The organism is Pseudomonas sp. W5-01 (assembly GCF_046540435.1).
Classification (GTDB): Bacteria; Pseudomonadota; Gammaproteobacteria; order Pseudomonadales; family Pseudomonadaceae; genus Aquipseudomonas; species Aquipseudomonas graminis_B.
The window spans coordinates 55718-110481 of sequence record NZ_JAXCIP010000005.1 but is presented as its reverse complement, the minus strand read 5'-3'; the positions used below and the strand labels follow the sequence as shown (position 1 = coordinate 110481).

The 54764-nt window shown below is 56.8% G+C and carries 60 protein-coding genes, 1 tRNA gene and 2 pseudogenes (2 of these 63 running past the window's edge); 8 read left to right on the top strand and 55 right to left on the bottom strand.

The window, feature by feature from the left end; all coding sequences use genetic code 11:
- The 14 genes and pseudogenes from SLW75_RS17225 to SLW75_RS17160 form a co-directional block, all read right to left on the bottom strand.
- Positions 1-2814, bottom strand: the 5' portion of a protein-coding gene (locus SLW75_RS17225) for a hypothetical protein (RefSeq protein ID WP_410935018.1). Its footprint begins 24 nt before the window's first position; the window shows 2814 of its 2838 coding nt (coding positions 1-2814); it begins with the start codon at positions 2812-2814; the stop codon falls past the left edge of the window.
- Between the two features lie 539 nt (positions 2815-3353).
- Complete coding sequence (locus SLW75_RS17220) at positions 3354-5309, bottom strand: TOTE conflict system archaeo-eukaryotic primase domain-containing protein (RefSeq protein WP_410935017.1); 1956 nt, start codon at positions 5307-5309, stop codon at positions 3354-3356.
- Positions 5310-6411: 1102 nt separating this feature from the next.
- Positions 6412-6620, bottom strand: a pseudogene (locus tag SLW75_RS17215) (integrase); the annotation flags it as partial.
- Positions 6621-7264: 644 nt separating this feature from the next.
- The gene (locus SLW75_RS17210) at positions 7265-8305 is read right to left on the bottom strand and encodes an EamA family transporter (RefSeq protein ID WP_410935016.1); all 1041 of its coding nucleotides are present in this window, start codon (positions 8303-8305) and stop codon (positions 7265-7267) included.
- A 250-nt stretch (positions 8306-8555) separates the two neighbouring features.
- On the bottom strand, positions 8556-9704 hold the full coding sequence (xerC, locus tag SLW75_RS17205; RefSeq protein WP_410935015.1) for a tyrosine recombinase XerC: 1149 nt from the start codon (positions 9702-9704) through the stop codon (positions 8556-8558).
- Positions 9701-9904, bottom strand: a complete 204-nt coding sequence (locus SLW75_RS17200; RefSeq protein WP_110950414.1) for a hypothetical protein — start codon at positions 9902-9904, stop codon at positions 9701-9703. The genes xerC and SLW75_RS17200 overlap by 4 nt, the downstream gene beginning before the upstream one ends.
- 470 nt (positions 9905-10374) lie before the next feature.
- The gene (locus SLW75_RS17195) at positions 10375-10512 is read right to left on the bottom strand and encodes a hypothetical protein (protein ID WP_199885209.1); all 138 of its coding nucleotides are present in this window, start codon (positions 10510-10512) and stop codon (positions 10375-10377) included.
- Positions 10513-10549: 37 nt separating this feature from the next.
- A complete protein-coding gene (locus tag SLW75_RS17190; RefSeq protein ID WP_410935014.1) occupies positions 10550-10921 on the bottom strand; it encodes a hypothetical protein in 372 nt (123 codons plus the stop codon).
- A 40-nt stretch (positions 10922-10961) separates the two neighbouring features.
- Positions 10962-13766 (bottom strand): toprim domain-containing protein, encoded by a 2805-nt coding sequence (locus SLW75_RS17185; protein WP_410935013.1) that lies wholly within the window; start codon positions 13764-13766, stop codon positions 10962-10964.
- Positions 13767-13768: 2 nt separating this feature from the next.
- On the bottom strand, positions 13769-14002 hold the full coding sequence (locus SLW75_RS17180) for a hypothetical protein (protein WP_346628055.1): 234 nt from the start codon (positions 14000-14002) through the stop codon (positions 13769-13771).
- A 64-nt stretch (positions 14003-14066) separates the two neighbouring features.
- Complete coding sequence (locus SLW75_RS17175; protein ID WP_410935012.1) at positions 14067-14441, bottom strand: hypothetical protein; 375 nt, start codon at positions 14439-14441, stop codon at positions 14067-14069.
- Positions 14441-14722, bottom strand: a complete 282-nt coding sequence (locus SLW75_RS17170; RefSeq protein ID WP_346628053.1) for an ogr/Delta-like zinc finger family protein — start codon at positions 14720-14722, stop codon at positions 14441-14443. The genes SLW75_RS17175 and SLW75_RS17170 overlap by 1 nt, the downstream gene beginning before the upstream one ends.
- Before the next feature lie 76 nt (positions 14723-14798).
- A complete protein-coding gene (locus tag SLW75_RS17165) occupies positions 14799-15272 on the bottom strand; it encodes a YmfL family putative regulatory protein (RefSeq protein WP_410935011.1) in 474 nt (157 codons plus the stop codon).
- Between the two features lie 29 nt (positions 15273-15301).
- The gene (locus tag SLW75_RS17160; protein ID WP_410935180.1) at positions 15302-15502 is read right to left on the bottom strand and encodes a DNA-binding protein; all 201 of its coding nucleotides are present in this window, start codon (positions 15500-15502) and stop codon (positions 15302-15304) included.
- Positions 15503-15605: 103 nt separating this feature from the next.
- Here SLW75_RS17160 and SLW75_RS17155 point away from each other — a divergent pair, with 103 nt between their 5' ends.
- Together SLW75_RS17155 and SLW75_RS17150 are read left to right on the top strand one after the other, a co-directional pair.
- Positions 15606-15962 (top strand): helix-turn-helix domain-containing protein, encoded by a 357-nt coding sequence (locus SLW75_RS17155; protein ID WP_410935010.1) that lies wholly within the window; start codon positions 15606-15608, stop codon positions 15960-15962.
- Positions 15963-16078: 116 nt separating this feature from the next.
- On the top strand, positions 16079-16252 hold the full coding sequence (locus SLW75_RS17150) for a hypothetical protein (protein WP_192130758.1): 174 nt from the start codon (positions 16079-16081) through the stop codon (positions 16250-16252).
- Positions 16253-16282: 30 nt separating this feature from the next.
- Here the strand turns inward: SLW75_RS17150 and SLW75_RS17145 are convergent, their stop codons facing one another.
- From SLW75_RS17145 to SLW75_RS17025, 25 genes and pseudogenes are all read right to left on the bottom strand, one after another.
- Positions 16283-17572, bottom strand: a complete 1290-nt coding sequence (locus SLW75_RS17145) for a phage late control D family protein (protein ID WP_410935009.1) — start codon at positions 17570-17572, stop codon at positions 16283-16285.
- Entirely contained in the window at positions 17569-18009 is a 441-nt protein-coding gene (locus SLW75_RS17140) for a phage tail protein (protein WP_110950424.1), read from the bottom strand. Before SLW75_RS17140 ends, SLW75_RS17145 begins: the two co-directional genes overlap by 4 nt.
- Before the next feature lie 6 nt (positions 18010-18015).
- Positions 18016-21240 (bottom strand): phage tail tape measure protein, encoded by a 3225-nt coding sequence (locus SLW75_RS17135; protein ID WP_410935008.1) that lies wholly within the window; start codon positions 21238-21240, stop codon positions 18016-18018.
- The gene (locus SLW75_RS17130; RefSeq protein WP_110950425.1) at positions 21233-21352 is read right to left on the bottom strand and encodes a GpE family phage tail protein; all 120 of its coding nucleotides are present in this window, start codon (positions 21350-21352) and stop codon (positions 21233-21235) included. The genes SLW75_RS17135 and SLW75_RS17130 overlap by 8 nt, the downstream gene beginning before the upstream one ends.
- An 8-nt stretch (positions 21353-21360) precedes the next feature.
- On the bottom strand, positions 21361-21696 hold the full coding sequence (locus tag SLW75_RS17125) for a phage tail assembly protein (RefSeq protein WP_410935007.1): 336 nt from the start codon (positions 21694-21696) through the stop codon (positions 21361-21363).
- Positions 21697-21753: 57 nt separating this feature from the next.
- A complete protein-coding gene (locus SLW75_RS17120) occupies positions 21754-22269 on the bottom strand; it encodes a phage major tail tube protein (RefSeq protein ID WP_192130761.1) in 516 nt (171 codons plus the stop codon).
- A 50-nt stretch (positions 22270-22319) separates the two neighbouring features.
- On the bottom strand, positions 22320-23492 hold the full coding sequence (locus SLW75_RS17115; RefSeq protein ID WP_410935006.1) for a phage tail sheath protein: 1173 nt from the start codon (positions 23490-23492) through the stop codon (positions 22320-22322).
- 116 nt (positions 23493-23608) lie between these two features.
- Positions 23609-24298 carry a tail fiber assembly protein gene (locus SLW75_RS17110; protein WP_410935005.1) on the bottom strand — a complete coding sequence of 230 codons (690 nt, stop codon included), beginning with the start codon at positions 24296-24298 and terminating at the stop codon, positions 23609-23611.
- A gap of 22 nt (positions 24299-24320) precedes the next feature.
- Positions 24321-27302, bottom strand: a complete 2982-nt coding sequence (locus tag SLW75_RS17105; RefSeq protein WP_410935004.1) for a phage tail protein — start codon at positions 27300-27302, stop codon at positions 24321-24323.
- Positions 27299-27910, bottom strand: coding sequence for a phage tail protein I (locus tag SLW75_RS17100; RefSeq protein WP_410935003.1), 612 nt, complete (start codon positions 27908-27910; stop codon positions 27299-27301). The genes SLW75_RS17105 and SLW75_RS17100 overlap by 4 nt, the downstream gene beginning before the upstream one ends.
- Positions 27907-28821: a baseplate J/gp47 family protein gene (locus tag SLW75_RS17095; RefSeq protein ID WP_410935002.1), complete on the bottom strand. Its 915-nt coding sequence runs from the start codon at positions 28819-28821 to the stop codon at positions 27907-27909. The genes SLW75_RS17100 and SLW75_RS17095 overlap by 4 nt, the downstream gene beginning before the upstream one ends.
- Positions 28818-29171 carry a GPW/gp25 family protein gene (locus tag SLW75_RS17090; RefSeq protein WP_410935001.1) on the bottom strand — a complete coding sequence of 118 codons (354 nt, stop codon included), beginning with the start codon at positions 29169-29171 and terminating at the stop codon, positions 28818-28820. The genes SLW75_RS17095 and SLW75_RS17090 overlap by 4 nt, the downstream gene beginning before the upstream one ends.
- Positions 29168-29713 carry a phage baseplate assembly protein V gene (locus SLW75_RS17085; RefSeq protein ID WP_410935000.1) on the bottom strand — a complete coding sequence of 182 codons (546 nt, stop codon included), beginning with the start codon at positions 29711-29713 and terminating at the stop codon, positions 29168-29170. The genes SLW75_RS17090 and SLW75_RS17085 overlap by 4 nt, the downstream gene beginning before the upstream one ends.
- Before the next feature lie 74 nt (positions 29714-29787).
- Positions 29788-30240, bottom strand: coding sequence for a phage virion morphogenesis protein (locus tag SLW75_RS17080; RefSeq protein WP_410934999.1), 453 nt, complete (start codon positions 30238-30240; stop codon positions 29788-29790).
- A complete protein-coding gene (locus SLW75_RS17075) occupies positions 30237-30719 on the bottom strand; it encodes a phage tail protein (RefSeq protein WP_410934998.1) in 483 nt (160 codons plus the stop codon). Before SLW75_RS17075 ends, SLW75_RS17080 begins: the two co-directional genes overlap by 4 nt.
- Positions 30716-30910, bottom strand: a pseudogene (gene lysC / locus SLW75_RS17070) (Rz1-like lysis system protein LysC); the annotation flags it as partial. The pseudogene lysC and the gene SLW75_RS17075, both read right to left, overlap by 4 nt.
- Entirely contained in the window at positions 30825-31268 is a 444-nt protein-coding gene (gene lysB / locus SLW75_RS17065; RefSeq protein ID WP_410934997.1) for an Rz-like lysis system protein LysB, read from the bottom strand. The pseudogene lysC and the gene lysB, both read right to left, overlap by 86 nt.
- Complete coding sequence (locus SLW75_RS17060; RefSeq protein ID WP_410934996.1) at positions 31265-31471, bottom strand: hypothetical protein; 207 nt, start codon at positions 31469-31471, stop codon at positions 31265-31267. The genes lysB and SLW75_RS17060 overlap by 4 nt, the downstream gene beginning before the upstream one ends.
- Positions 31468-32307: an N-acetylmuramidase domain-containing protein gene (locus SLW75_RS17055; protein ID WP_410934995.1), complete on the bottom strand. Its 840-nt coding sequence runs from the start codon at positions 32305-32307 to the stop codon at positions 31468-31470. Before SLW75_RS17055 ends, SLW75_RS17060 begins: the two co-directional genes overlap by 4 nt.
- Positions 32304-32618: a phage holin, lambda family gene (locus SLW75_RS17050; protein WP_110950439.1), complete on the bottom strand. Its 315-nt coding sequence runs from the start codon at positions 32616-32618 to the stop codon at positions 32304-32306. The genes SLW75_RS17055 and SLW75_RS17050 overlap by 4 nt, the downstream gene beginning before the upstream one ends.
- A gap of 62 nt (positions 32619-32680) precedes the next feature.
- Positions 32681-32893, bottom strand: coding sequence for a tail protein X (locus SLW75_RS17045; RefSeq protein WP_346628038.1), 213 nt, complete (start codon positions 32891-32893; stop codon positions 32681-32683).
- Complete coding sequence (locus SLW75_RS17040) at positions 32893-33360, bottom strand: head completion/stabilization protein (protein WP_410934994.1); 468 nt, start codon at positions 33358-33360, stop codon at positions 32893-32895. Before SLW75_RS17040 ends, SLW75_RS17045 begins: the two co-directional genes overlap by 1 nt.
- Before the next feature lie 99 nt (positions 33361-33459).
- Positions 33460-34164, bottom strand: coding sequence for a terminase endonuclease subunit (locus SLW75_RS17035; protein WP_410928196.1), 705 nt, complete (start codon positions 34162-34164; stop codon positions 33460-33462).
- Positions 34165-34166: 2 nt separating this feature from the next.
- Positions 34167-35171, bottom strand: coding sequence for a phage major capsid protein, P2 family (locus SLW75_RS17030; RefSeq protein WP_110950443.1), 1005 nt, complete (start codon positions 35169-35171; stop codon positions 34167-34169).
- 37 nt (positions 35172-35208) lie between these two features.
- The gene (locus tag SLW75_RS17025; protein WP_410934993.1) at positions 35209-36075 is read right to left on the bottom strand and encodes a GPO family capsid scaffolding protein; all 867 of its coding nucleotides are present in this window, start codon (positions 36073-36075) and stop codon (positions 35209-35211) included.
- 155 nt (positions 36076-36230) lie between these two features.
- Between SLW75_RS17025 and SLW75_RS17020 the strand changes: the two genes are divergently transcribed.
- From SLW75_RS17020 to SLW75_RS17010, 3 genes are read left to right on the top strand one after another with little or no spacing between them, the layout of a single operon-like run.
- Positions 36231-37991 (top strand): terminase ATPase subunit family protein, encoded by a 1761-nt coding sequence (locus SLW75_RS17020; RefSeq protein ID WP_410934992.1) that lies wholly within the window; start codon positions 36231-36233, stop codon positions 37989-37991.
- On the top strand, positions 37991-39061 hold the full coding sequence (locus SLW75_RS17015) for a phage portal protein (protein ID WP_410934991.1): 1071 nt from the start codon (positions 37991-37993) through the stop codon (positions 39059-39061). The genes SLW75_RS17020 and SLW75_RS17015 overlap by 1 nt, the downstream gene beginning before the upstream one ends.
- 12 nt (positions 39062-39073) lie before the next feature.
- A complete protein-coding gene (locus tag SLW75_RS17010) occupies positions 39074-39835 on the top strand; it encodes a DNA adenine methylase (RefSeq protein ID WP_037016338.1) in 762 nt (253 codons plus the stop codon).
- A 53-nt stretch (positions 39836-39888) separates the two neighbouring features.
- Here the strand turns inward: SLW75_RS17010 and SLW75_RS17005 are convergent, their stop codons facing one another.
- Together SLW75_RS17005 and SLW75_RS17000 are read right to left on the bottom strand one after the other, a co-directional pair.
- Positions 39889-40569: a hypothetical protein gene (locus SLW75_RS17005; protein WP_410934990.1), complete on the bottom strand. Its 681-nt coding sequence runs from the start codon at positions 40567-40569 to the stop codon at positions 39889-39891.
- Positions 40570-40641: 72 nt separating this feature from the next.
- Positions 40642-40968 carry a hypothetical protein gene (locus SLW75_RS17000; RefSeq protein WP_410934989.1) on the bottom strand — a complete coding sequence of 109 codons (327 nt, stop codon included), beginning with the start codon at positions 40966-40968 and terminating at the stop codon, positions 40642-40644.
- Here SLW75_RS17000 and SLW75_RS16995 point away from each other — a divergent pair.
- Together SLW75_RS16995 and SLW75_RS16990 are read left to right on the top strand one after the other, a co-directional pair.
- Positions 40967-41245, top strand: coding sequence for a hypothetical protein (locus tag SLW75_RS16995; RefSeq protein WP_410934988.1), 279 nt, complete (start codon positions 40967-40969; stop codon positions 41243-41245). The genes SLW75_RS17000 and SLW75_RS16995 overlap by 2 nt on opposite strands.
- Positions 41238-41579 (top strand): LexA family protein, encoded by a 342-nt coding sequence (locus SLW75_RS16990; RefSeq protein WP_410934987.1) that lies wholly within the window; start codon positions 41238-41240, stop codon positions 41577-41579. The genes SLW75_RS16995 and SLW75_RS16990 overlap by 8 nt, the downstream gene beginning before the upstream one ends.
- A 17-nt stretch (positions 41580-41596) precedes the next feature.
- Here SLW75_RS16990 and SLW75_RS16985 read toward each other — a convergent pair whose 3' ends face one another.
- From SLW75_RS16985 to SLW75_RS16930, 12 genes are all read right to left on the bottom strand, one after another.
- Positions 41597-41836, bottom strand: a complete 240-nt coding sequence (locus tag SLW75_RS16985) for a hypothetical protein (RefSeq protein ID WP_410934986.1) — start codon at positions 41834-41836, stop codon at positions 41597-41599.
- Between the two features lie 76 nt (positions 41837-41912).
- Positions 41913-42746 carry a phage antirepressor N-terminal domain-containing protein gene (locus SLW75_RS16980; protein ID WP_410934985.1) on the bottom strand — a complete coding sequence of 278 codons (834 nt, stop codon included), beginning with the start codon at positions 42744-42746 and terminating at the stop codon, positions 41913-41915.
- An 18-nt stretch (positions 42747-42764) separates the two neighbouring features.
- Positions 42765-42971: a hypothetical protein gene (locus SLW75_RS16975; protein WP_410934984.1), complete on the bottom strand. Its 207-nt coding sequence runs from the start codon at positions 42969-42971 to the stop codon at positions 42765-42767.
- The gene (locus tag SLW75_RS16970) at positions 42968-43126 is read right to left on the bottom strand and encodes a hypothetical protein (RefSeq protein WP_162835411.1); all 159 of its coding nucleotides are present in this window, start codon (positions 43124-43126) and stop codon (positions 42968-42970) included. The genes SLW75_RS16975 and SLW75_RS16970 overlap by 4 nt, the downstream gene beginning before the upstream one ends.
- A gap of 371 nt (positions 43127-43497) precedes the next feature.
- Positions 43498-45282, bottom strand: a complete 1785-nt coding sequence (locus tag SLW75_RS16965; RefSeq protein WP_410934983.1) for a P-loop NTPase fold protein — start codon at positions 45280-45282, stop codon at positions 43498-43500.
- Between the two features lie 1016 nt (positions 45283-46298).
- Positions 46299-46880, bottom strand: a complete 582-nt coding sequence (locus SLW75_RS16960; RefSeq protein WP_410934982.1) for a hypothetical protein — start codon at positions 46878-46880, stop codon at positions 46299-46301.
- 111 nt (positions 46881-46991) lie between these two features.
- Positions 46992-47067: transfer RNA gene (locus tag SLW75_RS16955), tRNA-Thr, on the bottom strand.
- A 294-nt stretch (positions 47068-47361) separates the two neighbouring features.
- Positions 47362-48567, bottom strand: a complete 1206-nt coding sequence (locus tag SLW75_RS16950) for a methyltransferase (protein ID WP_410934981.1) — start codon at positions 48565-48567, stop codon at positions 47362-47364.
- A gap of 157 nt (positions 48568-48724) precedes the next feature.
- Positions 48725-49414 carry an ABC transporter permease gene (locus SLW75_RS16945; RefSeq protein ID WP_192171307.1) on the bottom strand — a complete coding sequence of 230 codons (690 nt, stop codon included), beginning with the start codon at positions 49412-49414 and terminating at the stop codon, positions 48725-48727.
- Entirely contained in the window at positions 49411-50106 is a 696-nt protein-coding gene (locus SLW75_RS16940; RefSeq protein ID WP_065987400.1) for an ABC transporter permease, read from the bottom strand. The genes SLW75_RS16945 and SLW75_RS16940 overlap by 4 nt, the downstream gene beginning before the upstream one ends.
- 67 nt (positions 50107-50173) lie before the next feature.
- On the bottom strand, positions 50174-50938 hold the full coding sequence (locus SLW75_RS16935) for an ABC transporter substrate-binding protein (protein ID WP_065987399.1): 765 nt from the start codon (positions 50936-50938) through the stop codon (positions 50174-50176).
- Between the two features lie 13 nt (positions 50939-50951).
- A complete protein-coding gene (locus SLW75_RS16930) occupies positions 50952-51725 on the bottom strand; it encodes an ABC transporter ATP-binding protein (RefSeq protein ID WP_296316150.1) in 774 nt (257 codons plus the stop codon).
- Positions 51726-52220: 495 nt separating this feature from the next.
- Here SLW75_RS16930 and gabP point away from each other — a divergent pair, with 495 nt between their 5' ends.
- Positions 52221-53612, top strand: a complete 1392-nt coding sequence (gene gabP, locus SLW75_RS16925) for a GABA permease (RefSeq protein WP_065987397.1) — start codon at positions 52221-52223, stop codon at positions 53610-53612.
- 106 nt (positions 53613-53718) lie between these two features.
- On the opposite strand, the gene SLW75_RS16920 is transcribed toward gabP, so the two are convergent.
- Together SLW75_RS16920 and SLW75_RS16915 are read right to left on the bottom strand one after the other, a co-directional pair.
- Positions 53719-54261 (bottom strand): cytochrome b, encoded by a 543-nt coding sequence (locus tag SLW75_RS16920; protein WP_410934980.1) that lies wholly within the window; start codon positions 54259-54261, stop codon positions 53719-53721.
- A gap of 90 nt (positions 54262-54351) precedes the next feature.
- A protein-coding gene (locus SLW75_RS16915) for a hypothetical protein (protein ID WP_065987396.1) crosses the window boundary here: on the bottom strand, positions 54352-54764 show its 3' portion. It continues 82 nt past the right edge of the window; the window shows 413 of its 495 coding nt (coding positions 83-495); its start codon lies beyond the right edge, outside the window — the gene reads right to left on this strand; it ends in the stop codon at positions 54352-54354.

Genomic DNA, 54764 nt, shown 5'->3' with positions numbered 1-54764 from the left:
AGTAAGCGGATGACATGTAGGCTCATGCCTCAAACCTGTTTTTAGAAATTCAAAACATTTTTTTGGTAGCGATTGGTATCGCGCAACCAAATTAGTTTTATTTATTTCCTCGTCGATATTTGACTTCGACCTTTTGAATGCGGGGATCACATCAAGATGGTCGCGAAGATTCTGCATCGATTCTTGGTCCCTGAGGATGGTGCGAATCAAATCCTTATCCTGTTCTCCTATTCGACTCGTAGTGCCGAAGAGCGCATCCTCACCGAGATCTTTTCCGCAGATGACATTTACTTTTACGATCTCATTCATCTCATTCTTTAGATATGTCTCAATATTTTTAATCGCAGTTTTCGTGTATACAATCGTACAGATATCAATAAATTTTATTTTTTTGAAAGTTGATATCAAGGCTTCCCTATGTTCGAATGGGATTAAGAAGTTATTTGAGTTAGACTTAGTTTCTATACCCGTCAAATAGAATTTCATTGAGGAAATTATTTGCGATCCTGTGATGATTGTGTCGGTTATGATGGTCGCTCTTTCTGAATCAAGTCTGATATTTGCGGGAGAGAGGCTCTCGATACTTCGGCCAATGTCGTTGTCCTTGAATAATACTCGGTGCGTGCCATTGTAGTCGCCAATGTGCTTTATAAGAAAAGGATTGCTGCCTTGTTCACTAAGTAAGGTTTCGACTTTTTTAGTAAAATTGTAGATGTCTTCTTTGTATATGACGGTGTGAGCAGATATTAATGTAACTAGCGCTTGGTGAAATTTTCTTGGGAGGGAGCTAAGCCACTTCACCAAACACGAATGCGCATCGGTTTTAGATATGTCTCTGTGGGTCGAAACTACATCTATGGCAGAGCTGAAGCCGTTCAGCGACAATATATTTTTCTCGTCAAAAATAGTAGTTGGGTAGCTTCTGAAGTGATTGCTTTTGGATGAGTAAAGCTCCAACCGGGTGGTTATCGATTTATAAATCTTGCTTATAGCGCTGTGCATGGCTGCAATATAGATGCCGGACGAGTCCTGATAGGAATAGACGTGCTCAGACGAACTTAAGGCTATAGAGTGTTTTGTTTCAAACTGATGGACTTCATTCGTTGTGATATTTACTAGCTGTACCGTATCGAATGAGTAATCTCTGCCATCAAAATGTAGCGACTCGTTGATTGGAGATATTATGGGTCTGATGCGTTTAAATTGGACTGGATCTACGACTGATGTTTCGGCACAGTGCCGTTCTAAGAGATCACAGAAGCCCTTTCTATATTTGTCGATATCGATATGAAGATATAAGGCTAAAGAGGGAGTCACTGTTGTAGGAATTAATTTTAAGACTGTTTCTATAGTATTTAATAAATGTATTGGAGTGCTATCATTTGGGGTCGTGCTTTGATCTACGGCATATATATGGCGATCGCTGTCGTTTTGATTGAAGCGATGATATTGATCGACAAATTTTTCGATTCTTTTTGCCGGTTCAGTTTCCTCGATCGATAGATATAGGGCACCTGCAGCAGCTAAGTCAAAATGAAACGAATCTTCAGATCCACTTATTTCTTCAATCTGTAATAGCAGGTGTTTAATGAATTCGACAGTGTCAATAGTCTCGTTCAAATTGTCAATATACTTGTTCTTAATTATTAGAATGTTGGTGTCTTGACTTGAGACTGACCGAAAGTAACCTTTAATAAAGTTTTTCTGGTTGTTAACTAACGTCTCGATATTGCCGTTCCTGTCTTCAAGGATTATTGTCCTTGAATTTATAAACTCTTGGCTAAAGGGCAATAAGGTATCTTCAGTAAGTAGCGGGTCTTTACAAAATATATTTGGATACGACCCTGAACTTCTACACAGATTTATTATGTCAATGAGCTTTTTAAGCTTTTGTCCTGTGGACTGTTCGGAAATAGATTCGGTGAGGGTTTTTAGATTTTCCGGCGTGTAGTCGACAACAATTTCACTGTAACCGTTGTGCTCATTCAAAGGGCTGCTTGTTGAATGGAAATTGATAGTTGGCTTCCTAAAAAGAATAAATTTTTCTCTTTTCAATACTATTGAGCTGTTTTCGATAATGTTTTTTTCAAACCAAGACTTGTTTGTTGTCGGAAATATTGAAGTCTGATCTTTGTCGATAAGCCATTTATAGAAATCAGCCTTATCTTTGAGTTCGTCAAGCGCTTTCTCGATGCTTGCGTTTTTAAGATCGTTATCTTGGAGCGTAATGTAAATCAGTAGGAGACTATGAAATTTCTCAAATATTTTTCTTTTATCAACAAGCCCGCGGAAGATATTCCCGTCAACAATTGTAGATATTAAAAGTAGCACGTTCTCTTGGCTGTATTCTATGTGGCTTATTTTTTTGAACCAGTCCGGTGCTCGGTGAAGTATTTCTGTCTCATAAGTATTGAAAACATGAGCGCAGTATTTCCAAGAACTTCTCAAGAGTTCGGTGGACTTGTTTCTATTGGATATAGAGAATAGACATAACAGATAGTAGTATTTAGACGCCGTTGAAGGAGCACATATCTCTGGGGGGGAATCTATCGATAGTTTGCCATTTCTTTCATCAGTTGAAAGCTTTGCATAGAATGTAGCAGCTAGATCATTGAGATCTTTGCGTTCAGTGCTTAAGCTAGCACAAAGGGGGTACATAGCCTCAATGAATCTTGGCAGCTCTTTTATATCATTTAGGGCGGTGTTTAATTGTTCGACTAAGTGTTTGTTAATCTTTAAGTTTTCATTTTCAGGGAGGCTTATCAAGCAGTTTATTATGTGTAGTGAAGGGATTTCTTTTAAATCGATTTCCACATCAAAAACTAATGCTAGGTAGGTGAGGTTCTAATATGTTAACTGAGATTTTGATAATTTCTTCTCAAGTCGAGTGAACAGTTTTTTCATGTCGTCTGAAGCCGACTTGCTAGATTCAAGTGCAGTTATAAGGCTTGCGGTGAATACTTCTGATTGAAGTTCGTCAAGATAATCTACTGACTCAAGCGAGTTCCAGTTTTCAGGAGAATCTAAAACAAAACTAAATAAATGCTTATACAGGCTTCCTCTCCCTATTCTGGAGTTCAGTGTTGGTTGGACCTTTTCTCTTTTCAAGGGGTCGAGAGCTGCTACGCCCGCTAGATGTGAAAATATAAAAGCCAAGTCGTCATTGCAGCTGTCAGATTGAACGAGTTTGATGAACTCGGTAATTGCTAGATTTTTTTGTGTGGTGGTCGAATCGGCGAAGTTTCTTGAGACTTTATCAACAGCATATTTTGATTGAGAGCGATAAGTATTAAAATCTTTTGAGAAATGTCCTATTTTAGTAATGCTGGTTTTTTCATTGTTTATATCCAGCCCTAGCAGTTCGAGCTCTGCACGAAGTAATGCGAGTGCTGATTTGGCAGAATCTTCGGAGGGGTAATAATGAAGATGTCATCGACGTGACGTTGGTAGAGCTGAATTTCTTCTAGTTGCAATCTTGAGTCAAGGTTTAGATCAAGATTGTCCAAGTATAGCTCAGCTAAGTACCTTGCATAAGCTGGTCCTTGAGGCAAGCCAACTTTTGAGTTGACAGCTTTTTCCGTTATTTCAAAGAGAGTGTCAATGTGCGATTGGTATGAGCTTTTTGATTCTGGTGATAACTCAATTAGCTTCGCGTCTATCCTAGGATTCACTCCTCCGAGTAACATCCTTTTGAGGTTGTCATGAGGGATCGTGTCATAGAAGCTTTTAATGTCCGTTTTAAGTATGTAATAGTTTTTGTTGTCGGGATCTTCGATTCCGCTGCTTATGTTAGATACAAATTTGATCCAAAGATACAACCATGGCTGAAATATGTAGCCGTCACTAAATCCTTTGTTTGGTTTGTATCCATGAGAGTTGCTGCTTGGGGGGATATTTAAAAAATAAATCAATTGCTTCAATATGCACGAGGTTGTCAGTCTCTCGGGGGTTTTTAGCGTGATAAGCGTCCGCACTTTGTGTTCTTCGTTGCGTAGGTGCTTATAAAATTCTGCTGACTTCGGTTTTTGTATTACGTCATTGACTAAGTTTAATAGCCGGTAGCTATCAGTCGAAGACAGCTCGTTCATTACTACTTTAGACTGAGCTTCGTCATTTAAAAATAAGTAGTTAAGCTCGGCTGTTTTAGTTATCTCAATGTCAGATTTTGATATCTCAAACGTTGCGTCTGTAAAGTGAGTGTACGTCGGAATGCAAGCCTTAATCAGCTCTTCGACAGTTAGCGAATTAGGGAATTTTTCATTCGTAGTGGTTTCTATTTGTTCTTGCGATGGAAAGTTAAATGAAGACAGTTTTTTAATAGATCGAATTGTTATCTCGGGATTATAGTTTTCGCTTTTGCTAAATATATCTACGAGTATTTTTTGTCCTGCATCTTCTAGGTTTTTAGCTTTGATATTGTAGAGCATGCCAACAAGAAGTTTTCTATCCTCGTTGTTGAGGTTTACGCCGTCTTTTATTTTATTGCCTAGAATATGGAGTGGAGGGTGATCATTCCAGTGTGCTTGCAAAGCATCTAATGTAAAACCGTTGTTCTGTATTCCGATGGATTTTATTCTTGCGGGTCGAAATGTTTCATCGTGAGTGAAGTTGAAGATTACCCCTAAGGCAGTTTCTAGTTCAGATTTGCTTGTGCTCTTATGTTGTTTTAAAATTTCAAGACTTGATTTTATGGTTTCACTATTAAGTTCTGTGGTATGTTTGATTGTAGCAATTTCCGATTGCGCCTTTAACAGCACAGCATAACGCTTTGATTTGGTGTGTTTTGAAAGTGGAACCTTTACACCCAGGCCAGTCCCATCTGTTGGAGTGCCTGAACTTGGAAAAAGATCTACTCCTATCAGGTCTTTATTGTAATGAAGTTGTGTGCTCTCTATCAAAGCTTGTTGGATTTCATAGCCTGTACGATAGCTGGTTTTTTCACTGAAGGTTATCCAAACGTGGAAGCCTCTGTTTCCCGAGAATTCAAGCAGATAAGGGACATTTAGCCTGTTGAGTGAATTACAGAAACTAGTCACTGCGCGCTCAAGCTCATTTTGTGCAGTCTGCCTTAGTTCATTTTCCAAATTTGCTTTTGAAATGTCGAAATCAAAACAAATCCATTTAATTGTTAAGTCGTTATTTTTTTGATAAATTGCCAGTGATCCGGAAGTCCTTAAAGTCTTCTCCAAAAGCTTTTTCGTAACTGCGCCAGGTTTTCTCCTGTACTTCCCATCTGGCTGATGCTGTGCGTGGGAAGCTTGATCTGTGGCGAAAAAATCATGTAGTAACGCTGCTAATTCGTTTAACATAGTCAACTCCAGAGTTAAGTCTAACCGCTTTTTTCGGACAAGATAGTTCTTGCCTTGACAGAAACGTTTTATTTGTATTGTACTAAGTTAGTGTCTGGTTCTTCTTGAATTCATAAAGTATGGCTCTGTGGATTGTTATACTGATCTGGAGTTGGCTATTTTAAATCATGTTGCAGTCGGCCTTTCATGCGGACTCAGATAAAATAATTTAGCTATAGTCACCTTGAGAAAAGTTCGAGTTTTGCTAAGGGAGTCGACAAATGCACGGGAAGCTAAAAAAGCAAAGTACTAATACGGCTGCCATACTTCCTCTCGGCAATAATGCTGAGTTTGCCCTCGTTTTTAATTAGAAGGATATCGATCGATACTTGTTTCGGATAGGCGAGCTTGGCGGTACCCACTTTTTCGGACGTCAGTTTGATCATCGTATTGCAAAAAACGCGGTCTATTTTGCGAAGTTTTCGATCTTAGGAAATAACCTTGAGCGATCAACCTATGTATTATTCTTAATACTCCAGGATGTTCATACCCGAACTTACCGCATTTATGCGTGCCCGAACCCTCTTTGGGTGTTTTTCTCTTGTTCAAGGAATCTAGGTTTGAGTTGGTGATTGGTTCGATTTGGCTGCTCAAGCGCATTGGCGGACACTGGTTACTGGCCCTGGTTAAGCCGTGAGAGTTTAAAGCCGGCTCTTGATGCGCATTAATATCCGCTAGGTTTCTGCACTGATGCTGTTGGTGAAAAGCGGTCAAGGCTAAGCGTTCAATGCTGGCAAAAAAGTGAAATGCGAATCGGTGATGTGGAATGACCTGGACATATGATAGTCCAGAAGAAACACAGCGCTTCTTTACAAATATCTTCTCATCACAAAACTCCACCTTGCTGAAGTAGTAGCCTTGAGTTTCTCTGCCAGAGATGTAAACGCTCTCATCCATTATGCGCTCTATCGTAGTTGCCCAGTTTTTTTCTTCCGTCTGGGCATTGAATGTTCAGGTTTACTGGGACCGCCCGTGACGTCTGATTTGGAAGTCTCAATGCCAAGGTTTTCATCCTGAAGGTCGCCTCCTACGACTCTACGTTGCCACATATGTCGAAGCAATCCTAGCACCGCGTGATGAGCTGGCAGCACATGCCACCGTTGATGGGTGCGAGATGCAGAGTGATTTGCTCGTAGCGTTCGTACGCATAGGTTGCCCGAAACTCGTGGAAACCGCTTAAATTGTGTGCAAGGAATACTCCCGCGCGGGGCGGACGATTCCCCGTTGGAAATCAAGGGAGCTTTCGTTCGGTGCCAGTAGGTTGCCGCTGCGGTGCGGTAAAATCTCCCGTTTGGCAGACATCTCTTTTGCCATTCCAATGCGACACTTTCGAAGGTTCGGACTTGAATTGAGGACTGCGCCTTGATTTGGTGTTTGGACTCGATATGGTCGATCTCCTCCGCGGGCATCCATCGGACCTCCAGGCGCTTCTTACGCGCATCGGAGAGGCTGACCACGGTGTAGAGCCGAGTCGGAAAGTGGGGCAGTGGGGCGTGAAATAGGGTATTGCTCCCTTTATCGAATGCCCTTGCCCTTGCCCCTGCTTCTATCCTTGAGGCGGCTGGTATCCATAAGAGTCTGGTGGAATCTGAGAAACCTCCAAAACGAAAAAACCCGCCAGAAGGCGGGTTTTTCGGAAGTTTCAGAGATGTTAAAAGCTTTCTAAGAAACATTGTATGGTGCCGGCACCAGGAGTCGAACCCGGGACCTACTGATTACAAGGTAGGTGGTTAAAACAATGAAATCAAAGGGTTACGTGATTCCTTGTTACGTGCTGATGCGCCAGAGCCCGCTAATGATGCGGGTCCTGTTGCGCTTGTTACGCGAGGTTTGCTCAGTGTCCGGGGCCGCTAATCGTGGCCCCCGGATCTTCGAGGCACTGGCATATTCCGCCGTGTGTATTCCAATCCAAGCACCTAATGCGTATGCCTGTGGTGGATATCCGGAAAGTGTGGGTGGCTATGGCGGATCTGCACGTGCTCATGAACATGGCTGTGCGCACCAGTCCCACTCCACTCAAACGAGTGTTCGTGCTGGTGATGCTCGTCGTGAACGTGGCGATGCCCATGCGTCAACGATACGTGCTGGTGCTCGTGCGCGTGGCTTTCAGTAAGGTGGAGCCATACCCCAATACCCATCAGCGCAGCGGCTGGCCAAAACGACAAAGACACAGGCTCGCCCATAGCTACGATTGCGATGGCGGCTCCTAGAAACGGCGCGGTCGAAAAGTACGCTCCTGTACGTGCCGAACCGAGGCCGCGCAGCGCTAGTACAAAGAGCACCAGGCTGACGCCATAACCTAGAAAACCAAGCCCTAGCGTCGGTGCAAGCACCGAAAACTCGGGAAGCCTAGATCCAAGGAGCAGGGCCAGCGAACAATTGACTAAGCCAGCTACCAAGCCTTTGAAGCCCGCCACAAAAAGCGCGTCTGATGCAGACACCTTTCGCGTCAGGTTGTTATCGATTGCCCAACAGAAACAGGCTAAAGAGACTGCCAACGGCCCAAGCCAGTCATGAGCCTGCATGGCTTCAAGAGGCCACGCCAAAACAATACCGCCGGCAACGATGGCGATCATTCCCCATACGATGCGCCGATCAGCGTTTTCTTTGAATACTACCCAAGCCAATAAGGCCGTGAGCACAGCTTCGAGGTTGAGCATCAAAGAAGCGGTGGCGCCGGATGTCCTGGTTAATCCGAACATCAGCGCAACGGGCCCGAGCACTCCCCCGAACGCGATTGCGCCGAGAAGCCAAGGCCATTCAGAGGGCCCGAGGCCGGCCGGTTTCCAGCCATGGTCACGCACAAAACGGACAACGGTCAGGCCCAGACCACTGCCCAAGTAAAGGAGGCCTGCAAGTAACACAGGGGGAATGTTGAGACCTAGCAACTTGGCAAGCGGCGTGCTGGCACCAAATAACGCGGCAGCGGCCAACGCATACAAAACGCTCAGGTTCATCAATAACTCCGCACCAGAATTTTCGTGAGGAGGCATCATACCGCGAGGCGCACGGTTTTCTTTGATAGCTAAGTTGTTTTGGCCGGACGGTTACACATATTCTCCCCAGGAAAAGGCCAGATATCATGCAGATGCATTCCGCCGCCGAGCCCCGAATGCCATGCTTCGACATATCAGCCGATGTCGTTCGTCTCTACCAACTCTTCTAAGTAGCATTCCACGAAATTCATTCACTTCTCCCTGTGGTTAATCAGTCTGCGGCTGGGGAGACCACGGGTAGGCTATGGTCGTAGATGTCCATCATCTTCGGATCACGATGCCCGCTGGCTTCCTGCTTGTCCGCTCGGTTGCCAGCGGTGTCTGTGATGCCCCTTCGCTTCAAGTCGTGCAACGCGAAACGCTGCTGGGGCGTAATCACGTCGTCCTTGAGTGCCAGTGTGATGAAACGCTGCCAGGCGGTATCAAGACTCGACTTGCGCAGAGTACCGCCATGGCTTGCAACGATGATGTGTCTTCTATCTGGCGCTATCGGAATAGGTGTTCTGCGTTTTTCCCAAGTGCGTGATCGGTACGCCTTTGCACTGTCCCACACGGCCCGCAGGCGCGGCGTCCAACGAACGATGTTGTCCCTGCTGCCCTTTCGCCTGTTTGTCAAAATCCCTTCTTCCAGCTCATTGGCGTCTGTGAGGGTGACGACCTCGATACCTCGAAGCCTGCACAGATAGGCCAGCTCCATCACGATCGGTAAATATTCCGGACAGCCACCGGGTTCGTTGCGCGCGAGCCGGCCGCGAGCTGTTGCCCGATCGATCAGATCGTCCATGACGCTTTGTGTGGGCAGCCGGCGCTGTTTGCGTTCGATCGGCGCCTCGATGCCCAGCGCTGGATTGATTTCTAGATAACCTCGGTTGCGCCCCCACTGCAGAACCCGGCGCAGATATCGGAGGGCATGCGCAGCTTTTGAAGGGGTGCCCTCGTCTGCAAGCCGATCGACGATGCGTTGCACCAGGGCAGCGGTGAACTTCTTCACAGCGAGGTCGCCCAGCGGCTTGCCCAATTTGGTGGGAATGTTCAGCAGGACGTCTCGGGAGTAGCAGTAGTCGTCGTGCGTCTTTGGCTTGAGTTTCTTATAGCGATCGCTTTCGTGAAACTTTTCACAGATGTAACGGAGTGTGCCCCTGTCGACGTTCGATGCTTCATCCATGATCCGATGTAGTTCTGCCAGAGACACGTCTGCAGGCGCCACATTGCGGCGCCGCTGTTTGCCGGTTTCGTCCCTGTGGAGGGTGTACCAAACTCCGTTGCCGCGCTGGTCGAAGAAAATGGCCGCCGGAAGGGCGGCCTGATCGACGTGGGCAGGGATGTTCGGATTGTGCTTCCGCTTCCTCGCTCGCTTCATAAAATGTCGGGTTCGTACCGTTCGTTCGATGCTGGGGTCAGCCCAGCTGCTTGATTGATAAGGTCCAGAGTTGTCCACGGGCCGGTACGGCCTCGAAACAGGCGGACGCCCTGCTCAATGAGTGACCGTTCAACGTCAGACCGGCGCTGATATCCGGTAATGCGCTGCAGGTCTTCGAATATCAAGACATTGCTCGACATGGTTGCCTCAGGATCTCTTACGCCCCGGTGAGTGTAGTCAGTGTGCCGGGGCATAGTTGTTAGAAAAAAGTGAGCGATCTTCTGGAGGAAAGCCTACCGGGAATAGCGTCTGCCTCGGGCCAATCTCGCAGCAACCTTCTCAGCCATCAGTTCCGTCCATTCATCCTCTTTTCTTTTTTGCCTAATGCGGCTGCAGCTTTGATGGGTGCGAGTCGATCGAGCTTTACCGCAAATGTCGCAAATGCTCGGCAGATCGAGTCGGTGGCTCGCCATCGTTGGTCGTTGGCGGGCAGTGGCTTGCTTAGGCATCAAGCACCTCGCTCAGCTTGAACGTATGTCCATCCACAATCGTGTTCATGGTAGCCTCGGCCGCGCTGCCTTTGAGGATTTGAGCTTGCATGGTTCTCTCCTTTCAGGGGTGGTAGGTGCCATGGGGTTGCAGCCCCATGGCACCGACTTCATTTTGATTTCTAGCGAAGGATCCAGATCATCAGATCCGGAACCTGCACCGCGACAATTGCGATCAGCGTCACAGTCAGTACTGCGCCCAACAACTGCCCCAGTAGGGCGCCGCGTGCGGCTTGTTCAAGTGGTTCTGTATTGCGCATGGTTCTCTCCTTCAGGGTTGACCGGTTGCAGCCGGCTTTAGGTGAGGCGGTACTGCTTACCGTCCTCGATCACATAGAAATTCACGTCACGCAGGCGATATAAGCCGCCCGGTCCGCCGTGAACGACGTAGTCGTCATAGGGGGCCTTCATTACCCGAACCTGAAAAAGCTTGTCCGATTGGTGGGCGTAGTCGCTGTCCTTTTTGATGTGTGCGTATAGCTGCTGACCTGCCGGCCGGCAACCCGCCGGACCGTGAGCTGCTTCGAAGCCCAGCCATGCGGCGCGGGTTTCCAAGTTCTCGAACTGGACGCTATTGCGAGCAACGTCGTATCCGCGCGGTTTGGCCCAGTCTTCGAAGGCGAAGAGCAATTCGAGATTTTCGAGGCTCTGCTCAGGGGGTGTTTGCATGGTTCTCTCCTTTCAGGGTTATTCGGCGTGGGTTGCAGCCCTACGCCTGAAAAATCCAGCACTTAACGATCGGGGACTTTGTGATCGTGTTGTTATGTCGCATGGCGTGATGAGCCCGGACTTTGCTGTCCACCGACTTATTCGATTCCAGAAATTTGTGCCGGCGGGATTCCTTGAGGCGATCGCGCAGCTCGCTGACGTCGGCCAGCTTCTGGCGATGCTCGGCGGCGCGCTCGACGAACTCGTTGAGGTTGATGGCGATGACGTTGTCTTTTTTGCTGTGGTTTACCACTGGGCCTTCGGCATCCAGGCTCTGCAGGTAGTCGTAAACCTCCCAGAATTCGGCCACTACCGGGTGGTCTGCACTGATTGAGCTCTGGCGCTCGATCGCCATGCCGACGATGCAGCGTTGTGTCGCAGTGATTTGTGCGTCAGTCAGTGGTACCAGCGAACGAATGCAGTCAACCAGGCCGAGAAGCTGCGCGTGGTTCTTTACGATCCGCTCGACCCGAATGTATCCGCGCAACTGGTTGCCGCACTTCTGGCACGCAGACTTTTCGCTATCAGGCGGGTACGCCGTATCGCAGCTGACGCAATGGGTATGCAGCCGGCGCAAACGGGCTTCGTGAGCCGGGATCTTGTCCGCAAGGGTGGACATGACGTCGGCTTCACGCTTGACCGCCTGCAGCAGGAAGTGGCTGAGCTTGTTGCCGTCCAGCGCTGTGAGCTTGTCAGCAGCCTCGCGGCTCGCCGTAGTGACAGCCGGGCGGACGAAATGAAGCTTAACGATCCGCGTCATGATGGCTTCGGACGCTACAACCGGAGCGTTCTGGCTGATCGCGATCGTGCCCCGGAACGGCGGCTCGTAGGTTTCGTTACCGGCCGTCTTGACGCCTTTGGTCGCCAATGTGCCGCCGCCGAAGTAATCCTTCAGCTCGTCCCATTCGAAGTTCTTGGCGTGTGATTTGTCGTCGCCGCTTCGGTCAGATTCCAGCAGTACCACCGGCATCCCGGAAACTTGACCCATCAACCGGCTTCGGCCGGCCTTGGTCGATTTAGAGGGGTCAAAACCCTCATAGCCAGACCGGCCAAGCAATTTCCACAGCAGGTTGAGCAGCGTGGTTTTACCGGCGCCGGCTTCGCCCGTTGCTTCCAGAAAGGGGAACGACTGGTAACGAGCCCGGATCTGCTCGGCGAACAGTGATCCGAACCAGAACGTCAGCGCGACCACGCCCTGGGCGCCGAAGCACGTCCAAAGCAGCTTTGCCCATTCATCGCTGTATTCCTTTGGATCGCGCTGAATGCGGACCGGTACGGCCTTTTGCAAAGTCTTGAGTCGCAGTTTTCCGAACTCAAAGAACTCCTCGTCGTTGACCGCCACGACCTGACCATCCTTGATTGCCATGTCGCCGTAGACATAGCAGGCGTACTCTTTGCTGTAGCCAACGAAGTCGATCGTCTGGACCGTTTTAATCGCAAATAGCTGGTCCTTCATGATCTTGTCGAGCTGCTGACCGCTGCCAGTGAACACGGCGCCTGCAGCCATGCCCAGAAGGCGCTTCTTGAATTCGCTCGCGGCCGCGACCTGGCCGCCGGTGAACGTGTTCTTCACCGACACGCCGTCGTGGGGGAAGTCGACTCGGAAGAAGTACCAGGATTCGTCGGTGATCTCGTTGCGTTGGAAATACAGGGCCTGCGGGTAGCAGTTGGCGATCTCCACCACGCAGCCGGACATGCGCAGCGCCTTCTCTCGCATTGCCTTGTTGTTCAGCTGCTGCTCTTCGTGGTTTTCGCTCGTCTCCAGCGCTTGCATGGCGCTGTTGAACTTGCTGATGTCCAGCTTCCACCAGTACAGACGGGATTCGAAGCCAAAGTGAAATTCTTCGCGCTCGCGCCAGTCGTACATCAGCAGCGCTTTTTCCGAGGCACTCTCCGCGATCAGCAGGGCACCGTGGTGGCGTGCTTCGGCGAGGTCGCCGTCCAACCGCTTCTGCCGGTCGGCTTCGTCGTCGATAAACGCCCAGCGCTGATGTAGATCGTTCCAGTCCACCTTTCGCGCATCACGCTGCGGGATCTGCGCGGCAGTACACTCAAATCCCATCGCACGGGCCATTGCCACCCATTTGCGCGTGTACTTGTGTGCGCCTGGTTCATTGTCCAGCGCCCACACAAGCCTTGGGAGACTGCCAGCCCGTAGCGTGATCAGCGCCTTGAGCGAAGCTTCCGGAAAGGCGTTGGACGACATCGCGGCGACAGCGTCGATATCGTTGTGCTGCAGGGCAATGGCGTCAAAGATCCCCTCGACAATCCAGAGCTCGCGGGTATTGGAGAGGTCGACGTGCGGGGAACACCACCAATAGCCCCTGTAAGATTCCTTCGGCTTGAACCGAGCCTTCTTCTTTCCGAACCGGTGAGGTCGGTCGATCAGGCGCTCCCAATAACCTCCGCGCTCCAAAGAGAAGCGCACGGTTGCCGATCCGATCTCCAAATCCCGATCAAAGTAGCTTTCTTGAGTGAACAGGCCTGCGACCAGGTCCATCTTGAACCCGCGAGCGAACTCTAGGTAGGCGCGCGCCGTGGCAGTGGGCTGATCATCAGTTGCCGGCGCCCGTTTGCTCCAGTCGTCGAAAATGTCGTCGTACAGCTCTTTAACGTGCCACTGCTGACCGCACTTGCTTTCCCGGCCGCACTTGATGAACCACGGGTTCACGAAGCTGGAGTAGAGCTCTTTTTTGCCGCATGCCGGGCATACACCGCCGCGCATGAAATCTGTGCCGGCACGATGCTTCAGCCCGTAGTCATTTTCGAGTCGGGTCAATACGTCAGCCCGGATTACGTCTTCCATCGTCAAGCCTGCTTACTTATGGCGGCCTGTAAGGCGCCGAGAGTGGTTTTTTGTGCTGCCAGGGCCGGGTAAGCGGAAAGGATCGCGCCGGAGCGCAGACCGTCAGGGACGCGCCGGAACTCATCCGAATACCAGTGCTCTTGAATCCCAATGCGTAGCCGCTCGCGCAGCTCGTACTGCAAGGCTTCTGCAAGGCTTTTGCTCAGGTCCATTCGGATCGAAAGTGCTGTGCTCATGGCTGTATCCCTGATTTCGGGCGCAATTCGCCCAAACCCATACGCTCTGGGTCGTGCTATTTGTTCAGATGGTCGGGGTTGTCTGTCGCTGCCCGGGCAAGTCGATCAGTTGCTCGAAGATATGGGCGACGGGGATGGCGTAGGCATTGCCGCTGGTGGGGTCAGTGAGCACCGCCACGGATTCGCTGCTGTTGGCAAGATCCAGCCGGCGCTGATCGCCAGCGGAGCGCAGCTTGCTGTAGGCAAGGGCCGCGAGCGTCTCAGCGAGATAAAGGGGCACTTCGAGAGAGGTCTGCAGATAGGTCACAGCCCGGACGAAGAGCTGCTGGTCGTTGTCCAGGTGTTCACCCTGGTGACGCTGCATGAAGCACAGGGCGGCGCTCTGCATCGTCGAGCGATACTCCAGTTCAGGGTTCTGCGCTTTCAGTACGATTTTCATCAGGCCGTCTCCAATCCCAGTAGATCCATCTGTTTTTCGCCTTCCTTTCGCATCGCCTCTCGGCGCATCGCAACTGGCGCTACCGGCAGTCGGACTGCAGGATTTGGCATTCCTGAGGCGCTCATTTCATGCGTCATTTCGAACTGAGCGCGAACAGACCAACTGCAAGGCTCATTTGTGCACTGCATGTATGTGATGCGCAAAAAGATGTGCGTGCCCTCACTGGTTCGGATGCGCATTCGCCCCTGGCAGTGCGGACATACCAATTTGTAGGTGCTCACTTGTTCTCCCCGCCGCTAGTTGCGGCCTTCGGCTGATGCCGAGAATTGGCGGCGCTTCCTGCGCCTACTTCGGTTCCTACGTGCCCGGGCGTTCCCGGTGCAAAACGATCACGGCGGTGATCTCTTCATGGCTGGCCGCGACGTGGGCGCGGTGCGCGGTGAGGATGTCTTGCACTTCGCTGTCGTTGATGACCCCATCTTCGAGGGCCTTGGCAATGATGGCGTCGACCAAACCACGCTTGATTGAGGTGTTGATCGAGCGTGCATATAGATCAAGGTTGTCCAGCTGACCTGCCTCGGCAACGGGGACGAAAACCCCGCCGTACAGGCCGCAGACGAAGTCCGGCAGGTGGGTGGTCCCGGTCTGTGCTTCCAGAAGGCAGATCTGCTCGTCCGTCAACGGGCGACTGCCGGCATTTTCATAAGCGTGGTTATCAAACTTCTTGACCGACATGCCGAGTCGCGGTGCTGCGCAGTCACGCCCGCCCGGGTAAGCACAGATCACTGCGCTGACGACTTGGCGGCGGGTTTCTAGAACGGTGCGTTTCATCTTCTGGTTTCTCACCGGCAGAACTGCAATTATTTTGATATCACGCCGTCTTTGATACGCAGGAGCACAGCTGCTCGTCGTGCCTCGCCTCGAACGCCTTTTTTCCGACCGTTCAATAGATCGCTGACCAAACTTTTGTTCAGAGCATGTTTCCGGCAGAACTCGGCGATCGTTACCCCATTTCGGTCAAGTTCTGCGCGGGCTTGCTCGGCTGTCAGGAGGACGGGCATAGTGTTCATGTGTGTTCAATCGTGTTGTGTGTGCCATCATTATGCCCAAGAAATTGTGTGTGTAAAGTGGCGAATGCCAAATATTTGTGTGTCTGGAGATTCCTTGGAAAAAACTTTGGGCGAGCGGCTCCGGGAAGAGCGCGACCGGCTTGGCATAAACCAGAACGAGCTGGCTGACGTTGGAGGGGTTAAACGCAACTCCCAGGGCAACTATGAGCGCGGCCGACAGAACCCGGACACGGCGTATTTGTTGGCTATCGCGAAAGTTGGGGTCGATGTGATGTACGTGCTTTTCGGAAGACGCGACCATGCCGTCGAAGCCCAAGCGGGGATTGAGGCCGAGCTGATTTGCTCTATCCGTTCGTTGAGTCCTGCGGATCAGGCCGTGGCCCGACGCGTTGTAACCGGCCTTGCAGAAATGAATACCGGGCGCGTCAATCCTGCGACTGAACCCGAATAGACATCCCACAACTGACCGATAACTGCATCCATCGCCAATCGCTGAAAGTAGCGACTTTGGGCTATTTAGAATCCTGCGAAACTGTTGATGCTTTCCGTTTCCCAGGAGTATTGAGCATGTTGGATCGAGGCGTTTTGGAGAAGCTTGAGCAGGATGCTCGAAACAACGATTGTCCCGACTTGAAGTTGACCCAACTGGAGTATTTGTTGCTCCAGCGGTACCGACTGATGTCGGAAACCGATCAGGCGCACCTGCAGCGCCTGGCAGAAATGCTGGCCCGGACGAAATAGGCCCCCGTTGCGCAACCGCGCTCCGGCTGCTCACGCCGGAGCTCCGGCAGTAGGCGCACTGTTTTTTGCCTGCAGCCGTTTATATTCCCTTTCAACTGCCCGCTTCGCCGTCGCCTTGCTTTCGTACAGGTGCGTTAGCCGTCGTGGCTGCGCCTGGTCGCCTGCCGTGACAGTGTGCTGTTTCGCGGTCTTAGATTCCCGGTACCAGGCAATGATGCCCGTGTAGCTTTTGCCATCCTCCGCTAGCTCGGCAACCTCATCCCCATCGGGCAATTGCGATTCCAGCTCCAGACTGGTGGTGAAGGCGTCCGAGGTGAAACTGTGCTTCACATTGCCGCCGAGCCAAATAATGTCGGCAATTTGCTGCTTGATTCCTGTCAGCGTGTATGTGAGTTCCGGCGCAAGATCGGGTCGGCCGTGGGCGAGCGTATAGCTCAGAGTCGCGGTCCCGCGCTGCAGTCTGTTCCACTCCGCACGCGCCGCCACGAGGGCACTTTTTCGATCCGTGAAAGAGTGCCTCAGATCCTTGATGTTCTCCCCGCCACCGGAAATGGCGCTTTTTTTCTCGGCGCTGTTGACGTCGTAGTAGAAGGCCCGCACGCCGGTGTAGCTGTCACGGTCCGCCTGCAGGAAGCGGTGCTGGTCACCATCGAGCCGCGTGAGTGTGACGTGTGGCAAATTCAACCCGCTCGCGTTGGTCGCCTTGCCGATCGGCAGGAACAGCAATCTGTCAGCCTTGACCGTCGCGATTGCGTCGTACTCCTGGCCCAGACGCGTCAGCAAATTCGCATCCGATTCATTCGCCTGGTCGAGGTGCACCAGCTCGATGACGTTCAACACCGCGCTGATGACTGGTGCGAGCCCGTAAGTCCCTGCGATCGCTGTGATTACTGCGCCTATCGTCTGACGGTGCCAGCTACGCTCACGCTTGACCTTGAGCCCCGCGCGCAGGTCGACGCTCCTCGCTCGGATGCTCAATTGATCCGGAGCGCCGCTGTGTTCAGTTTCATCGACCGTAAACGTTCCCTTATCGACCAGCCCGGTATCACTCCACCCGAGCCAGACTCGAAGCGTGGCACCCTTGGGCGGGATCACTAGCAGGCCGTCATGGTCGGAAAGCGTCACGTCCAGCTGGTCCGCCTCGAGTCCGCGGTTGTCAGTGAGCTCAATACTGACCAGGCGCTTTTCTACCGCCGCCGTAATATCGCGGCCGTCGACCATCAGACGGCAGATAGGGCGGGGATAAGCCTTGGCCTCGCGCATGGATTTCTGCGCGCTGTTCAAGTAGCGGTCGACTTGGTCAATAGCCTCATCGATCACAGGACGGCCCTCAAAATGTTGCCCGCGCTGCTTACGGCAGAGCCGAGCAAATCAACGCGGCCGTCGTCGATGCGCTTCAACGCGATAGTGAATTCAATTCGACGCGCTGCGCCGTCCTGGAAGAACAGCGTGCGCGTCTCGTTGATGCTTTCGATCACCCAGATGCCGAGAATGCGGCCGGTCCCCTCGACCAACGGGTAAGCCTTGCCGGTGTCGGCCATGTAACGCAGCGTGTCGACGCTCAACGGCGTGCCAGCGAGTGCCGGCAGGAGAACGCCGGGAAGCGTGATCGAATCGTCGCCGCGTCCGAGAAACTGACGTGCCGGATTGGTGCCGATGCGGGAGGTGGATCCGTGCCGCCATTCCGTTTGCCGCTGCAGCTCCTGGTACACCAACGTTTCAAGGCTGAAGATGAACATGCCGAGGGCCATCATCATGGTCGTTTACTCCTGGTCATACAGCGAACTACGTGCCCGAGCCCGCTTTGCGTTTTGACGTTTATCCAGCTCGGCAGAAACCGCTCGGGCGATTGCGGCCGCATCCATTCCCGGGGCTGCGTGAATGTTGATTTCGATGTGGTCCGGGGCCGATTGCACGACCGGCTGTGGCGCGACTGAGGCGATAGGTGGCCGGCTGTCGACGGCAATGGATGCCGGCGCTGCGGTCATTCCCACTGCGATGGCTCCTGCTTGAGTCAAGTTCTTGCCCATCACGCTGATTGCATCGAGCACTCCAAAGCCTTCAGGTGCCTCGGAAGGGGCCGCGCCGGCGGGGCGACCTGCTCCGGCCATCCCGATCGCGATTTGCCCGACCTGCGCGACTCGCTTCCCAATGCCTACAAGCACCCCGAGCATGTCGGGCGACGTTTTAGGTGCGGCCGGGGCCTGCGTTACTGCAGCTCCGTCGCGGGGTTTCTGGATGGGTTGTGTCGCCACCAGGCTCGGCTGGGGTTGGATCAGCGGCGTTCCGGCCGCACTCTCTGGCGCGCCCTGGACCGGCAGCATCGTTTGGGCGGGTGCAGCTTGACTCGGCGTCCCACCCAGTTGCGCCAAGCTCTTGCCCAAGGTCGACACCACGCTCAGTACCATGCTGGCAGGCGTGTTAGATAGGCCGGCTTGCGACGCGGCAGACGACAGCGCTGTGATCGCACTCAGCCCGGCGTTCGCCATCGTCTTCCCCGCGTCGGTGATGCTGGACAGTAGCCCCTGCGATTCACCCGGGGCAGGAGCCCCTGAAACAGCAGGAAGCACCGGCGCCCTTGGCAGTGCTGCAGGTGGCGTCACGTTGGTGCCGATCGTGATAGTGCCGGCTTGAGCGACGCGCTTTGCAATGGTCGCAACCGCCTCGAGCGGGCCGCTCTGTGTCTGAGTCAGCCCCTGTGCAAGACCGGCCATGGTGAAGCCACCGAGCTCGGCAAACACCCGCGACGGGCTGTGGATCCCGAGCTTTTCCTTGAACCAACCGATCGTTTCGGTACCGGCATCGGAAATAGCTGTCTTCACGCTGCCCATGGCGTTCCGGATGCCGTTGACCAGGCCGGTCATGATCATTCCGCCGAATTCAGTGAACCGGTTGGGCAGCTCAACACCCATGTAGCTCATCACCGCCGCGAACGCCTGATAGATCAGGCCGATCGGGCTGAAATTTGCGATCGTCTTCAGGATGCTTCCGATGCCCCCGCTGAAGCCCTGTTTGATTTCCCCCCAGGCGCTTGCGAAGTAGGTTTTCACCTTGTCCCAGTTGGCATAGATCAGGTATGCCGCGAGTGCGATCGCAGAGATGGCCAGGCCGATCGGGTTGGTCAAAAACAGCCGGCCGAGCCACATGAAAGCCTGCCCCACAAAGGGCAGCACCTTTGACCCCAGGTTAATCATCATCCCAATGAGCGACGGCAGCTTGATCCCAATCAGCGACAAACCGTAGCGCACCGCCAGGAAAGGGCCGAGCGCGGTCGCCAGGGCGAGCGCGACAGAGCTGAATCCGATCGACAGAGCGGCGATGCCGGCGACAACTTTCAGAATACCCAGTACCAGGCCAGGGTTGGCGTCTGCCCAGGCCGTGAGGCGCGCCATGACACCGTTCAAACCGTTGACCAGCTCGATCAGTGCCGGCCGCAAGGTGGCGCCGAGCGCGCTGCTCAGGTTGAACATGCGGTTTTGTGCCATCTGCCAGCGAGCTGCAAGCAGGTCGGCCCGAATGTCGCCCTCGCGCTGCATCGAGCCGTCGCGTTTAGGCGCGGCCTTTGCGCCATTCACTAGATCGAGCTGGCGCTTATATTCGCCCAGGTTCGACGCGAGCTTGGCGGCATCGTCCCCGTATTCTTTACCGAACAGTTGAGTCATGACCCCCAGCTGCTTGTTTTTCGGCAGCTTATTGACTGCCTCCAGCACCTTTTGAATCGTGCCGGTGGCGTCTTTGGTCATGCCGTCCTGGACGGATTTCGCTTCCAGCCCGATCGCCTGCAGACCTTTGACGAAGCGCTTGGGCTGCTGGGTGGCGATAGCCAGCTCGCGAATCATCGCGTTCGTTGCAGTTGCTGCGATCTCTGACGATGCCCCCAGTGTCAGAAACGTGGAGCCCAGCGCCGCCGCATCCTTGAACGACATCCCGACCGAGGCCGTGACGCCTGCAGTGCGCTGCATCACGTCGATGATGTCTTTGCCCTTGGACATGGCGTTGTCGTCGAGGTAGTTGATCGCATCACCCAACTGGCTGACGTTCTTGATCGGCAGATGGTAGAGCTGGGCAATTCGCGCAAGGTTTTCGCCCACTTGCTCGGCCGGAAGTTCGAAGGCAGTTGCCGCTGTCGCCGCCACGCGCGCGAACTCGAGCAGATTGTCTTTACCTTCGACGCCCATCCTGGCGCCGCCTTCTACCAAGGCGGCGATATCGGTCGTCGCCATGGGGATGGTCTCGGACATCTTCTTGATGGCCGCGCCCATTTCGTAATAGGTCGCTGTCAGTTGCCCATTGTCATCCCGGGCGCCGCTGACCTGCTTTGCGACGCCTGCCATGGCGTCTTCGTAGGAGGCGTAGTTTTTGATCATGCCCAGAATCGGCATGCCGGCGGCGGCGCCGACAGCGCCCGCACTCGCTCCTGCTACTGCAGCGTTGCCGGCTAATTCCTTCCCCTTGGAATAGTTCTTCTGCGCGCGGGACACGCGCTCCTGCTGCTTGGCGAGCGCCGATAGCCGGTCCTTCTGCGATTGGATGGCGATGTTCGCCGCCTCGATCTCGCTCTTCAGACGGCGCTCGGTGGTTCCGAGGTTGCGGGTATCAGCACCCGTCGATCGCATGAGCGGGATGAGTCGCTGCAGCTCCGATCGCTGGGCCGTATGTTTGTTGGTCAGCTTTTCGACAGCGCTGCTCGCGTTGACGAAGGATTTCTGGAAGGCGGCTGTAGGCGCGTCCATGCCCTGCAGCTGCTCGCGCAGCGCACGCAATCTGTTCTGCGCCTTGGCGAGCTCCTCGGAGGACTGGCGAACCGCTTCTTTCTGACGTGTGTAGCTGGAGATGTTGGACTGTTGGGCGTTCAGCTCCCTGAGCTGGTCCCGGGCCGCTTTGAGCGCGCGCGAGGTGGAAGTACTCCCGGCGCTGATCTGTTTCAGGGGGCCGGTTACCTTGTCGATCGCCGACAGCAGTACTTCCAGCCGCAGCTTGTCACTCATCCTTAGCCCCACTTCGCACGCGGGCGCGTTCGCGCCAGTCCATCAGTTCGGTCAGGGACAGCGGATCCATCGCCGCTGGTCCCCAGTGGAAAATCACGGCGATGTCCGCCATTGCGTCATCTACGCAACGAGGGATGCATCCGCCTTCGCCGACTTCGGCAACAAAAAACCAGTTACCAAGCTCGCGAGCTGAACCAGATCGGCAGGATCCATCTGGCCGATTTCGTGTTCGGTCAAGGTCGGGTTAGTGATACGCGGGAGCACTTTGCGCAGGGCGAGTACGTCCATTTGCAGAAGGTCGGTCAGCGTTACCCCGCGCAGTTCGCCTGCCATGGGTTTGCGAAGAGTGACCTCGTGGATCTCGGACGAGCCGCGTTTGATCGGGCTGTCCAGGATGACGGTGTTCGGGTTCGGCTCGACGGCGGTAACTTCGTTGGAGGTTTCGGTGGTGGTCATGATTGGTACCCGTTATGGGGAGTGAAGCGCCGGGAAAGCCGGCGCGTTGAGGGGTGCTTACAGGCCGATCGCCTTTCGGTGTGCGGCGAGCCTGTCCTCGCCGTTGACGACGAAAATGAAGTTGAGCAGGTCGATTTCCACCTCGACGTTTCCGTCGATCGTCAGCTTGTAGTAGCTGCAGGCGGTGTTAAATTTGTGCTCGGTGTCTTCGCCGCCTTCCGAGTCGCCCATGTCGATCTCTTCATGCCGGCCGCGAACAACCACTTCCACAGCGGATACCTGCTCGTCATCGTCCCGCTGGACCGATCCAGCCCATCGCAACTGGACGCCGCTGACAGATACGGCGCCGTATTGGCGCAGTGCGGTGAGGTCCCAGCCGCCGAGCGTCCATTCCATCGAGATACCGTCATCGCTATGGCCGAGGTCGACCTTCACCGGGCCATCCATACCGCCGCCGCGCCAGGCTTCCAGCTTGCGGCCCAGCTTCGGCAGGGTGACGGTCTTGCACTGGCCGACGTAGCTGACGCCGTCGTTGTACAGGTTCATGTTCTTGAGCTTTTTGGGCAGAGCCATAGTGGCGCTCTCCTGCAGGCGCGGCCGTGGCCGCGCTATTCAATAAGGGATCAGCCGTTTACGCGGCTGGCGAAGTCGACCAGGTACCGATCGGTGATGCGCTGACGCAGGCCCAAGTTCTCCAGCGGCGGTACGGGCGTGTAGTCGTAGTCCAGGAAAAGCTTGCCGGCCTTGAGGGTGTCCTTGTCGTTTGCGGCCTCGTCGTACCAGCACTCGCCGCCGATCAGATACCCCTGGCGCACCAGGTCACGGAATGCGGCGTTGATGCCTTCCACGATGTCGCGCACCAAGCTTGGGTGCATCGGCTTGTCCACGGCCCAGAAGTGGTTCTCGGCCATCGTGTCGGCCAGTACCTGGGCGGTTCGCGTGTAGTTCTCGAAGGCGAACAGCGGATCGTCGCTGCAGGTGCGCGAGCCCCAGAAGCGGAAGCCGTCGCGCCGAATCAGCGTGGTCACGTCAGCGGCGTTCAGCAGCCCTGCATCGGTGTCGGGGCTCTGCAAGTCCCAGTACACGTCCTTGCTCAAACCGGTGACGCCATCGACCGCGATGTTGGAGATGGTCTTGTGCCAGCCCACTTGCTGATCGATCTTCGCTCGCAGGCCCAATGCGCGCGCCACGGCAGATGCGGTAGCGTCGGCGTTCAGCGCAGTGTCGAAGTTGATGAAGTCGGGCCAGATGGTCATCAGCTCGCGGGCGCCGAAGTTCTCGCGGTAGGCGATGGCCTCAGAGACTGTTTCGCAGTTCCAGGCATTGGCGTATGCAAACCCGCGAAGCTTCTGAGCGATAGCGACCAGCTCGGTAGCCACCGGAAGGCTGTCCAGACCAGGAACACCCAAAATGCGCGGACGAACGCCCAACTGGGCCTCTGCGGCCAGGAGCGCTTTCAAACCTGTGTACTGACCACTGGCATTCACGCCGCCGATCACATTGGAGCTAGTGGCGGCGGCGTCTGCGCCCTCGGCGACACGGACGACGACAGTGACAGGGCTGGACTGATCGGCGATCGCATCCAGGCTTCGCGCAAGAGTGCCTTTCACGCCGGCTTTGGCGCTGGCGGTCAGCACGTCAGTCAGAAGCACGGGCTTATTGAGCGGGAAGGTCGCCGCGTCCGCGTCTTCGGCGGTGCAGACCATGCCGATCACGGCGGTGGCGACTGTGCGTACAGGGCGTGAGCCCTCGTTGATTTCGACGACTCGTACGCCGTGGTGATAATCGGATGGCATGGGGGATCCTGCGCGTTGATGGCGGTAGAGCGCAGATTGACGCGCGCGCGTCGAGGAATGTAGCGGGGGGGCTTGTAAGGGAAGGGCTCACAAGGCGAGTTGCAAGCCCATGATGCTTAAACGGCAACGTCCTCGTAGCCGCGCGACTGGAGGAAGGCGGCGGTTGCAGGGTCATCCGGACTGTTCGGCCAAACGACCTCGGGCCCCGGGGCGACTCGGCTCAATGTGACGGTGTACGTTCGCCAGGCATCCAGAAGCTCGATCTCCGCCTCATCGGCGATACCGTTGTCCACCGCGTACTGCAGGGTTGAAATCACGCCGCCGGCGCACTGGGCCAGCAGCGCTTTCTTCAATCCAGCCCGATTCGTCAACGCCGCATTTTTGGCTGCGACATCGAGTACCCACTGCCCACCTTGCCAGACATCGAAGTCAGAGGAGGGCGCCGAAAGCGTGAAGAGTTCCGGGAGCTCGCCGAGCTCTTGATGCTTGCTCGCGGCCCGAGTGTCTTTGTCGTAAACGGTTTTGCCCCGATAGTCGGGCACTTGATGCCACATGCCATCAGCGCCGCCTCGGACCGCTGCACACCCTGGAAACACGATTGGCGCCTCGCCCTGGTATGTATGCGCCGGCATGAGCCATACACCTGGTTCTAATGGGCTCGGATCGGCAACGCCCATGCCCATAAATTCGCCAGTCAACGGCGATACGTGGCAGACGGTGGGGGCGAAAACGCCGTCTTGCTCCCACCAACGTCCTACAGGCGCCTCAACTGCAGGCGGCATCAGGCTCTCTTTACCTTCGGTCATTTGAATTTCCACTCGCTGTTAATCAGAACTTGATGCACGCCAGATACGCTTGGTTAGGGGGCCGTGATTCATTGCCACCAGAGGCGGCAATGCTCAACGTATGCGTGTGCGCGCCCGCCGAATCTGACGTCATGTATTGATACCCATCGCCCAGCTGGTCACCCAAAACGGCGTTGCCGGAACCCGCGTCAGGTGCGTAGATCATTTCCCTGACAAACGTCGTGTTATGGGTGTGCGCCCCAGCACTCAAGGCGGTGCCGCTGTGCCCGTGGCTTTGGTTCTGCGTGGCCTGATTGGTAGCAAAGGCGCGGCTCGGGTCGATGCCCCGCGCGTCATCCCATGCACGGTCGAAGTAGCCGCGAGCATCGGGCAGGTTAAAGGTCGTCGACCCATCGCCTGCGCCCCAAAGCGTGCCGATTCTCGCGAACAGAGCCGCGTAGGTGGTGCGCGATACTGCCGCCCCGTTTCGCTTGAGCCATCCGTCTGGCGGTGTAGGCATGGCAAACATGCCCACCATGCCCACCATGTCGCCCGCAGCGCTGCGGACAAACTCAGTAGTGGCCAGCGACTTGCTGCTGTCACCGGGCGCCGGGGTTGGGCCTGTTGGATTCCCAAGCAACACAGGACTATCGGTAACCCCGAACTCTTTCCACGCCGACCATGCCCCGGACGATTGAGTCCTGAAGTAGATCCTTGCCATGGCCGTATTACTCGACAGCAGCGCCGCGATCTGCATGCAACCGCCGTTGTTGTAGGGAATCACGATTCCCGACATGTTCCCGGTAAGCGGCGAGTTTGCCGTTGCACTGTTGGTACGAAAGAACCCTCCCAGTATGGTCGTGTTCAAGTCGGCTGACAGCGGGCCGGTCCACGTCCCGACACCGAATGCAGCGAGCGCCATCTGTACAAACGCTGTCGTGGCAATCGTGGTGTCGCTGTCACCCACGGGCGCGGTCGGGGCTCTCGGATCACCGATAAACACCGGCGAATCAATCGCAGCGGTCTCAACCAGCTTTCCGCGACCGCCCGGCAAGTAAATGGCGTCGGAGTTGTACGCAAACTGCACCCACTCGTTGGGCGCCAGCGTCATCGAGGAACCGCCCCCGGGAATCGCAATAACCTCCGTCCCGGTTGCCTTGATCGTTATATTACCGGCCGAGGCGTTGTGAATAGCCAGCGCCTTGCCCGCCTCCACTTCTGACTTGGACGGCAGCGTTAGCGTAACGCCTGCCACCGTCACCCGATGCCAGCGCCCAACGGAAGTAGGGTTAAGCACCGCCGACGCGGTGTAGCCAATGCCCACGCCTCGCCAGCCTTGCTTCGCATCGCCAAGGGCCTGCATGTTCGCCAGCTGGGCATTTTCCGTATTGAACGGAACCGTCGGGGCCGTCGGCGCACCGAGAAGCGCCGGCGAATCGGTCATGGCGATTTCGCGCCACGGAAACCACGTCGAGTCGTGCTGCACGCGAGTAAACGTCCGGCCGCGACCGCCCGGGGCAAACAGTTGCGTGGCGTGCTGGGTAGTTCGCCCCGCCAGACCGAACGTCAGCACGTCGAAGCAAACCGGCGCATTACCCGCCGCACCGGTTACCGGCCGGTTGTATAGTGCTGCGTCCGACTCGACGCCTTCGGCCTTGATGAACGAGCCCCAGGGCGCCTGGTTAAAGTCCAGCGTGTTGCCGGTTCCGTTGTCCGCCGAGCCGATGCCGAAAGCGCGCAAAGCAGCCTGCACAAATGCGGTCGTGGCAATGCTGGTGTCGTTGTCGCCCAGCGCCGGGGTCGGTGCCCTCGGATCGCCGGTAAGCACCGGAGACAGCAGCGGCGCCAGCTTGGCCATCGCGGTCATCACCGTGGCCGCAAAGTTCGGATCATTCCCCATCGCCGCCGCGATTTCGTTGATCTGGTTCAGCGTCTCCGGCGCCGCGCCGACCAGCGCGGTGAACATGGCCTGAACGAACGCCGTCGTCGCGATCTGATCGCTGTTGTTCGATACCGCCGGCGTCGGGGCCTTCGCAATACCGGTGAAAGTGGGGCTGGCCGTGTTCGCCTTGGCCTGTAGCGCGCTGTCGATCTGCGTCTTGGTGTAGACATCCGTCAGACCGTAGCCGGCCACAGTCGTCGGGTTGTTGGCCGCCAGAACGCGCCCGTAATTGTCGACCGTGACGCTGCGGTATTCGCCCGGGGCAACGCCGGTCCGGCCCCATGCCATCTCAAACCTCAGCGCGGTCACGCCCAGGGTAATCGGTGCGTCAGTGACCAATTGCCAGGCGCTGTCGCCGTACAGCGTGCCTTGCTCAATCAAAACCAGCATACCTGGCGTCACGTCGTCATTGGTGTCTGCATCCGTTGCACGGGCCCATGCATTCGCCGAGGTAACCCAGATTCCGCGATCCTTGGCGGCGGTCTGAAAGGGAGCGAGAACACGCTTGCCTGCCGGAACGGCCACGCCGTCGATGGTCTGCAGTCCGCTCAGCACGATGCTACCCGGGGCGCACGCCATCACCGAACTCTTGAAGTCCTGCTTGGCGAGCTCGCTCAAGACGAATTCGCGTGTGGCGAGTACCACGCTCGGGTCAATCTTCAACTCGACGCTGGCCGTGTTGCTGACAATCAGGTTCATCCGGACCACTTGGGTGCGGCCGGATCCCTGCGCGAGCGTTGGCTTATAAGAGGGCGCGCAGTTCGCTACGGCCACCAGGTCGCCGTCAGCGTCATAGAGGCCGATCTCGCGGATCCAGTTGCCGCCGATCTCCGCAGGGATGACCTGCTCGGCGATGATGATGGCTGGGTTACTTGGGTCCTGCTTGAGCTCATTGAGCGGCGCGCGGCGCCATTCCCGGATCAGCGACTTCTGCTTGGCATCAGGTTGCGGATCCGTGCCATTGGCGTCACCCACGCCCATCTGGGTGATCTTCCAGGCGATGCCGAGCGCGTCTGCGTTGGCCTGCTTCGCGACGCCGATATTCGTGAGGATGGCAAAGAACTGCGAGGTTTGGTCAGTCATGAATACACGTCCAGGGTGTCAATAGTGGTTTCGCGCCCACCCCGGCCGATCACACCCGAGACATCGATGTCTCGCTGTTGCGGTGGGTAAACGTCAATTACATCGCCCTCGCTGATCGAAGCGCTCAGATAGGTGCGGCCGTTGGTTTCGAGGCTGATAGCCAGCCCGATCAAATGGCGGGTGAGGGGCTTGGCGTCGTCGATCAGCGCGCTCAGCTCCTGGTACATCTCGTCAGTGATGCCTGTGTCCAGGACGCCGACTTTCAGCTGGAACGTGCCCGGGACGCCCTCGGGCTTGAGCTGCCACCACTCCCGGACATCGAGCAGGTAACCCAGCGGTTCCACGACCCGGCGCAGCGCGCCGATCGTTCCTTTGCGGGAATGTACGAAGTACGAGGATTTGATGACCTTGCGCTTTATCGCTTCGGGCCAGCGCTCGTCCCATCGATCCACAGAAAACGCCCATGCCAGGTACGGCAGAAGCGCGAGCGGGCAGCGGTCAGGGTTGACCAGGTCACGGATCGGAATCGGGACGCGCTCGATCTGCGTCAGGGCAGACGCAGCGAGCTGCTCCAGCGACTGCGCATTGGGAGGTAAAAGCCCCGTCATGCTTCGGTACCGACCACGACGCTGACGCTGGTGCAATAGGCCGCCTGGTATGGCGTCGGCTTGATGTCTGTCCAGTTGTGCAGGACGACCTTGCGGACGCCCTCAACATGCAGCGCCGCATGGACTGCGGATTCCGAAATCTCAACCCCCAAGCGACGGCGCTGGGTGACGAACCCCGACAGCTTTTGCTGGGCTGCAGCGCGGATTGGCTCACCTTCGGGACCATTGGTAGCGAGATATAGCGTCGCGTCGACGCCGTACTGCAACACCTCGGCGGATTGGACGGTCAGCCGATCAGCCACCGGGCGCCGGTCTTCATCGCTCAGGTAGGCATAGACGATATCGAGCACGGCCTGGTCGACGGAGCCGTCGCCCAGGAGCGCCTGCACTGTCACCACTGCAACGGCCGGGGAGGGGCTCTCGGCGGTGGCGTCTGCGATACGACCGTCAGCGCTGCGGGCATGCAGGATGTAGCTGTTTTTCGGGCCTGCCGTTGATAGACCTTCCCATGCCATCTGCGCTCGCTCGCGCAGGCTGTCATCCGATTCCATCACAGCAGGGGTCGGAGGAATCGTGCTCGGGTCAGCCGGCGCCACGGTGAGTCGCTCGACGTCCATGTTCGCCGCCGCCTGTTCCAGATCTTTGCCTTTGGCCTTGGCGAGCATGGTGCCCAGTGCCGCTTCGTTGACCCGCTGACGCCACAGCGTCTCGCGGTAGGCATTCTCCTGAAGCAACTTTGTGAGTGGCTCCGACTCAAGGGCCAGGGTTGCCGCGACTTCCGCCTGCTGATCGGCCGGCCAGAGGGTGACGGCATATGCTTTGCGTTCGGCCAGGATCTCTTCGTAATCAATGCGCTCGACCACGTCCGGGTCGGGCAGCAGGGTCAGATCGATAGGAGTAAAGGTGTTCATGCAGACGCTCCCAGGGTCAGGGGGACGCGGAGGCTGAGAGGTTCGTTGGTGTCGACCACAGCGCCTTCGATGTCGAGGATTGCTTGCCCGGGCTGCTCGCCGAGTGACAACTGCACCCGGCTCAGCCGAATGCGAGGTTCCCAGCGCATCAACGCGATCGCGACGGCGGCATACGCCTGTAGCTTGGTTGCGTTGTTCAACGGCCAGTCGACGAGGTCAGCCAGCTGGCTGCCGTAGTCCCGGCGCATGATTCGCGTGCCCAGCGGCGTGCTCAGGATGTCGCTGATGGATTGAGCAAGATGCGCGCTGCCGGTCAACGTCTTACCGTTTTTGCTGTTCATGCCGATCATGGGATGGGCCCATTCGAAACTTCGTTGCCGCGCTTCACGCCGGCAGTTCGGTGGTTGACCAGGCTGATCCCAAGCGGCCCCGCCACAACGTCCTGGCTGACAGTCACAAGGCCCTCGATCACCACGTCGCCCGTGATGTGTACGCCGCCGGGCGCAACCAGCACCGCCTTGCCTCCGTCTGGCAGCGTTGCGGTCAGGGTGTGGGTTTCGGTGTCGTAATCCACGGTCGCGCCGTCGCGGTACCGGCGGCGACGGCGGGTGAGGCTCTGATCAGGCGAAGGGAAGAGGTCGCTGTTGAAGCCTGCGATAACAAAGCCATGGGCTGGATTGCCGGAGAGCGAAAGCACCAGGCACTGCTCATTGATGCTTGGCGGATCCCAGTCACTGTCCTCGCCGGCGCGCAGCGTATAGAACGGCAACCAGTCCGTGAGCAGGCCCCCGGTTTTAACCTGGCAACGGGGGATCGCCGGATCGATTGCGGCAATGGTGCCGGCGCGGATCAGGTTTTCTAGGCGTCGAATTACATCAGTGAGGGAGTCCATGACGCAGATGGTGCGGCTCGCGCGTGCGTGCCGCATCACCGGGACGGTGTAGGAGGGGGGTCTACAAGGCGGCGTTAGCCAGCGAGGTGATCGATCAGCGAATTCCGGATCGTTTCCAGCTCGTCTCCGGAGAAACCTAGCAGTTCCCGGGTGTCGTACTGCACGTCTGCTTGACCTTTGGCCGGCCGGTCGCGCAGTCCGTACTGGTGGATTCGTGCGATCCGTCCAACGCGACCGACAAAGCCGATCGAGAAGCCGCCGGCGTTGTTTTCCGTGCGCAGGTAGCGCGCGGTTTTAAGCTTGGTGAACATCTTCGTTTTGACGCGCCCCTTCTTTCCGCGCAGATCCTTTGGCTTACGAGGCACGAACGAACTACCGTCCAGATTGCGCTGGGCTGTCACCCGTTTCTGTTGGCTGCGCCGCAGATCACGGGCCATCGTGCCGAGCAGTTTTCGGCGCTCGGAATCGCTTAATTTCGCCAGTAGTACGCTGGCCCATTGTTCCAGGGCGTGAAGATCCTGGCTCATGGGCGGTTCCAGCGCGTGATGAACACCCCGTCTGATGTGAAGAGCTCGAGGCTTTCGAGGTCGAACGGGTCGTCGGCAACGACGGGCTCGGGCGGATGACTGACCTGCAGGGTTCCATCGTCCTGACGTTTGACGATTACCCGCTCGGTTAGCGGCAGTTTGATCGACAGGTCGACCTTGCTGTTGTCCAGGACATCCGCCTCGAAAACGATCGAATCCTTGCTGCGATCGACGTTTTCCATCAGCTCACGCTGGTTTACCAGCACCCACGCCAGCAGCGGGATGGCGACGGCGTCCGGGTGGCCTGCGTAGTCGGTAAGAATCAGATTGAGCGTGTAGATGTATTCGAACGACAGGCCGAACGCGGCGGTACTCCGGATTTTCCCATTGTCGATGAAGATCATCAGCCGGTCAGGATTCTGCGCCAGATCCGGAACTGCCGCGAGCAGGTGCGCGCGCAGTGATTCGTGTTTGTTCATGGTTTCCGGGCCTGTTCCAGCTGATGCTGATAGACGGTATCGACTTGCGCCGCACAGTCAGCCCACGCCGCCTCGATCACGTCCTGGTCGTCCAGAAGCGCGCCGTTACTGAGCGGTCGCGTCGCCGGCAGGACGCACGGCACGACGGCCGGACAACCAGTCTCGATAAGCAGCGGCTCCGGTGATGGCGGGGCGGTCGCGCAGCCGGCGAGCAGCGTCAGGGAGAGGCTGATCAGCCCATAGCCGAAGCTCTTCGTTCTCACGTTTCAAGTCCTCAATTGTCTGCTTTCGATCTGAGAGCGCTTTGCGAAGGCCGTTCTGCAGGAGGCGCAGCGCCGCTTGCGCCTTTCGCTCTGCAACCAGCGCGCCGGTCATCAGGGCGGCCACAGCTTCGCTGCGGGTGGCCCTGCCGAGCGCGGCGGTTGTGGCGCCTTGGGCCAGCTCGACGTTTTTGTCTGCGATCTCGATCCGCTCGGACTGGGCCCAGAGCAACAACCCCAAAGCGCAGAGCAACGCCAGCCCGTACAGCGCCTGGCGCAGCGTGCTCATTTCCGGTACCAGCCGGCGGCGTTCATCAGGGACTCGTCGGCCTGGCGAAGGTCGGCGCAGATCACGATGACCTTAATGCCGGGCTTGGCGATCGTGATCGCTTCACCCAGCTGCTCAACCAGTTCATAGGGGGTATCTGCCGGCAGCGTGAAGATATCGCCGTCGACGGGGCTCAGCTTGCGGATCTGGTCGCGGTCGATCATGCGGCCTCCGGTACTGGGCAGCCGGCAGCGTGACGCTGATAAGCACGTTCGAGCTTGGTGTCGTACAGATTCCGGGCATAGTCCGGGCCGTTGTATTCCTTGGCGAACGCAGCCCACTTTTTGCCCTTCAACGACTTCAGCAGGCCCGCGTCCGCTTCAACGAAACGCACGAAGGCTTCGAACTGCTCGTTTTCGTTCATGGACATGCGCGACGCAAAGTCCTGGACGCTGCCGTAGCCGAGCCGCACCGCGTGGTAGCCCATCACCTGGAACGCGCCCCAACTGGCCGATTCCAACGCGCATACGTCGTCGATCAAACGCGCGTTCGCCAGGCGCTGATGCTCGGCGGAGCCGCCGGCATATCCACCGGCCTTGGGATTGACGAGGTTGGGCTGGGCAGCAGCCAGCTGATCAGCATGCTTTTTCAGCGCCGCCGCGTCATCGTCGGGCGTGCGTGGGGTTTCGAGCTGGCGGTACATGACATGGCGCTCGAACAGAATCTTGGGCTTGCCGTTATCAAGGAAGCCGCTGCCTTGGCTTTCAACCTCGTTCACGGCCATCACTACGGCGAGTTCGATGCCCAGTCTCGCCGCCGCGCTTACCAGGGAGGCGTGCTGCAGGAGGTTGGAGCAATCGCCGCCGGACAAGGCCATGACAGTTTTCTGGCCTGCAATACCGTCGATTACCAAGCCAACCTTGCGCTGGTAATCGCGCACTGCGGCCTCCGTGCTATCCCCGAAAATGCCGTCAGGATTAAGCCCCGCGCCTTGAAGGTTCAGGCGTTGCTGCAGCACGCGGACTTCCTGGCCGCGATCCCCATGACGTAAGACGCTCATACTTGTTCCACCTTGCGATTCAGGAAAGATTTGGCAATGGCGCGCGTGGTTTCAACGCCCAGCAGGCCGATCACGCCACCGAAGAACGGGCCGGTCGTCGTGGGGATGCCTAGCAGCGACAGGCCGTGGCTCGCCGAAAGGGCCAGCAGCCCGCACAACGGAGCCTCCAGCAGAACCCGTCGCCATGTGCCGCCGCCGTACATGATGCGTAGGGCCGCGATCACGGCGGCCAGTCCACCTGCGTAAAACGCAGGCCAGTTTTGTTGGAGCCAGGCAGCGAACCAGGCCCATGAATCCGGTTTGTCAGGCATGCGCTTTGATCCGCTATCTGAGGGTGGAATGGGGAGTTCATCCGTGAATGTCGTGTGATGAATCAGTCCCATAGATTCACCATTTGCAGGACCTGAGCCTGGGGGGCCGCGTCTGGGAGGATCACCGCCGTGCCGTGCGGCAGGACGGGGCCCAGATCGGCAAGGCCGGGGTTCGCGTTCAGCACCGCCTCTGTGACGCCGGCAGTGCGGCCGTACACCCGCCAGCAGAGCGCGTCGACGGTGTCGTGCTGTTGGGCGTACACGGTCGTCGCCATCAGATGAGCTCTACTGTCGAGTGCGGAACACCCAGCAGATCGCGAATCGCGAACCGGGCATCACGGCGATATTCGTCGACTGACGGCGTCAGTTCGTCGGCGTTTTTGTTGCCTTCGGTTGAGGTGTCATAGCTGCGGTACCGCTCGGTGAGTTCGGCGCCGGCAGTGCAATAAATTGATCGGCGATAGAGATGGACGAGCAGGCTGATGCCCTTGATCTCATCCGCTGGTACCGCTTCCAGAGTGGCGTAGCCGCCGGTTTTGTAGCCTTTCTTGACTGCGCTCAACTCGCCGTTGACTTGAATCAGCGCGTTGACGATCGCCACCTCAAGACGCGCGTCGGTGACGCTGCCATCGATCCTCAAAGATGCGCGCACATGGGCGCCATCGATGTCCGGCCAGAATCCGTCGTTCGTGATGGGGTACGGGGCAGTAGTGTATGTGCCAGTGGCAATGAATCCGCTCATGTTTCTGCCCTAAGTCGGCGGTGGCCGAGGCGTCTCAGCAAGGAAAGGAGAGAACCTGCTGATCAGCCTCGGGCCGCCGGGGTTGCGGGGTACGCTCGGTCAGCTCCCTGGTGGGGGAGCAATCTTTTTCTGAAGGCGCTCGGCGCCTTCCAGGTCTTTTTTGCCACCGCAGCTGCTGTTCAGCTCGATGGCCCGTTTGAGCAGCTCGATCCCTGCCATTACCTGCCCGGGTTGGCCGGGGTTATCCGCGTCCAGACCTGCCACAGTGGCGCGGCCGGTAGCGAGGTACAGCTTCGCCCTGGCCTCGTCGGGCATGTCGTGGTCTGCGGTCAACTCCATCGCGCGATGCAAGATGGCGAGGTCAAACGTTCCGTTGGTCTTCTGTGCCTTCAAGGCCGCTTCCGCGATTTCTTCAGCAATCAGGCAGCCGGTGGTTCGTTCGAAGCGATCAGGCATGAGCAGGTTGTGCTGCAACACATACGCTGCAATTTGGAGCGCGCCGGCATAATCCGAGGCGTCCACGCGCCAGATCATGATCGTCGTCAGCACTTCGTCCTGGGCGCCGTTGCCGGCAGACAACACACCGTCGACGTAGGGGATATAGGCCGGCAGAAGCTGCAACTTCAGCGCGGCTTTCCCTTCATTCGACTGGATCTGCTTGAGACGCAGACGATCCTGGAGAAGCTGGGCGAGCTGCATTTCGTAGGCCGTCCCGCCCGCCATCGATACCAACGGCGTAGCAGCAGCGGCTTCCTGTGACGCAAGCGCCTGCAGCCGGTGACGTTGAGCGAGAGAAAGGCCCATGATTACTTGGCCTCTTCGATGTGTTCGACGAGAGCGCCCAGGCCGAAGTCTTCGACGACGTAAGCCTCGTTCGACGACTGGTAGTCCGCGATTCGATCGCGCTCCGGTTCTTCGCGGGTCATACGGCGACGAGCGCCGATCTGGAAGTAGATCGACAGGTTCTTGAGGGTGGTCACGAACACACCGCCGTCAATGAAGAACGGGGCATCGACGTAGGGCAGACCGCCCAGCGTGCCGTTCGCAAGGATGCGGGCTGCAGCCAGCTCGTTTTCGTTGTCTGCTGCGCCTTCGATGTTCGCCAGGAACTTGGAGTGCAGCAGGTTGCGGTCGACCAAAACGACCAGATCTGGACGCTTGCGGTGCCACGGGTCCAGCAACTGGATCGCGTCGTACACCAAACCGTCGAGGGTTTTGTAGTCGCCGTTCGGGCCAATCGTGATCTTGCCGGCAACTTTGCCGCTGCTCAGAACACGCTCCGGTGCTTTGGTGCGGTACTTCTCAAGCCAGCCGATGTTTACATCTTCCAGCAACGGATGGGCGGCGCGGTCGGTGTCAGCGGCAACGGTTTTCCCGTTGAAGCCGATCATGATGCGGTCGAGTGCTTGCTGCCCGACGATCGCGCCCGACAAGCGTGCCTGGAAATCCTTGAACTTTGCCCAGGCATCGAGCAGTTGATACTTCACGTAGGTGTCGAAGTCGGTCTTCTTGCAGCTGTAGGTGTCGCTCTTCAGCGCGCCAACGCTGCGCGGATCGCGAGCCTTGACCGACGTATCGGTACGGCCAGCAATCGTCGAGCCCACGCCCAGCAGGATCGCTTCACCTTCCTGCTCATCGACGCCGATGACGTTGATCTGTTTCAGGAAATCGCTCGATTCCTGGATGGCGGTTTCGAGGGTTTGTTGCACCGTCGGAGTGACGGTGAATTTCTCAGCCGCCGAGGCGACGGCGTTGAGCAGTGCCACCTGCTTGCTGAAGCCGTTGAAGGCAAGTCGTGTTTCGTTACGCATGGTGTTCTCCAGGTAAACCTTTGGGTGAGCGGTTCGATCAGTAGGCAGTCAGCACAGCGCCGTCGCCGCCGACTACGGGTGGACGGCTCGTCTGGCTGTGGTCCTGGGTCTCGCCCAGGCGCTTGATCAGGTCGTTGAAGTCGGTGCTGAGCTTGTCGAAACTGCCCTGCAGGGAGCTGTGGGCTTCCTCGATCGAGGTAAACAACCGGGACTGCTCGGCAGCGTGGCCGGCAAGCGCACCCACGGCGTCGTTCAGCTTCGAAAACTTCCCGTCGTCGGTTTCGGGCTTCTCGATCTCGACCGGCTTTTCTTTTTCTTTGGTCGCGCCGAGCAATTCGGCGATGCGTGAGAACAGCTCTTCGAACCTGCCGGGGGTCTCCTCGATCTCGTCGAACTCAAGCTTCGCTTCCAGCAGCTCGGAAAACAGGTTGTCCGGCTTGCTCTTGCGTGCCTTGAGCGGCGATGCGTCCGGGTTCTGCGCGCTGAAAGTCAGCATTTCAGTGCCCAGGCTTGCAGGCGAATCGGTGACGGCTAACCCGTCCAGGTAAGCGCGACCGGTATCGGCGAACTTGGGTGCGATCTCGATGCTGGTGTACAGCTTCTGACGCGCCTTGTTCATGGCGATCAGGTCGGCCGTCGGTTCAATCTGGACGAACAGGGCCAGCTTCTTCGCGCCGTTGACGTCGACTTCTTCAGTCTTCGCTGCCAGCACATCGCCGTAAGCACGGAACGGGCTGTCAGGCAGAACACTGCGGTAGTGCTCCATCCAGACGCGTGCTGCGTAGGTGTTCGGGTTGTAGGTCTCAGCGGCGTCGACCAGCCATTGACGCTCGATCTGGCGGCCGTCAGTGGTCGCGCCTTCTACGGCGACGCGAAACCATTTGGATCGAAATTTCTTACTCATCGAGCGGGTCCTCAAAGCGTTGCTGCGGGTGCAGTTGCGTTGAGGTGCATCGTCGACATTGGCGCTTTTGTGAGCAATCGGCGCCAGTTGTAACCCGGGGCGCTACACGGCCCGTCACTACGCCTTCACGCGCGCGTGGCGTCAGCATCGCCGCCATGACGACAACAGAAGCCACTCCCATCCGCGATAACCGCCGTCAGGCCAAATTCCTTTACTGGACTGGCCTGCGGATCTGCGCGATCGCCGAAATGTTGGGTGAGAAAGAAAAGACCATTCACGCCTGGAAGACGCGCGACGAGTGGGACCGGGCCGACAACGTGGAGCGGATCGGCGGGGCTCTGGAAGCGCGCTTGGTGCAGCTGATCCTGAAAGACGGGAAAACCGGCGGTGACTTCAAGGAAATTGACCTGCTCCACCGTCAGCTGGAACGGCAGGCGCGCATTGAACGGTACAAGGCGGGCGGTACCGACACTGATCTCAATCCGAATCTTGCGAAGCGCAACGAGGGGCCGAAGAAGAAAGCGGCGCGAAACGAGTTCAGCGAGGAGCAGATCGAGCAGCTGACCGAGGCGTTCAAAGACGGCTGTTTTGGCTATCAGTTGGACTGGTACCGGGCAAGCAATCAGCGCACCAGGGCAATCCTCAAAAGCCGGCAGATCGGCGCGACTTACTACTTTGCCCGGGAGGCGTTTATTGACGCCCTGGTCACTGGCCGCAACCAGATATTCCTGTCGGCTTCGAAGAATCAGGCGCATATCTTCAAGGCTTACATTCAAGGGTTTGCGCGTGAAGTGTGTGGCGTTGAACTGACTGGCGATCCGATCATTCTTGCCAACGGCGCCGAGTTGCATTTCCTCGGCACGAACGCCCGAACCGCTCAGGGTTATCACGGTAATTTCTACTTTGACGAATTCTTCTGGACGTTCAAGTTCAACGAGCTGAATAAAGTCGCCAGCGGCATGGCGATGCAGAAGCAGTACCGACGTACCTACTTTTCAACGCCATCGAGCATGGCGCATGAGGCGTACACCTTCTGGACCGGCGAACGGTTCAACAAAGGCAAGCCGGTGGCGCAGCGCCTCAATCTGGACGTGTCCCACGACGCGCTGCAGCAGGGCAGGCTGTGCGAGGACCGGATTTGGCGTCAGATCGTCACCATCCTGGACGCCGAACAGCGCGGCTGCGATCTCTTCGACCTGGAAGAGCTGCGGCTTGAATACAACGCGGATGCGTTCGCGAATCTGCTCATGTGTCAGTTCGTCGACGACGGGGCCAGCATCTTCCCCCTCAACGTGCTGCAGCCGTGCATGGTCGACAGTTGGGTCGAGTGGTCAGAGGACTACAAGCCATTCGCGTCGCGGCCTTTTGCCGATCGGCAGGTGTGGGTGGGCTATGACCCTGCGGAAACAGGCGACAGCTCCGGCCTGGTCGTTGTTGCTCCGCCGCTTGTGCCCGGCGGTAAATTCCGCGTGCTCGAGCGCCATCAGTTCCGGGGAATGGATTTCGCGGCGCAGGCCGAAGCGATCCGGCAGGTCACGCTGCGGTACTGGGTCACCTACATCGGCGTCGACATTACCGGCATGGGCTCGGGCGTGGCCCAGCTGGTGCGCCAATTCTTTCCGAACGTCACCACGTTCAGCTACTCGCCCGAGGTGAAGACGCGCCTGGTGCTTAAGGCATACGACGTGATTCACAAGGGTCGCCTCGAATTCGACGCCGGCTGGACCGACATGGCGCAGTCGTTGATGGCGATCCGCAAGACCATCACGGCCAGCGGCCGGCAATTCACCTATACCGCAGGCCGCACCGACGAGACCGGACACGCGGATCTCGCCTGGGCGCTCTTCCACGCACTGCAGAACGAACCGCTTGAGGGCCAGACCTCAACGAATACTGGCTTCATGGAGATTTACTGATGAGCAACCGCCGCAGCAGAAACACGCAACCCAGCGCCGTGACCCAGCCCCCGATCGAGGGAGATCTGCTACCTGCGGCCGGCGGCAAGATGGAGGCGTTCACTTTCGGCGATCCCACGCCCGTGCTTGATGAGCGGGGAATACTTGATTACCTGGAGTGCTGGCTCAACGGGCGATGGTACGAGCCGCCCATGTCCCTTGATGGTCTTGCGAAGTCGTCCAGGGCCAGCGTCTTCCTGCAGTCGGGGCTGAACTTCAAACGGAACATGCTGGCTCGCACTTTCATCCCTCACAAGCTCCTCACACGGCAGACGTTCGAACAGTTCGCCCTGGACTTCCTCTGGTGCGGCAACGGCTATCTCGAAAAGCGCGACAGCATGATGCGGAGCACGCTCGGCTTGCAGCCTGCCTTGGGCAAGTACATGCGGCGCGGCGTTGACCTGGACACCTATTACCAGGTTCGTGGGTGGAGCGATGAACACGAGTTCAAGAAGGGGACCGTTTTTCATCAGCGCGAGGCTGATATCAATCAGGAAATCTACGGCCTTCCAGAGTGGCTCCCGGCGCTGCAAAGCGCGCTGCTGAACGAGTCCGCCACTCTGTTTCGACGCAAGTACTACAACAACGGCAGTCACGCCGGCTTCATCATGTACATGACCGACACGGCCCAGAACGAGACAGACGTTGCGGCCCTGCGCAGCGCGCTGAAGGCTGCAAAAGGGCCGGGCAACTTCCGCAATCTGTTCATGTATGCGCCTGGCGGCAAGAAGGACGGCATTCAGCTGATCCCTGTCAGTGAGGTCGCGGCAAAGGACGAGTTCGCCTCGATCAAGAACATCAGCCGCGACGACATGCTGGCCGCGCTGCGTATCCCGCCGCAACTCATGGGCATCGTCCCGCAGAACGCTGGTGGCTTCGGCTCAATCAAGGAAGCCGCCGAGATCTGGGCCATGAACGAGCTCGAGCCCGTTCAGGCCCGCTTGCAGCAGATCAACGATTGGCTGGGCGAAGAGGTGGTGCGCTTCCGGCCTTTCGAACCAGTCGCTGACAACTCTCTTCTCAATCCGTAATAAGGACCCAGAATGTCTGCTCCGATTTTCCCGTGGATGGGCGGCAAGCGTCGCATGGCAAAACACATCCTCCCCGAGTTCCCTGATCACGACTGCTACGTCGAGCCCTTTTGCGGCGGCGCGGCTCTGTTCTTCATGAAAGAGCCCAGCCGGGTAGAGGTGATCAACGACTTTGACGGCGATGTGGTGAATCTGTATCGCGTCGTTGCGAATCACCTGGAAGAGTTCGTGCGCCAGTTCAAATGGGCCCTGGTCAGCCGCACCATGTTCGAGTGGGCCAAAGAGCAGGCCCCGCGGACTCTCACCGATATCCAGCGAGCGGCGCGGTTCTTCTATCTGCAGAACCTATGTTTCGGTGCCAGGGCGAAAAGTCGAGCGTTCGGGACGGGTACGACTTCAGGCCCGAGGCTGAACCTGCTGCGCATCGAAGAAAAATTGAGCGATGCCCATCTGCGTCTGGCACGGACGACCGTCGAGCACCTCGACTGGAAAGAGTGCATCAGGCGCTATGACCGCGATCACACGCTGTTCTACTTGGACCCACCTTATTGGGGCACCGCCGGCTACGAGGTAGGAGACTTCGGCTTTGAGCAGTTCGAAGCCATGGCCGATCTGGCCCGAACGATTCGCGGCAAAATGGTGATCTCGGTGGGGGATCATCCCCGCATCCGCGAGGTGTTCGCCGGGCTCAGGCTGAAAGAAGTACCGTTCCGGCACACCGTCGGCGGCAATGGCGGGATTGAGGTCAACGAGCTGGTCTATTTCAACTGGTAGCGATCACAAAAAAGCCCGCGCAAGGCGGGCTTTTCTGTTTGAGGCAACCTACGTCACCTGACGATCTTCAGACTCGAGTTGCTTCCGCCACTGACCGACTGTTCCGCTGGCAGCTCAATCCTAGAAATCAACGCAAGATGGTATTCCTGACCGTCGTCCTCGGACCAAAGCTGGTCAGCCAAGCCGTCAAGCGCATCCTGATTGGGGATAGGCTGAAGCGACGCCGACATAACTTGGTAGTAATACACGTAAAGGCCCAAGGCCAACGCATAGGACATCTGACGTTGCCAGAAGAATTTGCCCTCACCCGTCTGATGATTGTCCGACAAAATCACGTCGTAACGGCTCAAAATGTAGTTGAAGAAAACCTTCTGAGCTACATCCTTCATCACCGCCGAGTGGCGAGTGTCTGTGGTGCGCCAAATTAAATTCTGGGTTGCCGGACGGCATTTCAGGTCAATGATCGTCGAAATCATGACCTTGTTGTAGTAAACCACCGAATTAAGCAGGTCATTGACCAGCGCGATTTCGAATTCATCGCTGGAAGGACGCTCGCGATGGTCGATCCTGAGCAAACGGTACCCGGGAGCCATGACGCACTGAGCATCCGCACTGATGTCCGTACGGTTTTCGGCATTTACCAAGGAATCGTAGAAACGAGTGTTCTCAGGCCGCCGCATCAGATGGGCGAACAGCTTGATTACCTCAGAGTCCTTTACGATTAACTTTGGCATGACTGCCTTCTACCCTTGCAGTGATTCGCACTGCCGCTTTGATCGCTTTTAGACGGACTGCCTCCGGACGATTCACCGGTGGTTACGCTTGTAGGCAGTAGCATTGTTTAACAATCGCACAACAACACAAATGCACAAAAACACAAACGCACAAGAACACATTTGACCACGAATAATAACTATGTCAACTGAACACGATGCATATGTGTGCAGTTCGTCGGTGGATTCACCGGTGAAGCGCTGGGCGGCTTCTGTACGGCGCCAAACGGCCGTGCATTCGGCGTAGATGTTGAAGCGGTTACGCTTGCGATCGGCGCCGCTTTCGCCGGGCGGTCCTATCCGCAGATTTTCACCTATGCAAAAATACTGTTTGTACATCCAGTATTGGCCGACGCCCATGCCTCCCGAACTTCCTCCTTTCAAGCCAGTAACCCAAGCCGAGTTGCGGGACATTTGGGTGGAGCATCCTAAATGCCGTCGCCTGGTGCTGGAGGTGGAGCGCTACCGCCGGGTGATTGCGAAGGTCGACCATCTTTATAAGACCACGCATAAAGCATGGCGCGAGGAGGTAGGTGGGGATCTGACGGCCCTGCATTTGATGCAGCAGCTGATGACTGAGGAGCGTCATCGGCTTCCAAACGTGGCGGGCACTATTAAGGAAGATTCACATGATTGACGATCACGTCAAAATCTCTCTGGATGAGCAGCTCAATATCCGAGCCGCCGGCACCTATCTCGTCAAGGTGGATGGCGACAGCATGCAAGGCGTGGGGATCTACAGCGGGGACATTCTGATTGTGGACAAGGCGATCGACCCGCGAGCGGGCCATGTGGTGATCGCCGTGGTGAATCGGGAGCCGATGGTTAAATTGCTTTCCTTTGAAGTCAGCGGAACGCCGATTCTCAGGTCAGCCAATCCCCGTTACCCAAGCTGCTACATCATGGAAAACGACGAGTTCGAGGTTTGGGGGGTCGTGACTCACAGTCTCAGGGACCATGCCCGAAACTGACCTGTTCGCTGGGGAGATCAGCGCGGCGAAAAGCCTGCGCGGGCCATCAGGTCTTGGAGTTTGTCGACGGACTGTTTCACCAGAAAGGCCCCGGCATCATCGGGAGCGCTTGCCGAAAACTCTGCCCAGCCCTGACGGCTGACGAATTGGGCCAGCGCAAGAGCTTCAGCCTCACTAAGCGCGATCTCCTCGGCGACACCGGCCTCGGTGGCGATGGTCATGATCGCGTCGCCGGTCTGTATGGAATTGCTGCTCATGTTTGATTCCTCTGTGATAAAGCCGGAACCCTAAAACCCTTACCGCCTGCTTACCAAGGCGGTAAGGGCTTTTTATTTACTCCGCTTTGATTAGGTCCGGCTGAGCGAACAGCCAGCACTTCACCGTGACCTTCCTGATCACACTGTCCACCGCCTTCAGGTCGATGAATCGCGGGTTTATGCTGCTTTTCAACGCTGTTGTAACACCGGGGCCGAGCACTATCGGTATGCCGTGCTTGGCGAATAGTTCAGCTAGGTACGGCATGTTGAGAGCGATCAGACCGGGCTTTTTCGAGTGGTTGTAAGCCACGCCTTTCGCGTCGAGCTGCAGAAGCGCAGCCCAAAAGTCGGCAACGACATCAGCTTGGGGAGGCTCGACGCTGCCAAGCCCAGCCAGATCTGGCACCTCCAGCCCCATCGATTCAGACAAACGCGTTATCTCGTCTTCAAGCGCTTCACGCATGACCTTGTCACGGCTGCGCATCAGCTCTTTCATCAGGGCGAAGCGATGCTTGGACATGCTGATCTGCTGAGCAATCGTGACCGCACCAGGACGAGCGGCGGCGCCTTTGCTCCAGTAGTTCCAAAGCACCTCGTCGCACTCTTCCTGATACTGCACGATTTTGTCGCGCAGCTCGGGCGCCACTTTGTTGGGGCTGATGGAGTAGAGCCAGGCCGCGAGCTTGCGCAGTGGCAGACAGGTCATTCCGTACTGTTTTCCGTCAACGCCGGTTGTGGTGATTTCCGCCATAACTGAACCGAACTTCTCGCCCAGCTTGGTGTGTTGGCTTTTCCAGTCCAGCCCCATGTTGGCTACGACCGGCTTCATCGCCACGTAAGGTTCGCCGTCTTTGCCTACCAGCACCACGGTGTCGCCGTGGAATGAAACGGGCATCAATTGGGTATTCATCGTGTGTTCCCTCAGTCTTTAGATGCGGCGTTGATTGCCGGTAGCGGAACGAATGACGCGGTTCAGGTCAGTGCAAATCCCATCGAGAAAGCCCGCCAGCATTTGGGGCTGGTACAGCCCCGGGTGATCGGCCTGCTGGGCCAGCGCATGCACCAGGGCAAGGGAGTCTCGGGCCCGTTCCAGGTCAAACAGATCGTCCTCAGTGAGAACGTAGGGCTTTCTCATTGGGCACCGCCGTGCGTTTCGAGAACGCGCACCTGGAGCATGTGATGGTTGTAGCGCTTGAGGCGAGTGGACAGCGAGGAGTCAGCGTGCAGCGCAGCGAGAGCCATGCGGCGGTGGGCAAGTGCGCGGATTTTGGACGGAATGAGAGCGGTCATGGTGGAGCTCCTAACGTAGTGGGGAGCTGCTACCGATCGTCGCCAAACGATATGGGTGGCAGCTGTACGCAGGTTGGCGAACCGGGACGTTAGGAACCCGGCAGACCCGAGGGTCTCCCACGCACAGCCGCCATAACACAGAACGGCGGGCACAAAAAAAGCGCCTGCAGATGTGAAAGGGGGCGCTGTTGCGCCTAACGTGCTCGGGTCGCCAAACCCGGTCGCTGAATCTGCAGCGACGTGCGCAATGTAAGCCTTTGGCCTTTCACATTGCAAGTCCCACGCGCTATCAGAGCGTTCGCGATAAATCCGACCGCGAGGTAACGGCTCCGCCGAGCATGACAGCTAATGCAGACCTCAGGCCATCGGCCTCATTGATCACCGTTGTTTTCGCGCTCGATTCTTGAATTACGATCACTTATGCAGTCGTTGTAAATCCGCTCATAATTTCTAAATTTTTGCATCCTGATAGAGTTCAGCGGGGAAAGTCCTGAAAGCTTTAAAAGCGCCCCATAAGTTTTTATAAAAATAGCATTAAAATCTTCCGTGGCTTGGACGTCATGCGAGAAGAGTTCACCGCACTTTAGTAGCATCCTAGCACGCCCAGAAAACTCTGTACTATCAAGTCCGCTAAAGTACTCGTAAAACTCACTGTCCGTCTTTTGCGAAATACCTCTCCTAATTTCTGCGCTGAGAAGATCTGATCCGTCAATCGCTGCTTGAACAAGCTCGCTTAAATTTCCAGTGATCGCTAAGCTGTCCAGGTAATGATCCAGTTTCTGTAAGACATATTCATTGCGGGGAGTTTGGAACAGATTTTCTCTTTTCTTAATTCCATGTTTGGGAAATACTTCCTCAAAAAATTTGTCGATAACTGGTTTTATCTTATCTCCACGGCCAGTTTCAAAATATACCCACGCCACGGCATCGAGATCGGTGATAGTGAAGTGCTGGAGAGCTGTCGATATCGCTAGTTCAAAGGCTTCAAAAACCTCCGCTTCGTTGTCAAGAAATGATGCATGGAACAATTCCCAGGCTTGAGCAAGTAAGGCCACATCCTTGTCGTGCTGAATCTTTTTTTCTAGTTCCTCGACTAGAATTTTCAAGGAGTCGTCATCGACGTACCCCTTCCTCACAAGATTGATCACTGCCGCATCAAACTCGTCGCAGGCGCCAAAACCATACTCAGCTAAGTAAATGCTTTTCTCTTCGGCGACTCTCTTGCTTTCCTTCTCCTCAGCAGAGTCTTCAGCATCGCTTGGCAGATACGAGTCCATACGGCCCTGATAGCGTAAGATGAAATCAATATCGGCCTTGCATTTGCCTCCGCCGTACAAAGCGTAAACAGCTAGGGGTAGAGTGCTGTGAGCTTGCTGAACTACTTTGGAATGTTTGTTAACCAACAATTCATCAAGAATCTTCGCGAACATCTGAATCTTCTTCAAAATTCGTATGTTGTTAATTCCGAGTTTTTGTGCGTTTTCGCCCACTGCGCTATGCTCATTGCCGCTAGGACTAAATATAAGGTTTACTGACTCTTGAACGGAGGGGGCGAAGGTCACTTCGTAATCGAAGACCTTTTCGCTAAAAGCGAAAAACTCATCGTCTTTTTTTAATGATCCATCATTTAAAATCAAAACCACTGCGCAGCTCTTGAATTCGACTAGGTTTGATATTAACCCGAGTACGTCTCGAGAAATTAAACCGTTTCCGCGGCGCTCAAAGTCGTCAATGCAAATTATTGTGTCGCTAATCGTTGCGTACTGCACAGAATCAATGATGCCGCTGAGGCTGCCAATTAGTGGGAGCTTTGCTTCTTTTCCAAAGCTAAGCGTTTTACGAAGACCGCTTAGCGCGTCACTAAGATCAAGATTCTTTATGTTTTCAATTACCGAATCTTTTGTTGTTCGACTACCTGCTTTAGAGCAGGGTACAGTATTTTCAAATATCGAGCGCTTGAGGTCACTGAGCGAGCTTAAGCCAAAGAGCGAAATGTAAGAGTATTTTTTTCGAGGAAAAGAATCGAAATGGGATTTAACCACCTTATCCCAAAAGTATGTTTTACCTGTGCCCCACTCACCTTTGAGCACTATAGCCGTGGACGCAGCACGGGCGCCAAAACTAATGAGTGTCTTTTCAACTTTCGCAATGGACATTCGCTAAATCCTTTTATTCGGTATGAGTGCTTTTGTTAAGGGGCCAGACTCCAGCAGGGGTGTGGGCAAGCCCAATGCATCGGTCACTTGACGCAGCCGACTGTGTGGGCCGTGCCGTTCAAAGCTGCCGGAAGCAGCGTCCAGCAACTTCTCAGGGTTGTGCGCTTGCTCTTGGAGGGTGAGCAACTGCTTGAAGTTGATCCCGTCGCGCGCACTGCGCTTGATGCCAGGCAAGGGAAGAATCTCACCATTTCGGTGACAACTGAACAGAACCGTTCGTTTGCCTCTCTGTGTTGCACCTGCCAGGCCAGTATACGCGCGGGCAGGAGATCGGCGGCGGTGTTCTGGCTGATAGCCGCGACGTGGGATCGAGGGTGAGTCAGGCACTTTGCAGTGCACCGTTTTGGAGCGCTGCCGGTTGGGCAGGGTGGGTCTTCACCTGGCGCGCGCCGTCGTCCCCCCGCCACGCCTGCGGGCTAAATAGGTCTAGTTTTCTGCGCACCTGCAGACCTCTCCCCACAGCCCGCGCCGGGCCTCTCCTGCGCGAATTGGAGCTGAGAAAACCCTGCAAATCCCTGCACGCCCCCCTATTTTCGAACGCCCTGTAGGCGCGATCTCTGGGGGCTGTTTCTAGGTTCAGCCACGGGAAAAGGGTTAGTTTTTATTTGAGGCACTGCGCGGGAGGCCAAACCCAATAACGACGGGGGGTAGACGCTTATTTTGCGAGGTTAGAATAGGGTTAGGTGAAATGGGGGGTGGTGGTTAGGTCGTTGATTTATAAGGATATTTTATTCACTGTTTCTAACAGTTAGAAAAGGTTAGTTCCTAACTTATCCTGTCTATAAATCTAACCCATATCGAAACTCTACAGCCCTTTAAATCCGTGGCTTCTAGAGGCGACAGGCAAAACCTGCCTTAACTAACCGGTTTCCCGTGGGTCAGCATAAAACCAACAGGACGCAAAGGCGGGGCGTTTCAGCGCGCGTGCATAGACTCTTCGGCAAGTACGTGCAACTTCAGGGATTGACGCCTGCTGGCGCGATTGCTTCTAAATGAGCGCGTTCATAGTGGAGCCGATTGGCAAGCCAGTGGCAGAGGTTCGCCATGCTTACAGCCTCCTCGAATGAGATATCCCGTTCCTGAAGATGGGCAGCCTCATTGCGGATCCTGCGAAGCTTCACGTATGTAGAGAAAACCAACTCATCCATAAGCCCCGCCGCGTGAAGCTCATTCGCCACTGTGACTGGGGGTCGACGGAGAAACTCGATACCAGCCTTGAGCGCGAGCTCCTCAGTTTCTTTTTCAACCTCCAACCAAGCGCTTAGCACTGCCGATCGTGGATCAATGCGCGCCAATTCCAGTACTGGCCGTGCCGCGGTGGCAACGGGCGCCGGCGGCTCTGAAGCATTGGCGGCCACTGCGACAGCCACTTCATCGAGTTTGCCCGACAGGTCGAAGTTGAAATCTTTGATTTTCAGCGAACGGATTCGCCCGAGAATGTCCACCAACGGGCCTTTAAGCATCATGACCAGGACTACAGCAGCCACCGGCCATGCGGAGGCCGTAACGATGGCTGCAATGAACTGTTTCCAATCCATGGGAAGGTTCTCAGATCGTCGGATGGGTAGGCCAAAACCTGCTTGTTACGTCGCTTGTTACGTATGGCGTAAACAACAAGGGCCTGCATCGCTGCAAGCCCTTGATTTGTATGGTGCCGGCACCAGGAGTCGAACCCGGGACCTACTGATTACAAGTCAGTTGCTCTACCAACTGAGCTATACCGGCGTTGTGGGCGCTGATTATAGGGATTTGATCTGGCGAGTAAAGCCCTAATTTCAGTTTTTTCGCGGCCCTTATGCCGGAAGGTGATTACCGTTATTCACAATCCGCACAAACCGAAGGCGACGATCGGTCAGATTCAGGAACCATTCTCAATCGTTCGCAAGCTACTGTTTTAGCGCCAATTTTACGCTGACCAAAAAATGAACAAATGGTTACATCCCTCCCAAAGCAGGATTTCCGGGCTTTCGCCGGAATTTCATCAACAGACTTATCCACAGGCGTGTGCGTCAAAAATTCTCACGGCCGCTCTGCAAGCATGAGCAGATTCCGCGGAGTGACTTGGCTGTCGCAGAAGGTGCCGATACGCACGTCGTACCCGCCCTCGGTCAGATAAAGCGCACGGTCGAGGATGAGCCACATTTCCAGCGGCCGGCGGAAGATGTTGCGAAGCAGTTCGAGGTTGCGCACTTCGGCCAGACGCGCCCATCCCGCCGCCTCAAGGACCGTCCAGTCCTGAGTGCCGGGGGAGGGGAGTTGCTTGAGTTCGGCGAGGTCGCGGCAGTAGTCGGCGAAGGGTTTGTCGAGCCAGGCGCTGGGCAGTGAGGGCGTTGGCAGGTAGTCGTCGACGCCGCGCAGCTCTCGCTGCAGCAGGTCGAAGCCGAGGCGGCGGGCCATGGAGGTGTCGCGCTGGCGGCGTACGCGGGCGCCGGCGGTGACGGTTTCGCTGAGGGGCAGGCCGAGGTCATCAATGGAGAGCGTAAGCGCGGACGCTTTGCCCTGCTGGGAGATCGGCAGGTAGTGCTCGCCGGCGATGCGGTTGTAGCAGCAGGGCGCGATGGCCAGTTGTTGGCAGCGCGCGTCGCTGGCGAGGTGCATGAGGCGCACATGAAGGTCGCCGCAGGCGTGGAGGGCGACGGACGTGTGATGGGCTTCGAGGCGCCCGGCTGCATCTTCGGCCATGACGTCTTGATGCAGATGGTTTGCGGTGATGCCCAGTTTGTCGCTGAGTTGCCTTCCCGATTCAACCAGGTGCGCATCGTATTCCAGGCAGGTGAGCGCTTGGCCGCCATGGGCGAGGCGCCGACCCAGATGGCCTTTGCCCGAGCACCAGTCCAGCCAGTGGGTTGGCTGTCGCTGAAAGCTTAAACGGCTGGCGAAGGCTTCGATCTGTTGCCACTTGCGGCCGGGCACGTCGACGCTCATGCGCGATGACACAGGCTCCAGGCTGACGGGGGGCAGCGGGTCGATCTCGCTTAATGCCTTCGACTGTAAAGCTAGCTGCGCAAAGGGCTGCGGCGCATCGAGCTGTTCGGGATGGTTGTGCGCCGCTTCTGCCTCTTCGAGCGAACGTTGTCGCAACCAGCGTGACAGCTCGGGGTGCTGGGACTCCCACGGCAGGTGGCGATGGGTGAAAGGTCGTGGGCGCCACAGGGCCTGATGCTCCAGGAGGAAGGCATCGAGCGCGGCGAATTGGGATTGGAGTTGCGCGGGTGTGAGTGGCATTGGGTTATGGCAGTTGAGCGGTGATGTGCAGCATACGGTGAATCAGTGCCTGAGCGCGCTTATCAGCCTCGGCAATCTTCGGCGGCTGAAATGCCGCTTTCGCGAGCAAGCTCGCTCCCACCTGGACCGTGTTCTCTGCGGGAGCGCGCGGCGATCCTCAGCGCCCTTGGCTGGCGTCCACTCGCAAATAGCGCTCAAGCAGTTTGAAGCCTTGCACCAGCACAAACGACATCACCAGGTAGATCAACCCGGCGATGAGGAAGGTCTGCTCCGGCATGTAGGTTCGCGCGTTGATGGTGCGGGCCATGCCGGTGATGTCTAGCAGGGTCACGGTGCTCGCCAGTGCGCTGGCCTTGAGCATCAGAATGACTTCGTTGCTGTAGGCAGGGAGGCCGATGCGTGCGGCGCGGGGCAGGATGATGTACAGCAGCGCTTTGCCTTTGGACATGCCTAGTGCGCGGGCCGCTTCGATTTCACCGGGCGGCACGGCCTGAATGGCGCCGCGCAGGATCTCCGCGATGTAAGCGGTGGTGTGCAGCGTCATGGTCAGTGCCGCGCAGAAGAACGGATCGCGCAGGTAAGGCCACAGCGGCCCCTTGGTGACAACGTCGAACTGAGCCAAGCCGTAATAGACCAGAAACAGCTGCACCAGCAGCGGTGTGCCACGAAAGAAGAAGATGTAGGCGTAGGGCAGCGCGCGGACATAGGCGTTACGTGAGGCGCGGGCGATGCCCAGCGGAATGGCGAGAATGAGGCCGGCAATCACCGCGACGGCGACCAGCTCCAGCGTGACGGTGGCGCCGTGCAGCAGTTTCGGCAGCCATTTGAGGACGAATTCCCAACTCATGACGCGCTCCTCGCAAAGCCCACGGAAGCACGTTTCTCCAGCCATGCCAAGCCGATCATCGACAGCGCTGTCATGCACAGGTACATCAGCGCCGCGACCATATAGAAGGTGAAAGGCTGCTTGGTGGACGTGACGGCGATCTGCGCGTGGCGCATGACTTCCTCAAGCCCGATGACCGAGACCAGCGCGGTGTCCTTCATCAGGATCATGAACAGGTTGCCGAGCCCCGGCAGCGCAATGCGCCACATCTGCGGCATCACCAGCTTGAAGAAGATGCGTGAGCGGGACATGCCCAGCGCCAGCCCCGCCTCGCGATGGCCCTTCGGGATCGACAGCATGGCGCCGCGAAACACCTCGGTCGCGTAAGCGCCGAAGCACAGGCCTAGCGCAATGACGCCAGCCGCGAAAGCACTGAGTGACAGGTTCGGAATATCGAACAGCTTGCCGATCGCCCGCATCGAGCTGACCGTGCCGAAGTAGATCAGCAACACCCACAGCAATTCGGGGATGCCGCGAACCAGCGTGGAATACGTGCCGCCCAGCCACTGCAAGGCTCGATTCGGCGAAGTCTTCGCCAGCGCCCCGAGCAAGCCGAGCACCAGCCCCAGGCAGAGGGCCGACAGCGCAAGTTGGAGGGTCATCAGCATGCCGGCGGCCAGGGCCGGGCCGAATCCATAGAGATCGAAGTTCATGGCGTTGTTTGTCTAGAGGACAGACGCCGCCGTCTGCGCGGGCAAACGGCGGCGTTGGTCAGGCAGGTCAGAGGATGCTGAACGGAAAGTACTTGTCGTTGATCTTCTTGTAGGTGCCGTCGGCGATGATTTCTTTCAAGGCTTCGCTCAGCTTGTCGCGCAGCGGGTCGTCTTTGCGCACCGCGATGCCGATCTTGTCGTCAACCGGCAGGGCGTCACCTTTGAACTCGAAGCTCTGGCCTTCCTTGCCTTTCAGCCACTCGTAGCTCGCGTATTTGTCGCCGAGCAGTGCGTCGAGGCGGCCCGACGCCAGGTCGAGGAAGGCGTTTTCCTGGGAGTCGTACAGCTTGACGGTCACGTCGTCGCCCCAGTTGTCTTCCAGCCACGTCCCGGACAGGGTCGCGCGTTGGGCGCCGATGGTCTTGCCCTTCAACGTTTCCTTGATGGCGGCCAGGTCGCCGCTGAGGTTGGTGGTTTTAGGCGCGACAAATTGCAGTTTGTTGGAGTAGTACGGAATGGTGAAATCCACGGCCTGCTTGCGTTCTTCGGTGATCGACATCGACGAGATCAGGAAGTCGAACTTCTGCGCATTCAGGGCTGGAATGATGCCGTCCCAATCGGAGGTGACGGTTTCACAGGTCACTTTCATCTTGGCGCACAGGGCGTTGCCGATCTCCACGTCAAAGCCCACCACCTGACCGCTGGCGTCTTTGTTGTTGAACGGCGGATAGGCGCCCTCGATGCCCATTTTAAGGGTGTCGGCAGCAAAGGCGCTGGAGGCCATGGCCAGGGTGGCGGCAGCGGCCAACAGAATGTTTCTCAGGGTCTGCATCGATGTTGCTCCGTTAGCGATTGCTGGACATGAATTGTTTGCAGCGCGCCGACTGCGGGTCATCGAAGACCTGGTCTGGCGAACCTTGTTCTTCTATCAGCCCTTGGTGCAGGAAGATCACTTCGCTGGACACCTGCCGGGCGAAATTCATTTCGTGGGTCACCATCAGCATGGTCCGGCCTTCTTCGGCCAGGCCACGAATAACACTAAGCACTTCCTGCACCATCTCGGGATCGAGGGCAGACGTGGGCTCATCGAACAGAATGACCTTGGGCTGCATCGCCAGCGTGCGCGCAATCGCGGCACGTTGCTGCTGACCCCCCGACAACTGTGCCGGATAAGCATGACGCTTGTCGGCGATCCCCACTTTGGCCAGCAATGCTTCGGCAACTTCGGTGGCCTCGGCCTTGCTCTGCCCCAGCACGCGGCGCGGCGCCTCGGTGATGTTATCGAGGACGGTCATGTGCGGCCAGAGATTGAAATTCTGAAAGACAAAGCCGATCTCGCTGCGCAGGCGGTTGATCTGACGGTTGTCGGCAGCGATCAGTTCACCTTTGCGGGTGGCTTTGAGCTTGAGCTCTTCGCCTGCCACGAGAATCTGCCCCTGATGCGGGTTCTCCAGCAGATTAATGCAGCGCAGCAGCGTCGACTTGCCTGAGCCAGAGGAACCCAGAATCGAGATCACGTCGCCATCGCGCGCACTCAGCGAGATGCCCTTGAGCACGTCGAGTTCGCCGTAGCGCTTGTGCAGATTGCGGATTTCCAGGGCGGGCGTGGCCTCGGCCATGTTCAGTCCTCGTGTATTCGGTGGGCTCATCGGGTTGTCGAGTGGACGCAACCTGGCGGCGGCGGCAGTCGTGCTGCGCGAGGCCTTTTGAGGATGAGCTTGATGAGCGCCGGCGCAGAATGCCGTTGCGCAAAAAGGGCGCGATGGTGCCAGCTTTAACCGCCGTGGGGAAGGGTGTTCCGACCATTGCGGGGATTGACGGCCGTTAATGTGCGCTTATTTGGTGCTATTTCATCTTGAGTGTGTATTTTCGGTGCGGCTAATCGTCACCCTCCTGTTGCTCCAGGTAACGTTTCCTACGCGACTGGCGAATTGCTATTGCATTCATGGACTTGCGTAAATGGTCTGGAGCGCGCGTATCCCGCTGCGACGTCGTATCTGAAACATCCTGGCGTAATTCTTGCGTAAAAAATAAATAACAGAGCTGTTGTGTTCTCTTTACGAAGAGCCGCCACGCGTCCTGATCCGTACAGAAATCCTTCTAAGGTTGGTTCCATGAGCAGTACACCCAACGCTTCAAACCTTGAACAAGGGCTCAAACCGCGGCACATCACCATGCTGTCCATCGCGGGCGTTATCGGCGCCGGCCTCTTCGTCGGCTCCGGCCACGCGATTGCCGAAGCCGGGCCGGCTGTGCTTCTGGCCTACGGCGCCGCGGGTACGCTGGTGGTGCTGGTGATGCGCATGCTGGCGGAAATGGCCGTCGCTTCGCCGGACACCGGTTCTTTTTCGACCTACGCCGACCGCGCGATCGGGCACTGGGCCGGCTTCACCATCGGCTGGTTGTACTGGTGGTTCTGGGTGCTGGTCATCCCGCTGGAAGCCAACGCCGCCGCGACCATCCTGCACGCGTGGTTCCCGAACGTGGCGATCTGGGCGTTCACGTTAGTGATCACCCTGCTGCTTACCGCGACCAACCTCTTCAGCGTGAAGAACTACGGAGAGTTCGAGTTCTGGTTCGCGCTGATCAAAGTGCTCGCGATCATCGGCTTTGTGGTGCTCGGCATTGCGGCGGTGATGGGGCTTCTGCCGAACAGCCAGGTCAGCGGCGTCAGTCATTTGTATGACACGCAGGGTTTCCTGCCTAACGGCATGGGGGCGGTGCTGGCGGCGATGCTGACCACCATGTTCTCGTTCATGGGGACGGAGATTGTCACCATCGCGGCGGCAGAATCGAAGAATCCCGGCCAGCAAATCACCAAGGCAACCAATTCGGTGATCTGGCGGATCTGCCTGTTCTATCTGCTTTCGATCTTCCTCGTCGTTTCGCTGGTGCCTTGGAACGATAGCCGTCTGGCTGAAGTGGGTTCGTACCAGACCGTGCTCGATCTGATGGGCATTCCGAATGCCAAGCTGATCGTCGACATCGTCGTGCTGGTCGCCGTGACCAGTTGCCTGAACTCGGCGCTGTACACGGCTTCACGCATGCTCTTTTCCCTCGGCAAACGTGGCGACGCCCCTGCTGTTTCTCAGCGCACCACCAAGGCCGGCACGCCTTACTGGGCGGTGCTCCTGTCGACCGGCGCTGCGTTTGCTGCCGTGTTCGCCAACTACGTCGCACCTGCGGCGGTGTTCGACTTCCTGCTCGCAAGCTCGGGCGCCATCGCACTGCTGGTGTATCTGGTCATCGCTGTGTCTCAGCTGCGTATGCGCCGCAAGCGTGAAGCAGAAGGCCAGGCCGTCGACTTCCGCATGTGGCTGTTCCCCGGCCTGACCTGGGCAGTGATCGTGTTCATCGTCGCCGTGCTGACCATCATGCTGTTCCAGGAAGGCCACCGCATGGAGATCATTGCCACCGGGCTGCTGAGCCTGATGGTCGTGGCTGCTGGCCTGATCGTGTCGAGCCGTCGCAAAGCGGGGAAGGCAGGCAAGGTTGTGCTGAATTGATGGGGCAGTGAGTCGGTTGTGACCGCCCGCTGTCGAGAAGCCGCTGTCAGGGATGATGGCGGTTTTTTTTCGTCCCGATGATTGGGTCGCGGTGGGGGTCAGTGTCTCAGCGCATCCTGCCCAGCACCGATTTCCCCCGCACTTGATGCAGCACCACTGCGGCCAGATGCAGCGCCACCAACCCTGCCAATATCGCGCACAGGACGTGATGCAACTGATGCAGCTCCAGCAGCGCGATTTTTGAATGGATGAGCTGTGGCAGCGGCACCAGCGCCAGCAGCATGACCGGGTGGCTCATCATCAGCACCCCGGTAATCAACACGCCGGCTACTGCCCCGTAGATCGCTTTGTGCGCAGCGCTGGCCAGTCGCGCCTGGACGTTTTTAGCGGAGGGCCGCGCAGGGGCTTTCACCGCCAGCCATAAACGCCAGGCAAAGAACGGAATAAACAAGCTGGTCAGTTGGGGATTAAACGACTCGACCCATTGCCGAAACGGGTTGCTCTCATCGAGCAATGCCACGCCGAAGCCGCTGAATGTCGCCCACAGGATGACGGCCGCGGACAGCCAATGCAGGAAAATTCGGGTTCGGGAGTAAGTGCTCGTTTCGCCTGACGTCGGTGCCGGCAAAGCGGTGTTTAGAGGTGTCAAAACGGCCAGCCTTTAGTTGAGAAGGAGTTGCATTCTCGTAATGGCGCAAAGCTACCGTTTTGACCGGGGTCATGTAAATCAAAAAACGTTTTAAGAACGCCCGCCTGCACCTTTCGCGTTCTTTTTCTGCAGGATCACGGACGCTTCGTTGTAGGCAGTCTGGAAGGCGTCGCTGCCGATCCATTCAACGGCCGAGTCTTCATCTTCCTCGTGGAACAGCCCGCGGTAGGTGATCAGCAGGCCCATCATGAAGTCGGTCGCCGGCTCTTCGTCTTCTTCGGCAATCACCAGCTCCAACACCGGGTATTGCAGGAAGACCACGCACAGCGCCAGCAAGCTTACTGATTCGGCCTGCTTCATTGCTTCGAACAGGTCGTCGAAATCCGCAGGGTCGAAACCGTTTTCTTCGATGTCTTTGAAATCAAACGTGCTCAGGTCGATTTCGACGTCATCGAAAGGCTCGTTGACGAAGGCATGGTTGAGCACCGGGTGAATAACGCTCG

Coding starts and splice junctions, on each gene's coding strand:
- SLW75_RS17120 (WP_192130761.1), bottom strand. CDS start 22,269: ATGGCTCTGCCCAAAAAGCTCAAGAACATGAACCTGTACAACGACGGC.
- SLW75_RS17190 (WP_410935014.1), bottom strand. CDS start 10,921: ATGCAAACACCCCCTGAGCAGAGCCTCGAAAATCTCGAATTGCTCTTC.
- SLW75_RS17180 (WP_346628055.1), bottom strand. CDS start 14,002: ATGAGCACAGCACTTTCGATCCGAATGGACCTGAGCAAAAGCCTTGCA.
- SLW75_RS16970 (WP_162835411.1), bottom strand. CDS start 43,126: ATGACCGCTCTCATTCCGTCCAAAATCCGCGCACTTGCCCACCGCCGC.
- SLW75_RS16930 (WP_296316150.1), bottom strand. CDS start 51,725: ATGGCCGAGGCCACGCCCGCCCTGGAAATCCGCAATCTGCACAAGCGC.
- SLW75_RS17185 (WP_410935013.1), bottom strand. CDS start 13,766: ATGGAAGACGTAATCCGGGCTGACGTATTGACCCGACTCGAAAATGAC.
- SLW75_RS17020 (WP_410934992.1), top strand. CDS start 36,231: ATGACGACAACAGAAGCCACTCCCATCCGCGATAACCGCCGTCAGGCC.
- SLW75_RS17105 (WP_410935004.1), bottom strand. CDS start 27,302: ATGACTGACCAAACCTCGCAGTTCTTTGCCATCCTCACGAATATCGGC.
- SLW75_RS17010 (WP_037016338.1), top strand. CDS start 39,074: ATGTCTGCTCCGATTTTCCCGTGGATGGGCGGCAAGCGTCGCATGGCA.
- SLW75_RS17135 (WP_410935008.1), bottom strand. CDS start 21,240: ATGAGTGACAAGCTGCGGCTGGAAGTACTGCTGTCGGCGATCGACAAG.
- SLW75_RS16950 (WP_410934981.1), bottom strand. CDS start 48,567: ATGCCACTCACACCCGCGCAACTCCAATCCCAATTCGCCGCGCTCGAT.
- SLW75_RS17090 (WP_410935001.1), bottom strand. CDS start 29,171: ATGATCGGCATGAACAGCAAAAACGGTAAGACGTTGACCGGCAGCGCG.
- SLW75_RS17200 (WP_110950414.1), bottom strand. CDS start 9,904: ATGTCGAGCAATGTCTTGATATTCGAAGACCTGCAGCGCATTACCGGA.
- SLW75_RS17040 (WP_410934994.1), bottom strand. CDS start 33,360: ATGAGCGGATTCATTGCCACTGGCACATACACTACTGCCCCGTACCCC.
- SLW75_RS17100 (WP_410935003.1), bottom strand. CDS start 27,910: ATGACGGGGCTTTTACCTCCCAATGCGCAGTCGCTGGAGCAGCTCGCT.
- SLW75_RS17175 (WP_410935012.1), bottom strand. CDS start 14,441: ATGAAAATCGTACTGAAAGCGCAGAACCCTGAACTGGAGTATCGCTCG.
- SLW75_RS17060 (WP_410934996.1), bottom strand. CDS start 31,471: ATGATCGACCGCGACCAGATCCGCAAGCTGAGCCCCGTCGACGGCGAT.
- SLW75_RS17165 (WP_410935011.1), bottom strand. CDS start 15,272: ATGAAACGCACCGTTCTAGAAACCCGCCGCCAAGTCGTCAGCGCAGTG.
- SLW75_RS17085 (WP_410935000.1), bottom strand. CDS start 29,713: ATGGACTCCCTCACTGATGTAATTCGACGCCTAGAAAACCTGATCCGC.
- SLW75_RS17075 (WP_410934998.1), bottom strand. CDS start 30,719: ATGAACAAACACGAATCACTGCGCGCGCACCTGCTCGCGGCAGTTCCG.
- SLW75_RS17195 (WP_199885209.1), bottom strand. CDS start 10,512: ATGCGCAATACAGAACCACTTGAACAAGCCGCACGCGGCGCCCTACTG.
- SLW75_RS17055 (WP_410934995.1), bottom strand. CDS start 32,307: ATGAGCGTCTTACGTCATGGGGATCGCGGCCAGGAAGTCCGCGTGCTG.
- SLW75_RS16945 (WP_192171307.1), bottom strand. CDS start 49,414: ATGAGTTGGGAATTCGTCCTCAAATGGCTGCCGAAACTGCTGCACGGC.
- SLW75_RS17150 (WP_192130758.1), top strand. CDS start 16,079: ATGTTGGATCGAGGCGTTTTGGAGAAGCTTGAGCAGGATGCTCGAAAC.
- SLW75_RS17125 (WP_410935007.1), bottom strand. CDS start 21,696: ATGACCACCACCGAAACCTCCAACGAAGTTACCGCCGTCGAGCCGAAC.
- SLW75_RS17015 (WP_410934991.1), top strand. CDS start 37,991: ATGAGCAACCGCCGCAGCAGAAACACGCAACCCAGCGCCGTGACCCAG.
- SLW75_RS16985 (WP_410934986.1), bottom strand. CDS start 41,836: ATGAGCAGCAATTCCATACAGACCGGCGACGCGATCATGACCATCGCC.
- SLW75_RS17025 (WP_410934993.1), bottom strand. CDS start 36,075: ATGAGTAAGAAATTTCGATCCAAATGGTTTCGCGTCGCCGTAGAAGGC.
- SLW75_RS17000 (WP_410934989.1), bottom strand. CDS start 40,968: ATGGGCGTCGGCCAATACTGGATGTACAAACAGTATTTTTGCATAGGT.
- SLW75_RS17095 (WP_410935002.1), bottom strand. CDS start 28,821: ATGAACACCTTTACTCCTATCGATCTGACCCTGCTGCCCGACCCGGAC.
- SLW75_RS16995 (WP_410934988.1), top strand. CDS start 40,967: ATGCCTCCCGAACTTCCTCCTTTCAAGCCAGTAACCCAAGCCGAGTTG.
- SLW75_RS17130 (WP_110950425.1), bottom strand. CDS start 21,352: ATGGCGGACATCGCCGTGATTTTCCACTGGGGACCAGCGGCGATGGAT.
- SLW75_RS16965 (WP_410934983.1), bottom strand. CDS start 45,282: ATGTCCATTGCGAAAGTTGAAAAGACACTCATTAGTTTTGGCGCCCGT.
- SLW75_RS16990 (WP_410934987.1), top strand. CDS start 41,238: ATGATTGACGATCACGTCAAAATCTCTCTGGATGAGCAGCTCAATATC.
- SLW75_RS17005 (WP_410934990.1), bottom strand. CDS start 40,569: ATGCCAAAGTTAATCGTAAAGGACTCTGAGGTAATCAAGCTGTTCGCC.
- SLW75_RS17210 (WP_410935016.1), bottom strand. CDS start 8,305: ATGAACCTGAGCGTTTTGTATGCGTTGGCCGCTGCCGCGTTATTTGGT.
- xerC (WP_410935015.1), bottom strand. CDS start 9,704: ATGAAGCGAGCGAGGAAGCGGAAGCACAATCCGAACATCCCTGCCCAC.
- SLW75_RS17080 (WP_410934999.1), bottom strand. CDS start 30,240: ATGAGCCAGGATCTTCACGCCCTGGAACAATGGGCCAGCGTACTACTG.
- lysB (WP_410934997.1), bottom strand. CDS start 31,268: ATGAGCACGCTGCGCCAGGCGCTGTACGGGCTGGCGTTGCTCTGCGCT.
- SLW75_RS17045 (WP_346628038.1), bottom strand. CDS start 32,893: ATGGCGACGACCGTGTACGCCCAACAGCACGACACCGTCGACGCGCTC.
- SLW75_RS17140 (WP_110950424.1), bottom strand. CDS start 18,009: ATGATGATGGCCCTCGGCATGTTCATCTTCAGCCTTGAAACGTTGGTG.
- SLW75_RS17160 (WP_410935180.1), bottom strand. CDS start 15,502: ATGCCCGTCCTCCTGACAGCCGAGCAAGCCCGCGCAGAACTTGACCGA.
- SLW75_RS17030 (WP_110950443.1), bottom strand. CDS start 35,171: ATGCGTAACGAAACACGACTTGCCTTCAACGGCTTCAGCAAGCAGGTG.
- SLW75_RS17220 (WP_410935017.1), bottom strand. CDS start 5,309: ATGTTAAACGAATTAGCAGCGTTACTACATGATTTTTTCGCCACAGAT.
- SLW75_RS16975 (WP_410934984.1), bottom strand. CDS start 42,971: ATGAGAAAGCCCTACGTTCTCACTGAGGACGATCTGTTTGACCTGGAA.
- SLW75_RS17110 (WP_410935005.1), bottom strand. CDS start 24,298: ATGACCGAAGGTAAAGAGAGCCTGATGCCGCCTGCAGTTGAGGCGCCT.
- SLW75_RS16980 (WP_410934985.1), bottom strand. CDS start 42,746: ATGAATACCCAATTGATGCCCGTTTCATTCCACGGCGACACCGTGGTG.
- SLW75_RS16935 (WP_065987399.1), bottom strand. CDS start 50,938: ATGCAGACCCTGAGAAACATTCTGTTGGCCGCTGCCGCCACCCTGGCC.
- gabP (WP_065987397.1), top strand. CDS start 52,221: ATGAGCAGTACACCCAACGCTTCAAACCTTGAACAAGGGCTCAAACCG.
- SLW75_RS16960 (WP_410934982.1), bottom strand. CDS start 46,880: ATGGATTGGAAACAGTTCATTGCAGCCATCGTTACGGCCTCCGCATGG.
- SLW75_RS17035 (WP_410928196.1), bottom strand. CDS start 34,164: ATGGGCCTTTCTCTCGCTCAACGTCACCGGCTGCAGGCGCTTGCGTCA.
- SLW75_RS17050 (WP_110950439.1), bottom strand. CDS start 32,618: ATGCCTGACAAACCGGATTCATGGGCCTGGTTCGCTGCCTGGCTCCAA.
- SLW75_RS17115 (WP_410935006.1), bottom strand. CDS start 23,492: ATGCCATCCGATTATCACCACGGCGTACGAGTCGTCGAAATCAACGAG.
- SLW75_RS16940 (WP_065987400.1), bottom strand. CDS start 50,106: ATGAACTTCGATCTCTATGGATTCGGCCCGGCCCTGGCCGCCGGCATG.